A 56746-nucleotide genomic window follows, 5' to 3' on the forward strand; every position below is an offset into this window, starting at 1 on the left:
CGGTAGCTCGTCAGGCTCATAACCTGAAGGCCGCAGGTTCAAATCCTGCCCCCGCAACCAAATCAAACAAAAGCCCGCCAGACCAAGAGGTCGGCGGGCTTTTGGCGTTCTGAGGCCACGCAAAAGAAAACAACAAGACCGTGCAGTGCGGGGAGGTGGCCGGAGCATCTGTGGGAACCATCCCAGTCGGCTGAGGGAGGACCACCTCTCACGCCGACATAAGCGGACGCGGCGCCCATGTTGGCGACGCAGGCGCTGGCCATTCCTCCCGGCCTGTAGGAGGCTTCGATCCGACGGTGTCGCGCCGGAGTTGGATCGATACCATGACATTTCGATGATGCCGCCAGATGCGGCCACAGCACTGCCAGCAACTGAGCGCCGAGGCCGCATCTTCCAAACTCTCTCGACCTTGTCCTAGGCGGCTCGCACTCTGCCTGGTCCGGTGGGCTGAATGGCTCAGCGTTGCGGACAGAGAAAGCGGGTCAGCAGCAGGTGCATCATCGGGCGCTCCTGCTCCGGCTTGAAGCCGGGGTCGACGGCGATCCGGCCGAAAATGCCGTCGATCATCGCGGCGATCCACCGCGCACCCGCTTCCGGACCGATTGCGGTGTCGATCTGTCCGCGCTCGTGCGCGGCCTTGATGACGGCGGAAAGTGCGGCGCGCAGCTCCGCGTCGTTCGCGGCAACCAGTTCGCCGATGTGTTCGTCGCGCATGGCCTCTGCGGCGATTTCCAGCGCCAGGCTGGAATAGACGGGGTCGGCTGCCAAACCCAGCACGACGTCCATGAAGCCCAGAAGTGCGGCGAAAAGATCAGGCGCTTCATGGAGTTCGCGGAAAAACTCCGCCGTTTCTTGACGTTCCTCCTCCACGATCGCGGCGATGATGGCGTGCTTGGTCGGAAAATAATGAAAGAGATTGCCTGGGCTCATCCCTGCCTCGGCACAGATTTCCGCGGTCGATGTGCCGTGAAACCCCTTGCGGGCAAAACAGGCGATGGCGGCGTCGAGGATGACTTGCCGCCTTGCCGCATGTTTCTCCGGGTCGATCTTGCGCATCGTGCTTCTCCCCAATGGTCCAGTTTCTTTAATAGACTAATCGATCTGGTATGCGGTGCAGGCGCGTACGATGTCAAGAGAAGTGCCCTGATGACGGATGACGCCATGCTCCCGCAATGATTGTATGTGATCGCCTTACTCTTGACGCGTTTATCGAATGAAATTATTAGATTGACTGATCGAATAAATAATTTCTTCCGAACGCGATAATCAGGAGCCGTCGACGTTGTGCTTGCTGCCAGAGTGGTGGCGACGTCCGGTTCCGTCAGCGAAAGCCAACCAGAATGAGACGTTCTCCAGCTCTGAATGCAGCCATCGTCGCCGTCTTCGCGCTTGCTGCGACTGCGGGTCAGGTTCGCGCCAACGAGGCGGCGGCATCCGTCAGCGCCGATATCCACGCCGCAAGCCGCACCGTTTCAACGCTCGTGGCCGACAGGCAGCCGCAGAAATGGTTGCGCTCCTTCGCGGGCATTTTCGTCGCCCGGGAAGAAATCGCTGTCGGGACGACACTGACCGAGCAACGGATCGCCAAGGTCGAGGTCGAGGTCGGCGACCGTGTAGTTGCCGGCCAGGTGCTCGCCCGTCTCGAAACCGAGATGCTGGAAAATTTTCTGCGTGAGGCGGAAGGGCGGGTGGCGCGCTCCAGTGCGGCGGTTGCCCAGCAGGAAGAGACTGTCCGGCAGGAGGAAAAGAAGCTCGATCGCGCCCGGCAACTGCGCCATCTGAAGGCAGAAACGTTCCTTGAAGAACGGGTTTCGGCCGTGGCCATTGCGCTCGAGGCGGTGAAGGTGGCGTGCGCCGACGACGCACAGGCCCAGGCGCTCTTGGCCGAGGCACGCCGCAAGCTCGAGCGGGCCGTGATCGTCGCCCCGGCCGCCGGTATCGTTTCCGAACGGCTTGCCCGCGCCGGCGCGCTCGCCGGAACGGAGCCGCTGATGCGGCTCATCCGCGACGGCGAAATCGAGCTTGCTGCCGAAATTCCGGAAAGCGAGTTGCCCTTGCTTGCCGTCGGTCAGAAAGTAAAGGTCAAGCTTTCCGGCCGCACGGACGCGATCGAAGGCCAGGTCCGGGTGATCAATCCGAAGATCGATAGCGAGACACGGCTCGGCACGGCCAAGATAACGCTGAAGACCGACAAGCCCCCCTATGCCGGAACGTTCGGCCGGGCGGAAATCGTCGTGGCCGAACGCGCGGCGATCATGGTCGACGATTCAGCGCTGCTTTACGGCACCCCGGACGGCATGCCCTCGGTGTTCATCGTCGAGGGCGGGAAGGTCAAGCGCAAGACTGTCCAGGCCGGAATGCGCCAGAACGGCAAGGTGGAGATCCTATCGGGTCTGGACGTCGGCGAGCGCGTTGTTGCCAAGGCCGGCGTTTCTCTCCGCGAGGGCGAGGCCGTCGCCACCAAGGACGTTGTTCCCGCTCAGACAGGCGTGCAGAAATGACCAGCAACATCTCCGCCTGGGCGATCCGTAAGCCCGTTCCGACCATCGTCCTGTTCGTCGTCTTGACGCTGGTCGGCATCGCCTCTTTCCTTCGCCTGCCGGTCAACGCAAATCCGAGCGTCTCGTTTCCCGTCGTGACCGTGACGATCACCCAACCGAGCGCCCAGCCAGCGGAAATGGAAACGCAGGTCACGCGTCGCGTCGAGGGCGTGGCGGCCGGCCTGGTTGCCGTCAATCACATTCGCTCGACGGTCGCCAACGGCATCTCGACGACGACGGTCGAGTTCAAGATCGGCACCGACCCGGATCGCGCTGCCAACGACGTGCGCGAGGCGGTCGCCCAAATCCGCTCCGATCTGCCGCAGTCGATCCAGGAGCCGGTGGTGTCGCGCGTCGACGTCGATGGCAGCGCCATCATTTACTACACCGTGCGCGCGCCCAACATGTCCGCGGTCGAGCTGTCATGGTTTGTCGACGACACCCTGAACAGCGAGCTGCTGACGCTTCCGGGCGTGCAGAAGGTTCAGCGTCTCGGTGGCGTCAACCGCGAGGTTCGCGTTTCGCTCGATCCGGAGCGGCTGCTGGCACTGGGCGTCACTGCCGATCAGGTCAACACCGCGATGCGCGAACTCAACACCAATGTGCCGAGCGGGCGTGGCGAGATCGGCGGGCGGGAGCAATCGATCCGCACGATCGGCAGCGCCACATCGGTTGAGGATCTTTCGCGCCTGTCGGTACCCATTTCGGGCGGCCGCTGGGTCCAGCTCTCGGACGTGTCGAAGATCGAGGACACGTCTTCCGAACCGCGCAATTTCGCCCGGCTCGACGGCGAACCGGTCGTCAGCTTCTCGGTGTCGCGCAGCAAGGGTGCGAGCGATACGGTGGTTGCCGATCGCGTTGCCGCGCGGTTGGCTGAAATCCAGGCGCGCACACCCGGCATCGAGATCAAGGAACTGATCTCGCTGGTCGAATACACCAAGGAAAGCTACGATGCGGCGGTGACGGCGCTGCTGGAAGGGGCAGCCCTGACGATCGTGGTCGTCTTCGCGTTCCTGCGCAACTGGCGGGCAACGTTGATCTCGGCGCTTGCCATGCCGCTGTCGATCCTGCCGACCTTCATGGTCATGGATTTTCTCGGTTTCACCTTGAACAGTATCAGCCTGCTGGCGCTGACGCTTGTCATCGGCATTCTTGTCGATGACGCCATCGTCGAAATCGAAAACATCGAGCGGCACGTGGACATGGGTAAGCGGCCCTTCCTAGCCGCGATCGATGCAGCCGACGCAATCGGGCTTGCGATTGTTGCGACGACGCTGACAATCGTTGCGGTGTTCGCGCCCGTCAGCTTCATCGGCGGTGCGGTCGGGCAGTATTTCAAGCAGTTCGGCCTGACGGTCGCTATCGCCGTGCTGTTCTCCCTTGCAGTTGCCCGCCTCCTGACGCCGTTGATGGCAGCCTATCTGCTCCGACCGAAATCAGCACCTCATCATGAGGCCAAGCGGTCGCGCATCGGCGATGCCTATGTCCGGGTGCTCGGCTGGACGCTCGATCATCGCAAGACGGCGCTCTCCATCGTCGCCCTCATCTTCATCGGTTCGATCGCGCTTTTGACGATGTTGCCCACCGGTTTCCTGCCGACGAGCGACAGCAACCTCTCGACCTTGAAGGTGACATTGCCGCCGGGCACGCGGCTCGAGGAAACGGCCCGCGTCTCGGATGAGCTGACCCGCGAGATCAAAGAGCGCCCGGAAGTGGACAGCGTGCTTGCGACGGCTGACAGCCTCAACCGGGTTGACCTGCTGATCAAGCTTCGCCCGCGCAAGGAGCGCGAGCTCGACCGAAAATCGTTCGAGCTGTCCCTGCGTCCATTGCTCGTCGAGACCCCGGACATCCAGGCGACCTTTGCCTCCGAGCAGGGGGCGAAGGACCTGTCGATCTATCTGACCAGCGACGACGCGGAGGCGCTGACCCAGGCGGTGCGCCAGCTCGAAAGAGAGATGCGGGCGATGCCGGGCCTCGTCAACGTGCAGTCGACCGAACCGCTGCTATCGCCCGAATTGCTGGTGAAGCCGCGTCTCGACGAGGCGGCCCGCCTCGGGGTCTCGGTGACGTCGATCGGCACGGTTGCGCGCATCGCCACCATGGGCGACAGCGAAAGCAATTCGGCGCGGTTCAATCTCGGCAACCGGCAGGTGCCGATCCGCGTGATGCTCGACGAGGGGGCCCGGGCGGATTTCGATACGCTGCGCAATCTCAGGGTGGGGACCAATTCCGGCAAGCTGGTGCCGCTGACGTCCGTGGCCGATATTTCCTTCGGCGCCGAGGAGGGCAGTGTCGAACGCCTCAACCGCAAGCGCCTGATGGCGGTAGAGGCCAATCTCAACGGCATCACGCTTGGCACGGCGTTCGACGCGGTCTCCGCCCTGCCGGCGATGAGCAAAATGCCATCAGGCGTTTCGCAGGCGAATTACGGCGAAGCGGAATATATGTCGGAAATGTTCCGCAACTTCGCACTTGCCTTGCTCGCCGGCATCCTGATGGTTGCGGCGGTGCTCGTCCTCCTGTTCAAGGACTTTCTGCAGCCTGTGACCATCCTGATTGCCTTGCCCCTGTCGATCGGCGGTGCAGCGCTCGCGCTCATTCTCTTTGGCGCTGCGCTCGATCTGTCCTCGACGATCGGTATCCTGATGTTGATGGGTATTGTTTGCAAGAACTCGATCCTGCTGGTCGACCACGCGATCGTCTGCCGCAACGAAGGAGCGGACCGGCGAGCGGCCTTGCTCACGGCAGGCACCACCCGCGCCCGCCCGATCATCATGACGACGATCGCCATGGTTGCCGGCATGGTGCCGGCGGCGATCGGCGTTGGTGCCGATGCGGCCTTCCGCGCGCCGATGGCGATTGCCGTGATCGGCGGGTTGATCACATCGACGATGTTGAGTCTCGTCTTCGTGCCGGTGATGTTCACGGTGATGGATGATGTCAGCGTTCGCCTCGGCCGCCGGTTGAAGCGCCTGTCATCGGTGACCGACGAGGACAAGATCGCCGACGCGGCCCGCAGCGGCAACCCCATCCTGTCCGGCTCGTCTCATTGAACCGCGCGGCCTATTCGAAATAGTTGACGAGCCGTGTGTCGCCGACGGCGTGTACGCGGCAGTCGACATCGAAGATCGCCTGCAGGCGTGACGGCTCGATCATGTCCTTCGGTGTACCTTCGAAGGCAAGCCTGCCGTCGCGCATGGCGACGATGCGATCGGAATAGGCAGAGGCGAAGTTGATGTCGTGCAGCACGACGACAACGGTCTTGGCGAAATCGTCGGCCAGGCGCCGCAGCAGCTTCATCGTCTCGACTGCGTGTTTCATGTCGAGGTTGTTCAACGGTTCATCGAACAGCATGTAGTCGGTATCCTGGCAGAGCACCATGGCGATGAAGGCGCGCTGGCGTTGGCCGCCGGACAACTCGTCGAGGAACCGGTGCTCGAAGGCCTTGAGCCCGACATAGGCGATCGAGCGTTCGATATGCTTGACGTCACCCGCCGTCAGCCGGCCCTTCGAATAGGGGTAGCGACCGAAGGCGACGAGGTCGCGTACGCTGAGGCGTGCGGTGATATGGTTGTCCTGGCGCATGATCGACAGGCGGCGGGCAAGCACGTCGCCCGCCGTGCGGCTGACGTCGAGCCCGTCGACCAGAACCTGTCCCCTATCCATCGGCATCAGGCGGCTGACGATCGACAGCAGCGTTGATTTGCCTGCACCGTTCGGACCGATGATCGAGGTCAGCCCACCGGTTGGAAGCGTCATCGAGACCCGGTCGACGACAGCGTTGCTGCCGTAGGATTTGGTGACATCGCGGATTTCGATCATCGGACGGAGCCTCGGACAAGCAGGAAGATGAAGACAAGACCACCGACGAATTCGATGACGATGCTGAGCGCGGTGTTGAAGGCAAAGAGCCGCTCCAGGATCACCTGGCCGCCGACCAGCGTGACGATGGCAAGGCAGACAGCGATCGGCAGCACGAAACGGTGGCTCGCCGTCGGGCTGATCTGCCAGGCGAGGCTTGCGACCAGAAGGCCGAAGAACGTTACCGGTCCGACCAGCGCCGTGGAAACCGAGACGAGGACGGCGATGAGCACGAGCAGGATGGTGACTGTGCGGTGATGATCGACACCGAGGCCGATGGCGCTTTCACGGCCGAGCGACAGCACGTCGAATGTCGGAAACAGCCGCCAGAGAACGAAGGTGACTGCAGCGACGGCGATGGCGGAAATGCCGAGCAGATCGGCATTGACGGTGTTGAAGCTGGCAAACAGCCGATCCTGCAGCACCACGAACTCGTTGGGATCGAGGATCCGCTGCAGGAAGGACGAGAGGCTGCGGAACAGGCCGCCGAGAATGATGCCGACGAGCATCAGGAGATGCAGGCTGCGGGTGGCGCCTGAAAACAGCGCCCGGAACAGAAGCACGGAAAAGCCGACCATTGCCGCCGTCTCGATGACGAACTGAAGCCGCGGGTCGACGGCGTTGGCGCCTGCCGCCCCGAGCGCGAACACCATGACGGTCTGCAGCAGCGCGTACATCGCATCGAAGCCAATGATCGATGGTGTCAGGATGCGGTTTCCGGAGATGGTCTGGAAGAGAATGGTCGAGACGGCGATCGCATAGGCGACGAGGATCATGCCCGCAAGCTTGGTGCCGCGGAAGGAGAGGATGAACGCCCAGCTTCCCTTGGCGCCAAGCGTCATGAAGGCCAGCATCGACAGGAGCGCGAGCACTGCCGTCACAAGCAGCGTTCCGGCGGGCGATACCCTCTTGATGTCAGCCTGCATGGGCGCGCCTCGACAGCAACAGATAGAGGAAGACAACGCTGCCGATGACACCCATGACCGTTCCGACCGGGATCTCGTAAGGTGCGATGATCATGCGGCCGACGATGTCGCAGGCGAGCACCAGCCCTGCACCGGTGGCGGCGATCAGCGGCAGGGTGCGCCTGAGATTGTCACCGACCACGAGGCTGATGACATTCGGCACGATCAACCCCAGGAACGGCACCATGCCGACGGTGGCGACGACCGTGGCCGTCACCATCGATACGATGCAAAGCCCGAGCGTCACGACCTTGTTGTAGTCGAGGCCGACATTGCGGGCGATGTCCTCGCCCATCCCGATGACGGTGAAACGGGCAGCGGTAACATAGGCGATCAGCGTCAGGGCAAAAGCGATCCACAACAGTTCGTAGCGGCCGCGCAGCACGCCGGAGAAATCGCCCGACATCCAGGCGCCCATCGACTGCATCATGTCGTATCGGTAGGCGATGAAGGTGGTGACCGCGCTGATGACGCCGCCGAGCATGATGCCGACAAGAGGCACCATCAGCACTGAACGGAGCGGGATCTGGCGCAGAATCTTGAGGAACAGTGCCGTGCCGGCGAGCGCAGTGAGGGCGGCCACGGCCATCTTGCCGGCGACCGGCAAAGTGGGCGCGAAGATCATCGTCACGAGCATTCCAAGCGCCGCCGATTCCGCCGTACCTGCGGTCGATGGTTCGACGAAGCGGTTGCGGGCGAGCATCTGCATGATGGTGCCGGCGACGGCGAGCCCGGTTCCGGCGAGCATCAGTGCAAGCGTACGCGGCACCCGGCTTTCGACGATCAGCAACCAGCCGCGCCCGTCGCCGTCAAGCCCGGAGGCGAGGCTGCCGACACCGGTCAGGACGCTGACGACGGCAAGCAGCAGGATGACGGGGACGGCAATCAGGAGTGACTTCATCGATCGGTCTTTACGTGCGCCGGTGCTTCAGTGAATGGCCCTTCGTGGCCCGCTTGTTGCCGTTCATCCTTCCGTTGCCTCCGAGCAACTTGAGATCGGTTTTACTTGCATCCGTCTCGGCACCGCCAAGCGGCGGACGGGAACTGAGCTTCCTTCATATATATGAGATGGTTAGTCAAGTTTCGTCGTGCCAAGCGCCATTGTCGGATGGTCGCATGCTGGCTCGTCGCTTTTGCACGACAGCAAACGGGCTTGTTGCCCTCTTTGGAAAATCGCGCTAGGACGGCTTAAAACATGAGGAAATAAGTCATGAATGTATCTCTATTTTCTAATGCTCTTCGTGGCGCCGTCCTGACGGCCGTCCTGGCTCTGGCGCCTGCCGCTGGCGCCGAAACGTTGAAAATCGAGCACAGCAGCGGCACGGCGGATGTCGAAAAGTCCCCGAAGACGGTGCTGGTTTATGATTTTGGCATGCTCGAAACTCTGGATATGCTCGGCGTGCCTGTCGCCGGCGTTCCCGGTTCTGCCATCCCGCCGTCCCTCGAAAAATACAAGTCAGATACCTATCCGAAGATCGGTACGTTGTTTGAACCGGACTATGAGGCGGTCAATGCTGCCGAACCCGATCTGATCATCGTCGGCGGCCGTTCGCAGTCGAAATATGCTGAGCTTGCCAAGCTCGCGCCGACCATCGACCTGACCAACGACGACAAGGACCTGATCGGCAGCGTCAAGAAGAACGCCGCCATTCTCGGCCAGATCTTCGGCAAAGAGGCGGAAATCAAGGCTGCGTCGGACAAGCTCGACGCCTCGATCGTCAAGCTGCAGGGTGTCGCCAAGGATGCCGGCACCGGCCTCATTCTGCTGACGACCGGCGGCAAGATCAGCGCCTACGGCAAGGGTTCGCGCTTCGGCGAAATCCACGACATCTTCGGCGTCGAGCCGGCCGATCCGAAGCTCGAGGTCGCAACGCACGGGCAGGCAGTGTCCTACGAATATATCCTCGAGACCAATCCGGACTGGATCTTCGTCGTCGACCGCGACGCGGCGATCGGCCAGGAAGGCCAGCCGGCCGCGGCCCTCCTCGACAACGAACTGGTGCGCCAGACCAAGGCCTGGAAGAACGAGCGGGTCGTCTATCTCGATTCAGCCAAGCTTTACCTGACAAGCTCGGGTCTGAAATCCGAACAGGATATCGTCGATCAGCTGACGCAAGCGCTGAGCAAGAAATAGGCTTGAACTTTTCACGAGGGGCGGCTGGAGATCATGCCGCCCCTCGTCGTGCCTTTGCCTGCCCATCGATCCCATGCAGATTGGAGAAGACTATGTTGAAAGCCACGAGCGGTTTTACCACCGAACGCGCCTCGCAATACCTGCAGCAGATGTCCAAGCATTTTGCGCACAAGACATCGGTCGAATATACCGAAGTGGATTCGGTGGCGGCGATTGGTGTGAGCACCGCGCGCATGACTGCCCACGGACATCAGCTGTCGTTCGTCGCGGAATCGCCAGATGCCGAGGCGCTGGCGGAATGCAAGGACGTGATCGAACGCCACATCATCCGCTTCGCATTTCGCGAGGAGCTGAAGGCTCTCGACTGGACCGAAACCGCGGAGTGAGCGGTCGGTCGTCTCCTGCTTCCACGCCTTCAATGCTTTATTCGTGACCCTGTTTCTCCAGGCTTGCCCGGCCGGGCCTGCAGGTGCGCCGAAATGCCTGATGGCAGCGATGGTTCAAGCAAGGGAGGTGCCGTCGGGAGCCGCACGGATGCATCGAGCGTTCGTTTCGGCGCCACCAGGACCCTCGGCGGCGATGGGATTGACACCGGGGTTTGCGCTGGTTCGGGAACCTCGTCCTGTTGGCCTTGCAATGCTTCCCTCAGGCGAATGACAGCGTCACGTGCTTTCAACTTGCAGCGCAGGTGATCCGGATCGTCCGAGAGGATGTCTTCGAAGCTCGTGAAAATTCCGAGGGCTTCCTCGCCTCGGCCAGTTGCGCACAAGGCGACGCCGAGCTTGTAGCGCACGAGGCTGAGGAGCGGGTGGCGGGCGAGCAGTGCTTCGAAGGTTTCGGCTGCTTCGCCGTAGTGTCCCTGCGCCATCTGGCTGTCCCCGAGCCGGTGCTGGATCTTGCCGGCACCCGGCATCGTCGCAAGCAGCCCCTTATAGAGATACTCGGCCTCGTCGTGCTCGCCCTTGTCGTCGAAAAGCTGGGCGAGGCCATAGCGGGCGCGGGTGTGTGTCGGCATGGTGTGGATGACCTGCCGGTAACCGGGTTCTGCCCGATCCAGCCGTCCCTGCTTGTGTAGCTCAACGGCGCGCTCGTAGACATGTTCGATGCTGCGCGGGTTGAGGCAGTTGCGCAGATTGCGGCCGGATAGCGTTCTGACAAGCATGCTGCGAATACGGCGTTCCTCGACACCGAAGGCGTATTTATAGGCCTCATTGCCGCGCAGGAAGTCGTAGATCCGGTATCCCTCGGCAATCGCATCGCGAATGGAAAAGCCGTGCAGCAAAAGCCCTGGGGAAGGGGTGGTCCATTCCTCGTCGCGACCGGTGATGTAGAACAGAACCGTCTTCTTCTGCCGATCGAGCAGATTGGCAAGCACACCGAGCGGCCGGTCCTGATACCAGAGAACGGGAACGTCGAGCGCACCCTGATTGAAAGCGTCGAGCAGCATCTCCCTTGTCAAGGTGATCAGGCGGTCGACCTTGCTGCCCTTGCGCTCCGCCCATTTGATGCGCCACAGCCGGAACAGCGTGTCGAGATCACGTTCGATCGTCTCACTCGTCGCGTGTGTAATGCGGTAGTCGGACGACGCCTCGACCATGCGCATGAAGCGTCTGAGTTTCTGGCGGGTCTGGGCGCTCATATGCGTTGCGAGATACGCCTCCCAGCTTTCCGGCAGGACCACATAGGGGCAGATGGTATTGTCGATGTTGTCAGAATTGCTGCGCTCGTTGCTTTTCTGCGAGAATTCGGTTTGCGGAAAGGCCGCCAGAAGACGATCGAGCCGCGAAGAGGCGGTGTAGAAATAATCGAACGTGAGGGTCGTCCAGTTCTCCCTGCCGATATAGGCGGAGAAGGCATCGGCCGCCGCGTCCTCCAGGCCGGGCCGACACAGGAAGCCGGTGTAATCGGCACCGTAGTTGCCCGCCATCCGGATTTCGTCGCAGAAGAGGTTGGTCTTTTCGTCCTGGTAGGTCGATACCTTCAATGGCAGGAAGGCGCAGTAATGGGCATCGCCTTCCTGCTTCAGCGCCAGAACAAACCAGCGATGACGGTGCGACAGATACTTGTGCAGCCATTGCCAGGAAAGAAACAGATGGGCTTCTGGATCTTCGAAATAGATCCTGTCCCAATCTTCGCGAATTTTCTCAAATTCTTCTAAAGTCTCAAAAATATCTATTTTCATAACGCCCTCGGTACGCAACTAAAAAATACAATTATTAAAGAATATATCCGGCTCGTTTGTTTGCAAAACGACCTTAGGTACTAGTCAAACCATAGCTCGGCTGTACTAATGATATCATCCGAATGCGCCGTGTCGTCTACGGACGATCGAGGCCACGCTTCCGCCTCAAGAGCATTTCCAGGAAAAGTGCGAAGCGGTTTTCCGTCAGGAAATGCGTGAAAACTGAGTGCCAGAGCATTTCCAGGAAAAGTGCGAAGCGGTTTTCCGTCAGGAAATGCGCAAAAACTGGGTGCCAGAGCGTTTCTGTGACGCTGTCTAGACCGGAAACGCTCTAGATCGAACGCTCGTCGAAATTCGGCCGGGAGCGAATGAACGCCCACAGGCTTTTGCTGATCTCGGTGATCTCCTGGATTGCGGCTTCGAGCCGCTCCAGCTCGCGGGCATCGAGCTGCTCGACCTTGCCGTAGCGTATGTCCTTGTCGCCTTCCACCAGGCGCATCAGCTGGGTGCTGGAAATCTCGCCCTGCTCGTCGAAGGAGTAGATGCAATGGTTGTACTTGTTGCGCATCTTCGACTGCTGCTTCAGCCGGTCCATGATCGAAAGAACGTTGTCGCGCGTGTCGACGGGGATCGCCGGCAGCTTGGCTAGGCGTTCGGTCAGATCGATGCGGGCGCGCGTGGTGTTCAAGGTCAGGAAGACGACGATCGCCTGCTCCTTGTCGACACTCAGCAGATGGGCAATGACGTAGATCAGCAGGCTTTCGGTATTGGTCCAGACATAGTTGAGGCGGCCGACAAGCAGAAGCACCTCGTGTATCGCTGCCATCAAACGTCTCCCCTATCCGCCACCGGTGGCACCCTGCCATCACCGACGATGCGCATCTTGACGGAAATACACGCGCCTTCAAGGCGCGTGCCGCTCGCCGGTGAAAACCCGAAACCTGCAGGCCGGTCCTGTCTTGCGCGGACTTCATTCGCAGCCTCCCCGCTTCGCCTCAGGTTTCCTTGAAGGCGCGCGACATGCTGTCGGTGATCGGCTTCGTCAGATATTCGAAGAAAGTGCGCTCCGACGTGGTGATCAGCACTTCCGCCGGCATGCCCGGCACCGGATGGAAACCGTGGATGCGGTGGATCTCGCTGACGGGAACCTCGACGCGGACGATGTAGACATCCCGCTGCTGGCCGCCGCTTACCTCTTCGACCGAGTCGGCGGAGACGTAAAAGACCTTGCCGCTCAGCACCGGCGTCGTGCGGCGGTTGAGCGCCGACAGACGGATGGTCGCGTCCTCGCCCACGCGCAATTGATCGATGGAGGTTCGCAGCACCTGCGCCTCGATGATCAGCGGCACGTTGGCCGGCAGAATTTCCATGATCGGCTTGCCCGTCGCGATGACGCCCCCGGCGGTGTGAAAATAGCTGCGCACCACGGTGCCGTCGACGGGCGACCGGATGGTGGCACGGCCGAGAACTTCGCTTGCCTCGCGTAATTGCTCGCGCACGCCATCGAGGTCGGATTCGGCAGCTTCAAGTCCATCGAGCGCCGCTTGCTTGTTGGCATTGACGGCGATCACCGCCTCCTGGCGATAGCGGTCGATCTGCGACAGGCTTTCCTTGACCTCGGCGTCAAGTCGGCCGATCTCGCCCATGGCATCGGCAGCAGCGCGGTCGAGCGCCATCAGTTCCGATTTCTTGATCAGGCCGCTTTCGGCCAGCTTGCTCTTGGCGGCGCGCTCCTCGTTGAGAATGTCCAGTTGCTTGTTGAACGATTCCTGCTGGCGCTCGTAGCCTTTGGCGCGGAACTCCAGTGACTTGATGTTCTGGTCGATGAGGTTCAGCTGATCGTCGAGCTTGATCTTCTTGCTGTGGAAGTTGACGTTCTGGCTCTCGATGATCGCGTGGATATCGGGATCGCTCGCCTCTTTCTTGACGATGTCGGGGATCTTGAACGTGTCGCTGCCCATGGCTTCGGCGCGCAGCCGCGAGACCACCGCCTCCAGACGCAGCCGCTTCAGATTGAGCGCGCGCTCGTTGGCGCGCGACGGCGTCTGATCGAGCTTGACCAGAATGTCGCCGGTCTTGACCTTGTCGCCTTCGGCCACCAGCATCTGCTCGATGATGCCGCCTTCGAGGTGCTGGATGATCTTGTTGTTGCCGTTGGCGACGAAGCTTCCCTGGGCAATGATCGCGGCCGCCAGAGGGGCTGCGAAAGCCCAGTAGCCGAAGCCGCCGAATGAGGCGAGGATCAGCGCCAGGCCCGCCATGCTGTGCAGCTTGATCGATCGCGGCACCTCCGAATACCACTCGACGACATGTTCTTCGGCGGCGTTCTTTTTCTCGCGGCTCATGGTCATTCTCCGGCGATACGGGGTGCGGACTTCTCGTCCTTCGGCTTGGCGCCGATGGCCGCAAGCACGTCGTTGCGCGCACCGAACATGGCAACCGTGCCTTCGTTCAGCAACATGATCTTGTCGACGCATTGCAGCAGCGCCGGACGCTGGGTGATGGTGACGGTGGTGATGCCCTGCTTCTTGGCATGCAACAGCGCCCGGGCAAGCGCCGCCTCGCCATTGCTGTCGAGATTGGAATTGGGCTCGTCCAGCACCACGAATTTCGGGTTGCCGAAGAAGGCGCGTGCGAGCGCAATGCGCTGTTTCTGCCCGCCGGAGAGCGGCGCGCCGTCGGCAGCAACGATCGTCTCGTAGCCTTGCGGGAACGAGGCGATCAGTTCGTGCACGTCGGCAAGAACGGCCGCTTCAAAGATCGCGCTGTCTTCGACATCGTCGCGCATGCGCGAGATGTTGGCCTTGATGGTGCCCGGGAAGAGTTGCACGTCCTGCGGCAGATAGCCGATGCTTTCGCCAAACTGCCGTTGGTCCCAGTTTCTCAGGTCCATGAGGTCGAGGCGGACATTGCCGGAGGTCGGAACGATCGAGCCGACGAGCATCTTGCCGAGCGTCGTCTTGCCGGAGCCGGAATTTCCGATGACGGCGAGCGATTCCCCTTTGTTGAGCGAGAAGGAAATGCCGTTGAGGATCACCCGCTTCTGCGGCGGCGGCACGAACAGGATGCGTTCGACATCGAGCCGGCCTTCGGGCTTCGGCAGGCGCAATCGCGGGAAGTTCAACGGCGAATTGACCAGCAGCTGCTTGATCCGGCCATAGGCGGCACGCGAATGGTTGAGCTGGTTCCAACCTTCGATCGCCCCTTCGACAGGCGCAAGCGCACGCCCGGAGATGATCGACGCGGCAATGACCATGCCGCCGGTGATGTGTCCGTCCATCGACAGGTGCGCGCCCCAACCGAGCAAGGCGACCTGGGTGAACATCCGCACCGCCTTCGACGCGCCGGTAAAGACGATGCTTCGATCCTGAGCGTAGACCTGCGACTTCAAGGAGCCTGCGGTTTCGCGGCCCCACATCTTCACCGCTTCCGGGATCATTGCCAGGGCGTTGATGATCTGCGAATTGCGCGCCATCGAATCCAGGTGGAAATTGGCGCGGCTGAGGAAGGCATTGGCTTCGCTGAACGGCTGTGACGTCGCCTTCTGATTGAGGTAGGCGATCACGAACAGCACGACGCAGCACATGATGACGATCAGGCCGAGCTGCGGCTGGATGATGTAGACCACCACGACGAAGAATGGCATCAGAGGTGCATCGAGGAACGAGATCAGGGTGCCGGAGACGATGAAGGAGCGCAGCTGCTGAAGGTCGCTCAGCACCTGATAGTCGCGACCGTTGCCGTGCAATGATGCTCGTGCGGCGGCACTCAAGATGGGCGCACCGAGCTGGACCTCCATTTCGACCGCCGTGCGCATCAGGATGAAGCGGCGGATGGAATCGAGGATGACCTGAAGGACGATGGCGCCGAGCACGGCGATCGTCAGCATCACCAGCGTATCCTGCGAGCGGCTGGTCAGCACCCGGTCCGAGATCTGGAACAGATAGATCGGAATGGCGAGGACCAGCACGTTGATCGCGATGGTGAAGGCGATGACGATCATCATGTTGCGGCGAACGATGGCCATACCGTTGCGCAGGCTCGCGGCAAAATTGACCGGTCCCATACGCTTGTGGAACGTGTGCTTGTCGCCGCCACCGCCACCGCCGCCACCGTTGCCATCGGTGGGCACACCGTTGTTGCCGCCGCCATCGCGCACGGTCGGACGGCGGTCATTCTCCTTCAGCGGCCCCGGGTCGTTGTCGATCGTCTGTGGCAGGGGGCGACCCGGTCGGCTCTTCACATCATCGGCCGGGTCGCTGTCGTTGCCACGACGCGCGGTGATTTCCGGTTGAGCAGGGTTTCCTTGTCCGTCGAGCGGTTTGGCTGGCGGCGCTTCTGCCGGAGGAACCTGTTCCGGTGCAACCTTGGCGACCGGCACCTCGACGATCGGTGCTTCCATCGGCACCACTTTGGCTTCGACGTCCTGCAGCGGCACACTTTCTCGGCTCTGCCACAACGCGCCCTCGTGCCGCGGCCCGAAATGATAGCCGGCCTGTTTTTTCTCGGTATGACGGATGGGGTTTGCCAGGGAATGGGTAACGGCCAGCAATTCAGCATCGGAATCGTCGTGGGCCACGGGCGTTTCGGTGCGTTTCGTGGGCTCGGAAACGGCTTCCTGTTTCGGTGCGTCGTCGTCCCGCGTCATGCGGATATCGAGCCCGACTTTCCGCAGGCCTTCGACGGCCTCGTTGATCGCGGCGATGCATTTGTCGGTCAATGCAGCTTCGAGCTCGTCGACCGCTTCCAGAACCGGCTCACTCTGTACCGGCGTTCTGCCCGCACCGCCACGCCATTTCGAAAGATCGTTCATGCCTTCTCCCCGTCATTTTCTTGTCAGGTCAGCACCGTGTGCATGACGTCGTTCCATTGGCCGTTGGACCAGGACATGTCATGGCCGGCGTCGATGACCGTGTCGGTTTGATGCGATGGCGTGTTGTCGTCGCCGATGAAGGCGATGACTTCATTGGCAAGTCGGTCGCCCTTGGGCGTCACGTCCGATGAGCAGCTGTCGTTATCGACGATGCCGGCCTGGATCAGGATGGCATCGGAATAGACTTGTCCGCCGACATAGGTCGTGTGACCGAAGCTGTCGTAATCGATGATCTGAGCGGTGTTGACGATCGTGTTGCCGCCGGTGTGGATCGTGACGTCGGCGCCCGGGTTGTTGTCCAGGATCTTGTTGGCGATATAGCTGACCGAGTCGGCGTCGCCGAGAACGCTGATCTGCTTGATGACGTTGACGTCATAGAGATTGCCGGTGATGTAGAGAACGTTCAGGCCTTCATAGCCCTGGAAATTGAAGTCCTGCGAGAAGCCGGAAGGCAGCTCGTTGACGCGATCGTTGATGTTGTCGACCGCTTTCTGGATGTAGTCGGGCATCGCCTCGAAGCGATCGTTTGCACCGATGTTCTGGATCGACGCCTGGTTCCAGATCAGGTTTCCGCTCTGGTCGACGGTCATGCCGTTGCCGGCTGTGATGCCCTTGACGTGGTCGTTGTCGTAGAACACGGCGACCTGGGTGATCATGTTCATGTCCAGGATCCTGCCGCCGACGATCACCAGGTCATATTGATCGCCGACACCGAGGAAGGATGCGAGGTTCACCACCACGTTGCCGCCGGTCAGGGCCGTCGTCTGGACGCCGCTGGTGGTAACGGTCACCGTGTCGTTGTCGTTGAGGAAGTTGTATTGCTCAACCCAATGCACGAAGGACACGTCGCCATCGACCATGCTGACGCGCCAGGAATTCGGAAAGATCGAGGACTGCGCGGCATCGTCGTCGTGGTCGGATGACCCGGAATGATGGGACTCACGGCCGAAATTGGCGATGTTCATCGCGACTGTGCGCGAGGCGGATTCGGCCGAGTTGTCGCGCAGAACCTTGTCCAGCTTGTCGTTGTCGGCATAGACAAAGGATTGGGAGATCACGTCGATCTGGTGGTAGCCCCCCATCACCGCGGTTACCGGGGCGATGATACCGGTCTCGACGATGCTGACGATGTTGGCGACGATGTTGGCACCGGCTTCGACGTAAACGGAGTTGCCGCTCTTGCCCTCTTCCTGGAGCGGGCCATCGGCCCCTTCGGGATCGGCAACCGGCTGCGCCAGCCCACGATCAGGCATGAAGTCGGCAAGAACGGGCGCTTCGTCGACGCGCAAGCCGTTGACGTAAACACCCTCGATGCTGTCGGCGGCCAAGGTGAAGTTGCCATTGTTGTCCAGCGGCAACGTGTCGGGAGACACCGTTACGGGAAGCGTGATCGTATCGTCGAGCGGATCGGCGTCGGTGGGTTGGTCCGCGAGCGCAACGGTCGCAGCGGGATCGGCGCTGGCTTCCGGGTCGCTGCCTGACGCCGGTGGCTCCGGTGGCCGGTTTGCCGCGGCATAGCTCGACACATCGTCGGCGATTTTCGAAAGGCCCTCATAGGTGTCGACGCGGGTATAGTTCGCGAAGGGCGTGGCATCCGTGGCCTGCTCGCTGAATTCGGCGAGCTTGTAGGTGACGTAGGTCGTGTCGCGGGCAGCCTCCGTCGTGTCGGTCGTGTTCAGCACATCGTCGTCGCGCACCATGTTCGCCTGCACGACATGGGCGATGACCGAGCCGGGTCCGTCGTGGACGACCAGCTTGTCTTCGATGGGGGCGTCGTCTGGTTGGCCGAAGTTGCCGAACACCTTTCCGGGAACGACGTTGGCAGAAAGGGCGACCGCATCGGCAAAATGATCGCCGAAGCCCCGAATGCGCCCGAAGAGATCCACTTCGGCAATGTCGTCGGAGGGTGCCCGGTAGGGCACTTCAGGATCGTAATCGATCAACTGGAACGGCGAGGTGAAGCCGGTCGTCCTTGCTTCGCCCTCGTCGAGCTGTTGGATGCCCTCTTTGAGATCACCGCCGTCGAGCTGCTTTTGTCTCAGCCGTGCTTCATCGGTATCCGCCTCGAACATACCGATAAAGTGGGCGATGACTTCATTGACTTTTTCCGTATGCATCGTCCCGATCCTTCCCTTTTTTCCGCATCAAAGGGAGACTTCGGCGGGCTTAGACAGGCATGCCCCGGTAAAAGATACGAACCGATCCGAAATCAAGTTTCCGCGACTGCACCGGCCACGGAGGGCCGGTGCAGTCTTCTTTTGTGAAATGGATCGATCAGCCGTCGGTGTCGTGTCCGACATCGGTGGTATGCGAGTTGCCGCCAATGACGCTGGAGTCGACAGAGTTGCTGACGAGGTTCGCGCCCTGGACGATTTCCTGATGAAAGCCGGAATTTGCCAGGATCGCAGACGAGTCCGACGTCGTGCTCCCGTTGATACCGTCGCCGGCCTTGAGATCCCAATCCGACTTGGTGTCGAAGTTCAGGCCATCGCCGCCATCCGAATGCCCGCCATCTGCGCGCAAGTCGTTGTTGGCGTCGGCGTTGTTCATCTTGAAGTCGTAGGCCTGATCCTGATCGGCAAGATTGTTGGCCTGAACCACGCTGAAGCCGGTATTGTTGCCGGCGCCTTCCAGCGAGTTGTTCAGGATGTTGTCGACGTTCAGGTTGAACGAGAAGTCGTCACCGAGATTGAAGGTGAGGTCGCCACCGGCGATGCCGAGGTTGTCGAAGTCCTTGACGTCCTTGAGCGTCGCAAAGTCGTCGTCCGATTTGGTGATGATGTCGTTATCGGATGACGAGTAGTTGTTGCGGTTGTCGCCGTTTTCGTTGGCTTCGGTCTTGATGTCGGTATCGATGTCGGTCTTGGTGGTAACCTTGCTGTCGTAATCCCACTCGTAGGAATTGTCGCGGTTATCGCCATTGTTCTTCTGGTCGATGTCGGTCTCGACCTTGCTGTTGTCCTTGTAATCGTAGTCGTAATCGTAGTCGGTCGAGCTGTCGGTGTAATTGTTGCGGTTGTCGCCGTTTTCGTTGGCTTCGGTCTTGATGTCGGTATCGATGTCCGTCTTGATATGGGTGTCGTTGTCCTGCGAACTATCGCTGTAATTGTTGCGGTCATTGCCGTTGGCGATGCCAACGTTGCTCGTTGAGCCGTCGTCAACGTTCAGATCATTGGCGGCACTGGTTGCCAGTCCATCGGCGAGAGCGCCGACTTTCAGATCATCATCGGCCTTGATGCTATCGTCGAGCAGTGCGGACATGTGGTTCTCCTCCTGAGAAGGAGCCAGCACCGAAACCCCTACATCTTTTATGGGGTTTTTATCCGGGGCTGGCTCTTTTTTTTGAAGTTCAGATGATGCTCCCGCGGGATATTCATCTGTCGGGTTTCGATATATTTCAGTGTTATTTTAAATATATCTTTTTGGCGGTTTAATTACCGCACTCAATCATTACGTGTGATAATGTCGTTGTTTTTAATACTGGCTTACACGTTATTACGCTTACGCATTCACACGGTCCGCGAACCAGAACGCACACACATTTCCCTGGCTCGGATCGCACGAAACTCAAGTGCGACTTCAGGAGTTTCGCTCCGAATGCGGTGAGGCGATAGACATCAATTGGAGCTATTAGGCCCTTTTCTGGGCGAATATCGTGCGGTTTTTCTGGATTTTTCGCATCATAAGAGTTTGTTAAGATTTATGAATTTGTACGTTTAACAGGTGCTGGCGCTGACCCGACGAGTGCGCCCCAGAGTGGAGTGAGGTCTTGCCAGGCACCACGTGAAGTGGGATCCTCCTCGCCGAGGATAGCTATTAGGAAGTATTACTAGGTATTCTCTGGAGGCCGCGTCTGGCGGAGCACTATTTCTGGCGCCTGTCGCGGCCCTGGAGAGGGTGTCCGGGCTTGGGTCGCCGAAGGAAATGCAACAGATGGAAAGGCTGATTAGCCTGGGGTTAGGGCCGCTTCAGCCGTTCGAATATGCCTATGCTATACATTTGATTAAGGAATGACCCAAAGATGGTTCGATTTAGAACGATTTAAGGTCGATTCCGGAGGGCTTCTAATCCTTTTGGGTTGTTCCACCCCTCTTCTCTTTACGATACATTAGCTAGTGCGAATTTTCCGTCTGTGGGGTGAGTTCGCATTATTTCACTGGTTATGAATAAATTTGCTGAGATGGGCGTAACTCCGAGTCAGGCTGGCGCACCCATAAAAATAAATGGGAAAACCCAAGGAGGGCGTAATGCATCCTGAAGGCTCCAACGTGGGCGATTTTGAAGATAACAACAAAGCTTTGTCGCAAAAGAAAAAGATTGTCATGCTTGCCAAGATCGACCTGTTCGCCGAGTGCCTCATGCAGGCGGTCGGCTCGCGGTTTCCTGGCCATGACGTCGTCAGTCTTTCCGACCCCGACAATTTGCTCGACGGCAATCTCGTCGATGTAAGTCTGATCATGCTTTACCGCATGTCCCCCAAAACGTTTCCGACCATTCTGCGGACCATCCACGAGTTCCATCCCAAGGCCTCGATCGGGTTGGTGGTAGATAATGCCGAAGAGCTCGATCCGTCGATCGCCGGCTTCGTCGAAGAGCGGCTGATCCATGGCGTTCTTCCTCTCAATCTGCACCTCGATGTCTGCCTCGCGGCGATCGATCTGTTGATGAAGGGGGGCGAACATTTCCCCGCGGCGCTGTTGCGACGGCTGTCGGTGGACCCCTTTGCCTCGACCAAGCATTATGGCCGGCAGGCGGAAGTGTCCGATGCGGCAGTCTATGCCAATGCCGCAAAGCGGCGCCGGGAAGCCAGTCTGGGTGGGTTGACGACGCGCGAAGTGCAGATCCTCGATCTGATCTGCATGGGGACCCAGAACAAGATCATCGCCGATCGTCTTGGATTGTCGGAAAACACCGTGAAGGTCCACGTCCGCAACATCTACAAGAAGATGAACGTGCGCAACCGCACCGAAGCGGCATCGCGCTATTTCACCACCGACGCGGATTCCGAACACGCGGCAGGACCGTTTTCTTCGCGCTGGAAAAACTGACGCCGTAAGGCATCGGAACTGAGGCTTTTGCCGCCCTTCGTCTCTCGGCGAATGTGGGCGCTGGTGGACTCGGTTCGTATGTTTGCCTCGAATGCTCTCGTGTCGTTTTCAATTTTGCTGTGCCGATCCGGGCGGGCGCGGCAGGTGTTGTCGTGTCCGCAAACAAGGCCGCGATGCTGCGGATGTCGAGTGCCGAAAGGCAGTGGATGCATGGACAGTTAAAAGCGCTGATGCAGGATTTCGTCGCAGGAGGAATTTGCCTTTCTGCAGCCGCATGTCCAACCAGGTTGTCTTGGTGAAGTTAACTATAACTTTTAAACTAGTGGCTATAGCCACAATTACTTATATGTATAGTTGTGCCATGTTGATTCAACTATAACTATTATAACTTGACATTATTAGGTACCTTTCATTTATTATTTTGTATCCGCATTGACGATTGATTAATGATTTGCTAATCATCTTATATAGTGATTTCGGTGGAAGAATTCGTGGTTCTTCTTATTTTAAATTTATTGTGTCGGGTTGTGTTTTGAATTCTTGATAAAGATAATTTCCTTATTGTAGCTTTCATTCATGGCTCGTCTCCAATCACCAGATGCAATGGTGTGTATAATAATTGGAGGTGTGTAATGCGTAAGGTCGGTCGCGGTGAGCTGTCGGTCGTCGGCAGACAAGATTTTCTCAAGAAAGTTGCAGGCATACCCAAACGAATACTGGTGACCGGAGGCGGCGGATTTCTCGGGTCACATCTTTGCGAAAGACTTCTTTCCTTGGGGCACAGCGTTGTCTGCCTCGACAATTTCTCGACCGGGCGTCGGGAGAACCTTTCCCACCTTAGCGAGATCAGCCGCTTCCACATTGTGGAACACGACGTTCGCAAGCCCTTCCTCTTCGATGTCGACGTCATCTTCAACTTCGCTTCGCCGGCGTCGCCGCCGGATTACCAGGCCGACCCAGTGGGAACGTTGATGACCAACGTGCTCGGCGCCATGAACGTTCTGGAGAACGCTCGGGCCACCGGCGCCACGGTCGTGCAGTCCTCCACCTCGGAGGTCTACGGTGATCCGCTGCACAGCCCGCAGCGCGAAAGCTACTTCGGCAACGTCAACCCCATCGGGCCTCGGGCCTGCTACGATGAGGGCAAGCGATCGGCGGAAACCTTGTTCTTCGACTATCACCGCACCTATGGGGTGAAGACGAAGGTTGCGCGGATCTTCAACACCTATGGGCCGCGCATGCGCCCCGACGACGGACGTGTGATCTCGAATTTCGTGGTCCAGGCGCTGCTCGGCAAGGATCTGACGATCTATGGCGACGGCCAGCAGACGCGCTCCTTCTGTTATGTCGACGACCTCATCGAGGGCTTCATCCGGCTGTCGATCTCGGACGACAAGTGCATCGGTCCGATCAACCTCGGAAACCCGGGCGAGTTCACGGTTCTCGAACTTGCCGAGATGGTCCTCTCGATGACCGGCTCGCGCTCGTCGATCGTCCATCGTGCAGCGGCCGTCGACGATCCGCGTCAGCGCCGACCGGATATTTCCCAGGCCATGGCAGAGCTCGGCTGGGAGCCGAAGGTCGCGCTCCGCGAAGGGCTTCACCGCGCCATTGCCTATTTTGATCGCCGCCTGGGCACATCGGATCTCGCCATGGCGGGAGAGGCGGTATGATATGTCGCGCGTCGTTCTTGTCACCGGCGGAGCCGGCTTCATAGGCAGCCATACGTGCAAGCGCCTCGCCGAGGCCGGCATCCTGCCCGTTGTCTTCGACAACCTGTCGACGGGGCATCGCACCAATGTCCGCTGGGGACCGTTGGTCGAGGGAGGGCTTGAAGACACGGGACGGATCGTCGAGGCGATCCAGACCTTCAGGCCCGAATGCCTGATCCATTTTGCCGCCTCCGCCTATGTCGGGGAATCGGTCGAGGATCCCGGAAAATACTATCGCAACAATGTCGCCGGCAGCGTTTCGTTGCTCGAGGCCTGCCGTCAGGCGGGGCTGAACCGCATCGTCTTTTCCAGCACATGCGCGACATATGGCGTGCCGCCGCGTTTGCCGATCACCGAGGACACGGTCCAGCTGCCGGTCAATCCCTACGGCCGCACAAAACTGATGATCGAGCTGATGCTTGGCGATTATGCCCGGGCCTACGGGTTCCGATCCGTCGCCCTGCGTTATTTCAATGCTGCAGGCGCCGACCCTGATGGGCAGCTGACCGAGCGGCATGACCCGGAGACCCACCTGATCCCGCGGGCATTGATGGCCGCGGCCGGGCGTGTCGACAGGCTCGACGTCTTCGGCGATGACTATGCGACGCCGGACGGCACCTGCATCCGCGACTACATTCACGTCGTGGACCTGGCCGAGGCGCATGTTGCCGCTGTCGATTATCTGCGCAACGGCGGCGACCCGCTCAAGGCCAACCTCGGTTCGGGCCGCGGCACATCCGTCCGACAGGTCATCGACGCCATTCACCAGGTCACCCGCAAGCGGGTTCCGGTCCAGCTTCTGGCGCGTCGGGCCGGCGATCCGCCGGTGCTTTATGCCGACACGACCTGGGCACGCCAGACGCTCGGCTTCCGGCCGCAGCTGTCCGATATCGAAACCATCATCAAAACGGCCGCCCCCGGCTTCGGGCTGGAGGTGCGGTCATGACGAGCAGGTTCTCATCCGTCGAATTCGCCGGGACCGACGCGTCGGTAGCAGCGCCAGCAGGGGATGCGCCGGTGCCGCTCGTCGCGCTCTTTTCCAAACGCATGCGGATTGCGAACGCTTTCGGCATCGCAGCCTGGGGGGCGGCGTTCCTGTACTTCTGGGCCTGGTGGCTCGACCCCACCCATGTCACCCATTGGCCGTCCTACGTCATGATTACGATCGTGGTCGGCTGGATCACGTTGCTGCCCGCCTATTTCATCTTCATTTTCGCAGGCGCCAAGGTGGCGGGGAAGAGCGGCCGGGCCGTACCGCCTGGGCGTATCGCCATGGTGGTGACCAAGGCGCCGTCGGAGCCTTTCGCCGTTGTTCGAAAGACGCTGCTGGCGATGCTCGACCAGATCGGCTGCGACTACGACGTGTGGCTGGCGGACGAAGATCCGTCGCCCGAGACGGTCGAATGGTGCGCGCGGCAGGGTGTGTTCATTTCGACGCGCAAGGGTGTGGCAGACTATCATCGCGCCACCTGGCCGCGGCGCACCCGCTGCAAGGAGGGAAACCTCGCCTACTTCTATGACCATTACGGCTACGACCGCTACGATTTCGTCGCCCAGTTCGATGCCGATCACGTGCCCGAACCGACCTATCTCGTCGAGGTTCTGCGGCCGTTCAGCGATCCGAAGGTCGGTTATGTCTCGGCGCCGAGCATCTGCGATGCCAATGCGAAGCGCAGCTGGTCGGCGCGCGGCCGCCTTCACGCCGAGGCGAGCCTGCACGGCTCGCTGCAAGCCGGCTACAACAACGGCTGGGCGCCGCTTTGCATCGGCTCGCATTACGCCGTGCGCACCAGGGCGCTGAGAGAGGTCGGCGGCCTGGGACCCGAGCTTGCCGAGGACCATTCGACCACGCTGTTGATGAATGCCGGCGGCTGGAAGGGCGTGCATGCGCTGCAGGCGATCGCCCATGGCGATGGGCCTGCAACCTTTGCGGATCTCGTCATCCAGGAATTCCAGTGGTCGCGCAGCCTGGTGACGATCCTGCTCAAATATTCGCCGGTCTATGTGCCGCGATTGCCGATGCGGCTGAAATTCCAGTTCATCTTTTCGCAGCTCTGGTATCCGCTGTTTTCCCTGTTCATGGCGCTGATGTTCCTCATGCCGATCATCGCGCTGGTCATGGGCCGCAGCTTCGTCGCCGCCACCTATCCGGACTTCGTGCTGCATTTTGCGCCGCTGTCGCTGGTTCTGGTCGGGCTTGCCTATTTCTGGCGCTCCACGGGCACGTTCCGTCCTTTTGATGCGCGGGTGCTCAGCTGGGAAGGCATGCTGTTTCTCTTTGCCCGCTGGCCATGGTCGCTGCTTGGCTGTGTGGCGGCCGTGCGCGACCACATCAGCGGCTCGTTCGTCGACTTCCGTATCACGCCCAAGGGCACGGGGCCGGCAGCACCTTTGCCATTGCGCGTGATGATGCCCTACCTCCTGCTTTCGCTCGGCTCTGCCCTTGCGCTCTGGCTCGTCACCGATGCCGGGACGGCGCGCGGCTTCTACATCTTTACCGGCATCAATGCCCTTGTTTATGCGGGACTGGCCGCCACCATCCATATCCGGCATGCGCGTGAAAACCGGCTTGCGCTCGTTCCGCGCACAGCGATGACGGCACTGACCGGCGGCTGCCTCGTGATCATCTCGGTGCTGTCGGGGCAGTCAGCCATGCGCCACGGGGCGGAGGCGACCGAAGCCCTGTCACAGGGGCTCGGCTTCGTCGGGCTGACCGAAGCGAAGTTTTCGGTCGCCGGTGCCGGGCGGGGCGGGTCGGACCTCAGGGTCGTGCGGTTTCATTTGAAATGGAAAGGGTTTTCGCCAGCCGTAACAGACGCGCTGGGGAAAGGCTCCGGCGTGCCGGAGGTGACGGAGACGAGGGTTACCAGCAAGGTGGGGCGGCTTCAGGCATCGCTGTAAATTCAGCCTGCCTCAGCCCACCCCATCACACCGCGAACGGCCCTCAAGCGAGGAGAAAAAGTGATGAAACGGTCCATGAATGTATTGCTTCTGCCGCTTCTGCTGCCTCTCGCAGCCTTTGCGGCCTATACGGGCGCGCAGCCGGCCAGGGCGAAGATGGAGATCAAGCCGATCCCCTTGAGCGCCTACGAGGTCTATTCCCTCTACCGGAACAAGACCTGGCAATGGCCGACGGGCGGCGCTCGCTTTACCGCGCATGACAGGAAGCTCGTCGCCTTCGTCGATGACAAGGGCAAGCGCTCGTTTGCGGAAGGCAGCTGGTATGTCAGCGACCTCGGCATGATGTGCATGCAGGCAAGGTGGACGGCAGCCGATGGGTCCGGTCCTGCGCGCACCTGCTTCGGGCACAGCAAGATCGGCGACACGATCTACCAGCGGCGCGTGCCGAATGGCGATTGGTACGTCTTCAAGCATGCCAAGCCGAAGCCCGGCGACGAATACAGGAAGCTCGTCGCTTCCGACGCAATCACGGAAAAGGCGTTGCGCCTGAAGGACCAGTTCCAGGTCAAGAAGAGTGGTCGCAACCCCACAGGAGGATGACATGAAACGCAAATTGGCATTCGCCCTCTGCACGGCGCTCGCCCTTCATCTGGGGTCCGGCGCAGGTCTCGTATCCGCGTTGGCACAGGAGAAGGCCGATCTTGCCGCCAATGGCAGTGCAGGTCAGACTCAGACAATGGCCGACAAGCGCCCCGTCATCCACCCCGGCGGAACGCGGTTCGGGGCCTATGATCCACACGGCGATTTCGGCGGCCAGGCCGATGTTTCGACGGAGCATCTGTTCCTGCCGTGGGAAGACGTGGATCTGGAATCGCTGCGCCTGGCCGACGCTTACGCGCTTCAGCGCAAGCGCAAGCTCCTGGTCACCATCGAGCCCTGGTCCTGGTCGCTCGACTGGAAGCTGACACCCAATCAACTGCGCGACCGCACGCTCGCGGGCGACTACGATGCCAACATGGAAGCGATCGCTGGCATGCTGGCAGAGTTGAAGAGCCCTGTTATCGTGCGCTGGGGGCAGGAAATGGAAGACACATCCGGACGGTTCTCCTGGGCCGGATGGGTGCCACAGTACTACGTCAAGGCCTACCGCCACGCGATGGATATCGTGCGCAAGCGCGTCCCCAACGCGCAGCTGATGTGGTCGCCCAAGGGTCTGCCGAACCTTGGCGAATACTATCCAGGCGACGACTATGTCGATCTCGTCGGACTTTCGGTGTTCGGTCTCGAGCCGTACGACGCGATCGAGTACGGCGGGCCTCACACCTTCAAGCAGGCATTGAAGCCCGGCTACGATCTCGTCGCCAAATACAACAAGCCAATCTGGGTTGCCGAACTCGGATGGGAGGGTGGAAAACCCTATATGCAGCCGTGGATCGACGCGGCGACACAGCCCGATCCGGCCTTCCCCAATCTGGTCGAGGTTGTCTATTTCAACGATCGGGACGTGCATGAATGGCCGCACGATCTCGGCCGGCCGAACTGGCGCGTGGTCAACGACGCAACCAACTGATTGCGGCGCGACAGTGCCTGAACCAAAAAAGCCCCTCGCCAGCGGGCGAGAGGCTTTTACGAGAGTGAGAAAAGCGCCACTGCAAGAGTACCGAGGCGCTGCTCTTTGTTACTCGGCCGCCTGCGGCCCAAGTTCGCCACGACGGATCTGGTCCGCTTCGATCGATTCGAACAGGGCGCGGAAATTGCCCTCGCCAAACCCTTCGTCACCCTTGCGCTGGATGAACTCGAAGAAGATCGGTCCGATGACCGTCTTTGAGAAGATCTGCAGCAGGATCTTGGTCATGCCACCGTTCACCACGCCTTCGCCGTCGATCAGGATGCCGTGCTTCTTCATCCGCTCGATCGGTTCGTCGTGGCCGTGCACACGCTCGTGTGACATGTCGTAGTAGGTTTCCGGCGGACCCGGCATGAACTTCAGGTCATTGGCCGCCAGCCTGTCGGTGGCGTCGTAGATGCCGTCAGTGCCAACGGCGATGTGCTGGATGCCTTCGCCCTTGTACTTGCGCAGATATTCCTCGATCTGGCTCGTATCATCCTTGGATTCGTTCAGCGGGATGCGGATCTTGCCGCAGGGCGAGGTGATCGCACGGCTGACGAGGCCGGTAATGCGGCCGTCGATGTCGAAGAAATGGATCTGGGTGAAGTTGAACAGCTCGCGGTAGAAGGCCCACCACTTGTCCATGTTGCCGCGATAGACGTTGTGCGTCAGGTGGTCGAGATAATAGAAGCCGACGCCCTCCGGCTTCGGGTTGCGATCTCCGGTCCATTCGAATTCGGCCTCATAGGCCGAGCCCTTGGCGCCGTATGTCTCGACGAAATAGAGCAGAGATCCGCCGATGCCGACGATCGCCGGAACGTCGAGACACTTGTCGGTGCCGGAGTAGGGGACGGCACCCTTGGAAACCGCGTGGTCGAAGGCGTGCTTGGCATCGACGACGCGCCAGGCCATCGACGGGGCGCAGGGGCCGTGCTCGTCGACGAAGCGCATGGCATGGGAGCCCGGTTCGGCGTTCAGGATGTAGTTGATGTCGCCCTGTCGCCAGACGGTGATGTTCTTGGTTCTATGCCTCGCGACAGGGCTGTAGCCCATGCGGGCGAAGAGCTCGGCGAGCTTCTCCGGTTCCGGGTGGGCGAATTCGACGAATTCGAAGCCATCCGTGCCGGCCGGGTTTTCTGCCGTGATCGTTGCGGGCGGGGCGTCATGTGGGAACGGGCCCATCGGAAGTCTCCTCTTCAAGCTCTCCAGATCGCTCTGGCCTCCAAACTTCGCTGGAGTATGACGCAAATCCGATGCATGATGCTTGTATTCTTGCGTGTTTTGGGCAGGATGCCGCACGAAACGTGCAAAATGCTGTATAAGGATGCATGAATGGAGCAGCTTGACGGGTTCGATCTCAAGATCCTCAGCGAACTGCAGCGCGACGGGCATCTCACCAACAACGAGCTATCGGAGCGCATCGCCCTTTCGCCCTCGCAATGCTCGCGACGCCGCACTCGCCTGGAAGCCGAGGGGTTCATTACCGGCTACCAGGCGCAGATCGACCGGCAGAAGCTCGGGCTCGACCTCATGGTGGTGATTTCGGTAACGCTCGCCACCCACAACCGCGACAACGCCAAGCGCTTCGGCAAGCTGATCTCCAGCCTGCCGGAGGTCCTGGAGGCTTATGCACTGACCGGGGAGATGGACTATCACCTGCGGGTGGTGACACCCGACCTTGCCGGGCTCTCGCGCTTCGTCAACGATGTGCTTCTGCCGCATGACAGCGTGCAGCACGTCAAGACATCGATCGTGCTTGAAACCCTCAAGAGCTTCCAGGGCGTGCCGATTCCGGAACGCATGAAGGGCTGAGGTCGGTCTGGCATAAGGTTCATCGGCGGGAAGGGTGCTTTTCGACCTGGTCGATCGCCCGCTCGATCGCCTCAAGGCCGGTGCTGAGCGCCTTCAGGCCGCCGGCACCGATCAGGTCATTGAGTTGCGCCTGATAGGCGCTCGCGAGATCTGTCAGTTCACGATAGGCGGTCCGGCCGGCTTTGGTCAGTTCCAGATGTTCCAGTCGGCGGTCGTCCTGGTCCTCGCTGCGCTTCAGCCAGCGCCGCTCCTCCAGCGCCGAGACGGCGCGGCTGACCTTAGTCTTGTGCATGGCCGAATGGGCGCCAACATCCGTTGCCGTCATGGCGTTGCCGGCGCTTCCAAGCGCTGCCAGCGTGCGCCACTCCGGACGCGTCAGCTGGTAGCGTGCCTTGTATTCGGCCGCGAAGCGCACGGCGACGAACTCGGCGGCGCGGTTCAGTCTGTAGGGCAGGAACGCATTGAGCTCGAAGCCTTCGGCCGACATTCGTGGCATCCTTGATAGTTACAAAATCGATAGTTACGATTGCAACTAATAGGCTCGCAGCGCGCCACCGTCCACTCGGACTTCAGGTGACGCCCAAACGCATTGAACGTGCCTTCGCCTTCCGGGATCAGCTGTGATCGCCGACGGGGCAGGCACCTGAGGAGGAGGTTCAGGCCATGTTGGACAAGGCACAAAAGCAGGCGGGCGCCGGTTCGACCGCCGCTCACGCACTGGATTACATGCCGGGTTTCGGCAACGACTTCGAGACCGAGAGCTTGCCCGGCGCTTTGCCGCAGGGCCAGAACAGTCCACAGAAATGCGCCTATGGTCTCTATGCCGAGCAGCTTTCCGGCTCGCCCTTTACCGCGCCGCGCGGCACCAACGAGCGCTCCTGGCTATACCGCATTCGCCCGAGCGTGCGCCACACCGGGCGCTTCCAGAAGATTGATTACCCGCACTGGAAGACCGCGCCGCATGTGGCCGACCATTCGCTGGCGCTCGGCCAGCTGCGCTGGGGGCCGTTGCCGGAGCCTTCGGAGAAACTCAACTTCCTCGAAGGCATCCGCACGATGACGACGGCCGGCGACGCGCTGACGCAGGGCGGCATGGCCGCCCATGCCTATGCCTTCAATGCCGACATGGTCGATGACTACTTCTTCAATGCCGATGGCGAGCTTCTGATCGTGCCGGAATGCGGCGCCATCCAGGTGTTCACCGAACTGGGCAAGATGGATGTCGAACCCTCGGAAATCTGCCTTGTGCCGCGCGGCACGATGTTCAAGGTGACCCGCCTTGGCGAGGAAAAGGTCTGGCGCGGGTATCTCTGCGAAAACTACGGTGCCAAGTTCACGCTGCCGGACCGCGGTCCGATCGGCGCCAACTGCCTTGCCAATCCGCGCGACTTCAAGACGCCGGTTGCGGCATACGAAGAAAAGGAAACACCCTGTCGCGTGCATGTGAAGTGGTGCGGCCAATTCCACGTGACCGAGATCGGTCATTCGCCGCTCGACGTGATCGCCTGGCACGGCAATTACGCGCCCTACAAATACGATCTCAGAACCTTCTCGCCTGTTGGAGCGATCCTGTTCGACCACCCCGATCCGTCGATCTTCACGGTGCTGACAGCACCGTCGGGTGAAGAGGGCACGGCGAATATCGACTTCGTCATCTTCCCGCCACGCTGGCTTGTGGCCGAACATTCCTTCCGTCCGCCTTGGTACCACCGCAACATCATGAGCGAGTTCATGGGCCTGATCTATGGCCGCTACGATGCCAAGGAAGAAGGGTTCGTGCCCGGCGGCATGAGCCTGCACAACATGATGCTGGCGCATGGGCCGGATGCCACCGGCTTCGAGAAAGCGACAAACAGCGAGTTGAAACCGGTGAAGCTCGACCATACGATGGCCTTCATGTTCGAGACCCGCTTCCCGCAGCAGTTGACCCGCTTCGCCGCCGAACTGGAGACGTTGCAGGACAACTATATCGACTGCTGGACAGACCTCAAAAAGCGCTTCAACGGCACGCCGGAAGGCGATTGGTCTTGAGGGCACGGTTGGTTCTGCTCGGCAGCAAGGGTGGCCCGGCAATCCGTCCGGGCGGCCCTTGGCCGACCTCTTCGCTGCTTGAGATCGGCGGCCGCACGGTTGTCGTCGACTGCGGCCTTGGCGTCACCCGGGGCCTCACGGATGCCGGCGTCAACCTCAAGGCGCTTGAGCTGGTGTTCATCACCCATCTGCATTCCGACCACGTGCTCGAGCTCGGGCCGCTGATCCACACCGCCTGGACCGCCGGTCTTGCCACAGCCGTCAGCGTCTTCGGCCCGCCGGGAACGGCCGATTACTGGCATGGCTTTCTGCAGGCGATGAAATTCGACATCGATATCCGTATCATCGACGAGGGTCGGCCCGATCTGCGCCAACTTGTCGACATCGTCGAGTTTGGCGAAGGCGACGTTTTGGTCGAGGGCGGCTTGCGGGTTTCGGCGCTGCGCGTCGATCATCCGCCGGTCACCGATTGCTTCGCGCTGCGGTTCGACCATGCGGGGGCGAGCGTCGTCTTTTCCGCCGACACGGCCTATTTCCCGCCGCTTGCCGATTTTGCTGCAGGTGCCGACATTCTGGTGCACGAGGCGATGCTGGCGGAGGGCGTCGACCGGCTGGTGGCGCGCACCGGCAACGGTGCGCGGCTGAAGGAACACCTGCTCGCGAGCCACAGTTTTGCCGGGGAAGCCGGCATGATCGCCACGGCCGCCGGCGTGGGGCGACTGGTGCTGCACCATCTCATTCCGGCCGACGACGCTTTGATCGGCGAGGCGGATTGGGTCGCGGCCACGCGCAAAAGCTGGGCTGGTGCCTTGACGATCGCGTCTGACGGCCTTGTTGTGGAAGTTGCGGACGATTCGTCTGCGTAGAGGGAGGATTGCATGAAACTGGCGACACTCAAGGATGGTTCGCGTGATGGAAAACTCGCGGTCGTCTCCCGCGATCTCACCCGCTGCTCGGAAGTCGGGCACATCGCCCGCACGCTGCAGGCTGCACTCGACGATTGGGCCCACACCGGCCCGCGGCTCGAGCGCGTGGCCGAAGGCATCGAGACCGGCGCACAGCCAACGATCCGCTTCCACGAACACGATGCGCTTTCGCCGCTGCCGCGCGCCTACCAATGGGCCGATGGTTCGGCCTACGTCAACCACGTCGAACTGGTGCGAAAAGCCCGCAATGCCGAGATGCCGGCGAGCTTCTGGACCGATCCGCTGATCTACCAGGGCGGCTCCGACAGCTTCATCGCACCGCGTGATCCCATCCTGATGGCGGACGAAAGCTGGGGCGTCGACATGGAGGGCGAGATTGCCGTCGTCGTCGACGATGTTCCGATGGGCGCCTCGCTGGAGGAGGCACGCGCCGCGATCCGCCTGGTCATGCTCGTCAACGACGTGTCGCTGCGTGGCCTGATCCCCGCCGAACTCGCCAAGGGGTTCGGTTTCTACCAGTCGAAGCCGTCGTCGGCCTTCTCGCCGGTCGCAGTCACGCCGGACGAACTGGGCGATGCCTGGGACGGTGGCAAGCTGCACCTGCCGCTTCATGTCGACCTCAACGGCAAGCCGTTCGGTCGCGCCGATGCCGGCGTTGACATGACCTTCGACTTCGGTCAGCTGATCGCCCATGCAGCCAAGACGAGGCCGCTTGCCGCAGGCACGATCATCGGCTCGGGCACGGTTTCCAACAAGCTCAACGGCGGCCCCGGAAAGCCGGTCTCGGAAGGTGGTGCCGGCTATTCCTGCATTGCCGAGCTGCGCATGATCGAGACGATCGTCGGCGGTGCGCCGAAGACGCATTTCCTGCGGTTCGGCGACACCGTGCGCATCGAGATGAAGGACAAGGCCGGCCACTCGATCTTCGGGGCGATCGAACAGTCAGTCGGGCCTTACGAAAAGGCCTGATCGTGGGCAGCGCACGCGACGAGGGTGGCAGCATGGCCGAAACCGTTCTCTATGACTATTGGCGGTCGTCGGCCAGCTACCGCGTCCGCATTGCGTTGAATAGCCTTGACCAGGCCTATCGTTCGGTGCCGGTGGACCTGCTTGCCAGGGCCCATCGCCAATCCGATCATCTCGACCGCAATCCGCAGGGGCTGCTGCCCGTGCTCGACATCGACGGCGAGCGGTTGACGCAATCGCTCGCCATCATCGAATACCTGGCGGAAACGCGGGAAAAGACCGGCTTCCTGCCCGATGACGCCGCCGGGCGGCAGCGCGTGCGTGCGCTGTGCTATGCGATTGCCATGGACATTCACCCGGTCTGCAATCTCGGCGTCGTGTCCTACGTCATGGCCAATGCTGCGGATGGCGAGGCGGCGCGCCGCGACTGGATGCGCAAGTTCATCGGCGAGGGGCTCACTGCGTTCGAGCGCCTGCTCGACCACCCTGCTACGGGCAGCTTCTGCCATGGCGATACGCCCGGTATGGCGGATTTCTGTCTGGTGCCGCAGGTCTACAACGCCCGCCGCTGGGAGGTCGATCTCTCGGCCTGCCCGAAACTTGTCGCGATTGACCAGCGCTGCGCCGAGATCGACGCCTTTGCCCGCGCCCATCCCGACCGCACCCCGCGTTAGGCTTCTGAGCCCGCGTTGCCAAGCCGCTCCGTCGCCGTCTGGCCGGTTCCGTCCAGCCGATGTCGCGAATGGATCGACAGGCGATCGAAGGCCGCGCTAGTTTTCGCGGTGACTGGCCGTATAAGGGGGGCCGGAAAAACCTCTGGAGCGAGAGACAGATACCGATGAAAAGCTATGTGCTGACCGTCACCTGCAAATCCACCCGCGGCATCGTTGCTGCCATTACCGGTTATCTCGCGGAAAAAGGCTGTTACATCACCGACAGTTCGCAGTTCGACGACCTGCAGACGGGCCTGTTCTTCATGCGGCTGACCTTCATCAGCCAGGAAGGCGCAAAGATCGAGGAATTGCGGGAAGGCTTTGCGCCCGTCGTCAAGCGCTTCGACATGACCTGCGAGATCCGCGACAGCGAAGAGCGCATGAAGGTGGTGCTGATGGTGTCGCGTTTCGGCCATTGCCTCAACGACCTTCTCTACCGCTGGAAGATCGGCGCCCTGCCGATCGATATCGTCGCCGTCATCTCGAACCATTTCGATTACCAGAAGGTGGTCGTCAATCACGACATTCCCTTCCACCACATCAAGGTGACCAAGGACAACAAGCCGCAGGCGGAAGCCCGCATGCTGGAGATCGTCGAGCAGACGGATGCCGATCTCGTCGTGCTTGCCCGCTACATGCAGGTTCTCTCCGACCAGCTCTGCAAGAAGATGTCGGGCCGGATCATCAACATCCACCACTCCTTCCTGCCATCGTTCAAGGGCGCCAACCCCTACAAGCAGGCCTATGAGCGCGGCGTGAAGCTGATCGGCGCGACGGCGCACTACGTCACCGAGGATCTCGACGAAGGTCCGATCATCGAGCAGGACATCGCCCGCATTACCCACGCCCAGAGCGCCGAAGACTATGTCTCGATCGGCCGCGACGTGGAAAGCCAGGTGCTGGCGCGGGCTGTTCACGCCCATATCCACCATCGCTGCTTCATCAACGGCAACCGCGTCGTCGTCTTCCCGGCAAGCCCGGGCTCCTACGCCTCTGAGCGCATGGGTTAAGCAGCGGTGTGATTGGGTCTCTCGCCGCCAAGCGGGGAGAGACCTAAGGGGCAATTGCCCCCTGAAAACGAGAGGCGCCACCGGTTCGACCGGTGGCGCTCTTTTGTCAGTGCAACAGCTCCAGCCCGACGGCCGTCGCCTCACCGCCGCCGATGCAGAGCGAGGCGATGCCGCGCTTGACGCCCTTGGCGCGCATGGCGTGCAGGAGCGTCACGATGATGCGGGCGCCGGAGGCGCCGATCGGATGGCCGAGCGCGCAGGCGCCGCCGTTGATGTTGACGATCTCGTCTGACAGACCGAGATCGCGGATTGCGGCCATCGCGACCACGGCGAAGGCCTCGTTGATTTCGTAAAGGCCGACGCTGCCCTTCTCCCAGGCAAGTTTGGCCATCAGCTTGTCGATCGCGCCGATCGGTGCCGTGGTAAACCAGGCCGGTTCCTGCGCATGGGCGGCATGGCCAGCGACGACGGCAAGCGGCGTCAGCCCGCGCTTTTCCGCCTCGCTCGCACGCATCAAAATCAGCGCCGCTGCACCGTCCGATATCGACGACGAATTGGCAGCGGTCACGCTGCCACCATCACGAAAGGCGGCTTTCAGCTTCGGGATCTTTGCCGGATCCGATTTGGTCGGCTGCTCGTCGCGATCAAGGTTGGCGGTCTGCCGCTTGCCGGCGCCGCTGACGGCCACCGTTTCCTCGGCAAAGGAACCATCTTCGGCTGCCCGATTGGCGCGCTCCAGCGAGTGCAGCGCAAACGCGTCCTGATCGTTGCGCGAGAACTGGTAGTGTTCGGCCGTGTCTTCGGCATAGGTGCCCATCAGCCGGCCGGAATAGGCGTCCTCAAGGCCGTCGAGGAACATGTGATCCTTGACCTCGCCATGCCCCAGGCGGAAGCCGCCACGCGCTTTCGGCAACAGATAGGGGGCGTTGGTCATCGACTCCATGCCGCCGACGGCAAGCACCGACGCGCTGCCCGAGAGAAGCGCGTCGTGGCCGAGCATCAGGGCCTTCATGCCGGAGCCGCAGACCTTGGAGATAGTCGTCGACGGCGTTTCCTTGCCAAGGCCGGCGCCAAGTGCTGCCTGGCGCGCTGGGTTCTGGCCGATGCCGGCCGGCAACACATTGCCCATCAGCACTTCGTCGACAGCGTCAAGGCCGGCGCGGTCGAGTGCTGCCTTCAGCGCTATGGCGCCGATTTCCGGTGCGGTCAGATCCTTCAGGCTGCCCTGAAAGGCGCCCATCGGGGTGCGCGCGGCCGAAACGATGACGATCGGATCAGTTCTGCTCATGTCTTTCTCCCATACGGCAAAGGCAACGGTTGACGCTGGCGGGCGCCATTTCACCGGTACGCCGCTCAGATATGCAGTGCATGCCCCAGCGCCTTGAGCGCTGCTTCCTGGAACGCTTCCGACTGGGTTGGGTGCGCGTGGATCGTGCCGGCGATGTCTTCCAGCCGTGCGCCCATCTCGATCGCAAGCCCGAAGCTTGCCGAAAGCTCCGACACGCCGTGGCCAACGGCCTGGATGCCGAGGACCAGGTGATTGTCGGCGCGGGCGACGACGCGCACGAAACCGTCCTCCGACAGCGTCGTCATGGCGCGGCCGTTCGCCTGGAAGGGGAACTGGCCGATCTTGATCTCGATGCCTGTGGCGCGGGCTTCGTCGGGCGAAAGGCCTGCCGTCACGATTTCCGGGTCGGTGAAGCAGACGGCAGGAATGCAGCGCTTGTCCCAGGCGCGCTTGTTGCCGGCGACGATCTCGGCGACCATTTCCCCTTGCGCCATGGCGCGGTGCGCCAGCATAGGTTCGCCGGTGACGTCGCCGATCGCATAGATGCCGCGCATCGAGGTGCGGCACTGGTCGTCGATGCGGATGAATTTTCCGGCGCGGTCGAGATCGATTTCTTCGAGCCCGAAACCGTCGGTCACCGGTCGGCGGCCGACCGTCACCAGCACCTTTTCGGCCGGCACCTCGATCGGACGGCCATTGTGTTCGGCGAGCAGGGTCTTGCCGTCGGCGGAGAGCCCCCTGGCGACCGTCTGGGTGAACACCTCGACGCCGAGCTCGCCAAGGCGCTTGGCGATCGGCTTCGACAGGTCGGCGTCATACTGCGGCAGGATGCGCGTCTGCGCCTCAAGCACGGTGACATGGGCGCCGAGCTTGGCAAAGGCGGTGCCGAGTTCCAGCCCGATATAGCCGCCGCCGATGACGGCGACGCTGGCCGGCACGCTTTTAAGCGACAGCGCCTCGGTCGACGAAATGATCGGGCCACCGAAGGGCATGTCGGCAAGTTCGATCGGTGCCGAGCCGGTGGCAATCACGATCGCTTCGGCGCGAATGCGCTGCAGGCCGGTTTCGGTCTCGACGTCGACCGTCTTGCCGTCGACGAAACGAGCCGTCCCGATGACGGCTTTGACGCCCGCTTTCTTCAGAAGGCCGGTGACGCCGCCGTTCAGGCGTCCGACGATGCCGTCCTTCCAGGCGACGGTGCGGGCGAGATCGATCGTCGGGTTGGCGAGCGACAGGCCGAGCGGGCTGCGGCCGGAGGCCGCCGAGCGCAATTTATGGAATTCGTCGGCGGCGTGGATCAGCGCCTTCGAAGGAATGCAGCCGACATTGAGGCAGGTGCCGCCGGCCTTCGCCTTCTCGACGATGACGGTGTCGACGCCGAGCTGGCCGGCGCGGATGGCGCAGATGTAGCCGCCGGGGCCGGCGCCGATGACGAGCAGCTTGCAGGAGATTTCCTTCATGATCGCCTCATGCCTCCACGAAAATCAGTGCTGGCGTTTCGAGCAGCGTCTTCAGCCGCTGCACGAAAGTGGCCGCATCCCAGCCGTCGATGACGCGGTGGTCGAAGCTCGACGACAGGTTCATGATCTTGCGCGGCACGAACTGCGTTCCGTCCCAGACCGGGCGGACCGCCAGCTTGTTGACGCCGACGATCGCCACTTCGGGGTGGTTGATGACCGGGGTCGAGACGATGCCGCCGAGCGCGCCGAGCGAGGAGATGGTGATGGTCGAGCCGGTGAGTTCGTCGCGCGTCGCGGTGCCGGTGCGGGCCGCTTCCGCCAGCCGGTTGAGCTCGATGGCGCAGTCCCAGATGCCGCGCGCTTCGGCATGGCGCACGACCGGCACGGTCAGGCCTGCCGGCGTCTGCGTGGCGATGCCGATATGCACGGCATGGTGACGGCTGATGATGCCGGCGCCGTCGTCGAAGGTGGAGTTGACACCGGGCAGATCGGCGATCGCCCGGACCAGCGCGCGCATCAGATAGGGCAGGATCGTCAACTTCGGCTGATCCGGCTTGCGATCGCGGTTCATCATCGTGCGCAGGTCTTCGAGCGCCGTCATGTCGACCTCCTCCACATAGGTGATGTGGGGGATGCGCGAGGTCGACAGCGTCATCTTCTCGGCGATGCGGCGGCGAAGGCCGGTGACCTTGATCTCGTCGACGGCAGTCTTGCGCACGAGCCCGGCAGGCACTGCAGCTGGTTGCGCGCCGCGGGCAAGAAACTGGTCGAGATCGTCGTGAGTGATGCGGCCGGCAGGGCCGCTGCCGCTGACCTGGCGCAGGTCGACGCCGCTGTCTCGGGCGCGTTGCCGCACGGCCGGTGAGGCCAGTGCCTTTTCCAGACGTTCAGGGGAGACGTGCACGCCATTGGCGCCGGGCGCCGGCGTCTTCACCTCCACTTTTGCAGGCTGCGCCGGTTTTGCGACCGGAGTTGCGGTCTCGGCTTTCGCTGCCGGTTTCTCTTCTTCCTTGGCGACGGGCTTTTCATCCAGCGCAGGCGTTGCTTCACCTTCGCCCGCGATTTCGATGCGCACCAGCGGCGCCTTGACCGCGACCGTGTCGCCGATCTCGGCGCCGAGCCAGAGCACCGTGCCGTTGACCGGCGAGGGAATTTCGACCGTCGCCTTGTCGGTCATCACGGCAGCGAGGATCATGTCCTCGCGCACGGGATCGCCTGGTTTCACATGCCATTCGACCAGCTCGGCCTCGGCCACGCCTTCGCCGACATCCGGCATCTTGATTACGAATTCGCCCATGCTCAGGCCTCCATCACTTCGACGAGCGCGCGTCCGACGCGCGCCGGGCCGGGGAAATAGTCCCACTCCTGGGCATGCGGGTAGGGTGTGTCCCAGCCGGCGACGCGCACGACCGGGGCTTCGAGATGATAGAAGCAGTGCTCCTGGACAAGCGAGGCGATTTCGCCGCCGAAGCCCGAGGTCAGCGTTGCCTCATGCACGACCACGCAGCGCCCGGTCTTTTCGACCGATTGCACAATGGCGTCGAGATCGAGCGGCAGCAGGCTGCGAAGGTCGATGACCTCGGCGTCGATGCCGGTCTCTTCGGCGGCGGCCAGCGCCACATGCACCATGGTGCCATAGGCAATCACAGTGACGGCCGAGCCCTTGCGGCGTACTTCCGCCTTGCCGATCGGGATGGTGTAGTGGCCTTCCGGCACTTCGCCGAGATCGTGCTTCGACCAGGGAATGACAGGGCGGTCGTGGTGCCCGTCGAACGGGCCGTTATAGAGCCGCTTCGGCTCCAGGAACATCACCGGATCCGGGTCTTCGATCGAGGCGATCAGCAGGCCCTTGGCATCATAGGGATTGGACGGCACGACGACCTTGAGGCCGCAGACATGGGTGAACAGCGCTTCCGGGCTCTGGCTGTGCGTCTGCCCGCCGAAGATGCCGCCGCCGGTCGGCATGCGTAGCACGATCGGGCAGGTGAAGTCGCCGTTGGAGCGATAGCGGATGCGGGCCGCTTCCTGGGTGATCTGGTCATAAGCCGGGTACATGTAGTCGGCGAACTGGATCTCGACGCAGGGCTTCAGCCCGTAGGCCGCCATGCCGATCGCCGTGCCAACGATGCCGCTCTCGCTGATTGGTGCGTCGAAGCAACGGGTCTTGCCGTATTTCGCCTGGAGCCCCTGCGTGCAGCGGAAGACGCCACCGAAATAGCCGACGTCCTCGCCGAAGACGACGACATTGTCGTCGCGCCCCATGGAGACGTCCATGGCGCTGCGCACGGCCTCGATCATTGTCATTCTGGCCATATCAGTATCCTGCCTTCTGGCGCTGTCGGCGAATATGCGGCGGCATCTCGGCATAGACGCCTTCGAAGATGTCGCGCACCGAGGGCCTGCCGCCGGCATGCAAGGTGCCGTGGCCCTCGGCCTGCTTCTGCGCCTGGATCACCGCATCGACGATCTCGGCTTCCGCCTGGGTGTGGCGTTCTTCCGACCACGCGCCGCGTAGGATCAGGTGCTTCTTCAGCCGGAGGACGGGGTCGCCGAGTGGCCAGGCTTCCGATTCCGTCTTCGGCCGGTAGGCGCTCGGATCGTCGGAGGTGGAGTGCGCGCCGACCCGGTAGGTGACGTATTCGATCACCGTCGGGCCGAGATTGCGTCGGGCGCGTTCGGCTGCCCATTTGGCAACCGCATAGACGGCGAGATAGTCGTTGCCGTCGACGCGCAGCGCCGGGATGCCGAAACCGAGGCCACGGGCGGCAAAGGTGCCGGAGCCGCCGCGGGCGATGCCCTGGAAGGTCGAGATGGCCCACTGATTGTTGACGATGTTGAGAATGACCGGCGCCTTGTAGGTGGAGGCAAAGACGAGGGCGGAATGGAAATCCGATTCCGCCGTCGAGCCGTCGCCGATCCAGGCGGCGGCGATCTTGGTGTCGTTCTTGATGGCAGATGCCATCGCCCAGCCGACCGCCTGCACATATTGGGTGGCGAGGTTGCCGGAGATGGTGAAGAAGCCATGTTCCTTGGAGGAATACATGATCGGCAGCTGGCGGCCGCGCAGGGGATCGCTCTCGTTCGAGAAGATCTGGTTCATCATCTCGACCATGGGGTATTCGTCGGCGATCAGCAGACCCGCCTGACGATAGGTCGGGAAATTCATGTCGCCCTTGTTCAGCGCCTTGCGGAAGGCGCAGCTGACCGCTTCTTCGCCCAGATGCTGCATGTAGAACGACGTCTTGCCCTGGCGTTGCGCCATGACCATGCGCGCATCGAAGGCGCGCAGCGTCATCATGTGCTTGAGGCCGGCAAGCAGCTCGTCGTCGGACAACAGCCCGGCCCACGGGCCGACGGCTTCACCATCACGGTTCAAGACGCGGATGATCGAATAGGCGAGGTCGCGGATCTCTTCCGGCGCGACGTCGATCTCGGGCCTCGGCACAGAGCCGGCCTTCGGGATCTTGACGTTGGAGAAGTCCGGCTGGCCGCCCGGGCGGACCGCCGGTTCGGGCACATGCAGGCTAAGTCGATCGGGATCGCTCATGCGGTTTCCGGCCTCCCTCCGGCGTGCGCGACGCGCACCTTACAAGCATGGGGAAAACGGGACGTCGCCAGACGGCAAAAGCGGCCGCGACCACCTGCAGGCTCCTCCGCCCAGGTCGTCACACCTTCCTCCTCAGCCCCGTTCTCCCAACGGGAATGCACACAGACTGACACGAGTTCAGGGGCTTATGAAGGCCTTTCGGCCGCTCGCGATGCTTGCAGCTGAAGAAAGACAGAATCCTGCCATAGCCATGGCAGCGGCTGGTGCCGCTGCGATTTCCTGTTGGCCTTGCGCGTAATTTTCTTGCGTGACGACTTCTGGTTCGTCTGTTCAAACCGGCGGAGCGATGGTGATCGGCGTGCCGTCGGAGAAACGCGAGAGGCGAAAAGGTGTGGGATCGACGATCGGTTTTCCGCCGGTGACGAGGTCGGCGACCAGATGCCCGGCACCCGGGCCGATGCCGAAGCCATGGCCGGAAAATCCCGTGGCAACGATCAGCCCGGGCAGGCTTTCGACCGTCGAGATCACCGGCACGGCGTCGGGCGTCACGTCGATAAGGCCCGCCCAGACCTGTTGCACCCGCGCCTCGCGAAGCGACGGCAACGCCTTCCTGGCTTCGTCGAATGCGCGCAGCGCCGAGTGCTGGTCGGGCTGCGGATCCAGCACCCGATGCCGCTCGAAAGCGCCGGGGCGGTCGAGCGGAACAGTGCCGATCTCGAACAGTTCGCGCCAGCTCTGGGCGCTGAGGCCGACCTGAACGGAATCGCCTTCGGCCTTTCGCGCCGGCTGGAAATCGCGGAAGAAGGCAAAACTGTCGGGCACTACAGGATGCAGGTTGGCGCCGCCATCGGCAATCGTGTAGCCACCGTCGAGCCGTTTGCGATAGGCGTAGGTGCCGGTTGCACCCGCGCCTTCGGGGCCGCCCGAGACTGCGCTGGTCCGAAGCACGGTGTTGCGCACTTTCAATTGCGGCAACCGGATGCCGAGCCCTTTGAGGAACAACCGCGACCAGGCGCCACCGGCCACGACGACACCAGAGGTTTCGATCCGGCCCTTTTCGGTGACGACGGCGCTGATGCGCCCGGCTTGTCTCTCGATGCCGCGGACAGCGCAGCCCGAAAGGATGCGGGCACCGGCGCGCCGCGCCCCGGCAACGATCGCCGGTACCGCCTTTTGCGGCTCGGCCCGGCCGTCGCTCGGCGTGTGCAGCGCGCCTTGGTAGCGGATGCCGGCGCCCGGCATCAACGCTTCCGTTTTTTCCGCCCCGATCTGTCTGCTATCGACGCCATAGGGTCTCGCCATCGCCAACCAGGCATCGCGGTTGGCGATGTCGGTCTCATTCTCGGAAATGTAGAGGATGCCGTTGCGGCGAAAGCCGGTCTCGCCACCGATGCGCGCATCGAGCGTATCCCAGATCTTCAGCGCCTCGATCGCCAGCGGTATTTCCCGCTCATCCCGGCCCATGACGCGCACCCAGCCCCAGTTGCGGCTCGACTGTTCGGCTCCGGGCGTGCCTTTTTCGCAAAGCACGACGTCGATGCCGCGCTCTGCCAGAAACAGTGCGGTGCTGACACCGATGATGCCGCCGCCGACGATGACGACATCGGCTTTCGCCGGTAGGTTCTGATCGGTTTCGACGATATCGAGAGTGGGACCGGGCATGGGAGGGAGCTTTCAGGCGGGGTTTGCGAACGCGCCATCGGTGCATGCCGGCACTGCCAGATCAAGGCCCGGATTCTAGCTTTCTGATCATTTCAATGTTTGCGTCGATCGGATGGTGCGAAATCGGTTTGATGCCATCGGCGCAGTCTTTCGATTTGCCGCGCAAGCTTCTATGTTTCGCGCATGAACGACCGCACCGACGACCTCCGCCCGATCCTGCGCATCGACTTCCCGCCCGAGGACCGGCTCGGGCGCGGCAAGATCATGCTTCTGGAACACATCCGCGAGACCGGATCGATCTCGGCGGCCGGCCGGGCCATGGACATGTCCTACCGCCGGGCCTGGTTGCTGGTCGATGCCTTGAACCGGATGTTCAAAGAGCCGTCGGTCGAAAGCCAGCGTGGCGGCAAACAGGGCGGTGGCGCGGCGCTGACCCCTTTCGGCGAGACGCTGATCCGCCGCTATCGCGAGATGGAGGCAAAGGCGCGGGCGGCGATTGCCGACGATCTCGCCTGGCTGGAGGACGCGCGCGATCCCGACCAGACGCCGGTCAGTGATCGATCGCCACGGACTTGATGATCGCGTGGATCGGCTTTCCCTGATGCAGTTGAAGCGCATCGCGTGAAAAGCTGGTGATGCGCGATGCGATCGTTGTGCCGCCGCAATCGACCCTGATATCGACGCTGCCATTCTCGCCCGGTGTCATTTCGACGATCGTCCCCTCCAGCACATTGAGCGCGCTGATGCCCTCAGGGCGGGCCGTCGCCAGCATGACGTCGCGCGCGGCAATATGCAGGCGCAAGGCGTGTCCCGGCGCGAGGTCGATTTTCGACACCCGGATCAACCGCTCGCCGACGCGCACCGTCGTCAGGTCATGGGTGGTGTCGTGCGTGTCGACCACGCCTTCTAGCAGAACGCCCGCTTCGCGCAGGCCGGTGGCGACCGTCGCTGCCGGCGCGCTCAGCACGTCGGCAGCCGCACCTGAGGCCTTCACGCGGCCATCTTCGAGCACCACGACCCGCTGGGCGAGACGCGCGACTTCGCTGACGGAATGGCTGACATAGACGATCGGGATACCGGCATCGTCGCGCAAGCGTTCGAGATAGGGCAGGATTTCGGCCTTGCGGGCCTCATCAAGCGCTGCGAGCGGCTCATCCATCAGAAGCAGGCGGGGCGCGGCCAGCAAGGCGCGGCCGATGGCGACGCGTTGGCGTTCGCCGCCCGACAGGGCCGAGGGGTTGCGCTCGAGCAGATGGCTGATGCCGAGCATCTCGACGATACGTGTCGTGTCGGCTGCCTTGCCTTGCTTGCCGGCAAACCAGCGGCCATAGGCAAGGTTGCTGGCGACGCTCAAATGCGGGAACAGCCGCGCTTCCTGGAACACGTAGCCGAAACGGCGGCGATGCACTGGTGTGAAGATCCGCCGCTCGCTGTCGGCGATGATGTCGCCGTCGAGCACCACGCGGCCGCTTTCAGGCTTCATCAGGCCCGCGATGATGTTGATGAGCGAGGTCTTGCCCGAGCCCGAACGGCCGAACAGCGCGGTGACGCCGCCATCGGAGGTGAAAGCGGCGTCGACGGAGAAATTTCCGAGCCGGTGGCGGGCTTCGACGAGAAGGGTCATGCGGCAATCGTCCGCTTGGCGGCAGCGTTTGCCAGAAGTTCCGAGAGCATCAGCGCCGCCATGGAGATGACGACCGAGATGATCGTCAGGCGCATGGCGCCGGCGTCGCCGCCCGGCACCTGGGTGAAGGTGTAGATCGCGGCCGACAGCGTCTGCGTCTCACCGGGGATGTTGGAGACGAAGGTGATCGTCGCGCCGAATTCGCCCATCGCCTTGGCAAAGGCGAGAACCATGCCGGCGATGATGCCCGGCAGGATCAGCGGCAGGGTGACGGTGAAGAATACCGAGACGGGTCCCGCGCCGAGCGTGGTTGCCGCATCCTCGAGCTTGCGGTCGACCGCCTCGATCGACAGTCGGATGCTGCGCACCATCAAGGGAAAGGCCATGACGGCGCAGGCAAGGGCAGCGCCGGTCCAGCGGAAGGAGAACACCAGACCGAAATGTTCGGCAAGAAAAGCGCCGATCGGTCCGCGACGACCAAACAGCAGCAGAAGCAGAAAACCGGTGACGACCGGCGGCAGGATCAGCGGCATGTGCACGAGGCCGTTCAGCACCGTCTTGCCCCAGAAGCGGCCGCGCGCGAGCAGCATTGCGACGCCGAGCGCAAAGGGCAGGCTGCAGATCATCGCGACGGTTGCCACGCGCAGGCTCAGCAGGATCGCCGTCCATTCCGCGTCGCTCAACTCCAACCAATCCACCGTCTTGCCACCCCCGGTCGAATTCTCCAGCGCCGCGAGGTTCGCAGCGCCGGAGCAAGATAGATGCTTCGCCCGTTCATGCACAGGCGAGGCAGCGGTTATTTCAGGATGGTGAAGCCCTGCTTTTCAAAGAGTGGTGCTGCCTTGTCGGACTTGATGAAGTCGACATAGGCGGCCGCATCGGCGCTCTTGCTTTCCGCAGTGATCGCGATCGGGTAGATGATCGGCGGGTGGCTTTCTTCCGGGAAGGTGCCGACGACCTTGACGCCCGGATCGGCTGCAGCGTCGGTCTGGTAGACGATACCGTAGGGCGCTTCGCCGCGCGAAACGAGCAGCAGTGCCGCACGCACGCTCTCCGCGCCGGCAACCTTCTGTTCGACGGTCGACCAGACGCCGAGCTTTTCAAGCGCTGCCTTGCCGTACTTGCCGGCCGGCACGGAATCGACCGCACCCATCGCCAGGCGGCCGTCGCCGACCAGCGCTGCGAGGTCAAAGCCTTGCTTTATCTCGACCGGCTGCGCATCTGCCTTGCCCGAAACCAGAACGATGCGGTTGCCGAGCAGGTTGGCGCGGGTGTCGTCCTTGATCAGCTTCTTCTCCGCCAGATAGTCCATCCAGGCGAGATCGGCGGAGATGAAGACGTCGGCGGGTGCGCCCTGTTCGACCTGCTTGGCAAGGGCCGAGCTTGCCGCATAGGAAACGGTCGTTTCCTTGCCGCTTTCCTTCTGCCATTCGGCGTTGATCGCATCGAGCGCGTTCTTCAGGCTCGCGGCGGCAAAGACGGTTACCTTGTCTTCGGCCATGGCGGCGTTTGGCGCGTAGGTAACGCCGGCCCAGGCGACGCCGAGGGCGAGCACCAGACCCTTCAGCAATTGTCTGCGTTGTTTCATCATTCTTGCCTCCATCAAATTCGTGATATTTTTCAGGATATAACGATATCTCCTCCTGATTAGCGTTGTATCTGTTGAAATACAATGCTGTTGGAGCGCGCTAGTAAAAGCCGTGAAACAAGCGGCTCGGTGCATGATTGCCGCTTGCGGTGTCGGGCGATCGGCCTAAATTCCGGGGCGCAAGCGGATGAAACGAAGCGGAGGCGGCATGGAAACGGCAGTGAAGCTCGAAGAGAGCTGGAAAGCGGCACTGGAGCCGGAATTTTCCAGCCCTTATATGGGCGATCTCAAGCAGTTCCTTCTCACCGCGCGCAACGAAGGACGGCAGATCTTTCCGCGAGGATCCGAGTATTTTCGCGCCCTCGATCTGACGCCGCTCGACAAGGTGCGTGTCGTCATCCTCGGACAGGATCCCTATCACGGTGACGGCCAGGCGCACGGGCTTTGCTTCAGCGTTCGCCCGGGCGTTCGCACGCCGCCGTCGCTGGTCAATATCTACAAGGAACTGAAGACCGATCTCGGCATTGCGCCGGCCCGTCACGGTTTTCTCGAAAGCTGGGCAAAGCAGGGCGTGCTGCTTTTGAACAGTGTGCTGACCGTCGAGCGCGGGCAGGCTGCCTCGCATCAGGGACGCGGCTGGGAGCGCTTCACCGATGCGATCATCCGCGCCGTCAACGAAGCCGATCACCCTGTGGTGTTTCTGCTCTGGGGGTCCTATGCGCAGAAGAAGGCTGCCTTCGTCGATCGTTCGCGCCATCTGGTGCTGCGGGCGCCGCACCCATCGCCGCTGTCTGCCCATTCCGGCTTTCTCGGCTGCCGACATTTCTCTCAGGCCAATGAATTCCTCGTCTCCAAAGGTTTCGAGCCGATCGACTGGACGCTGCCCGAAAATCCGGAGGCGCCTTCGTCGCCCTGATGTCATGGCGCTGGCGGCCGAAGCCCTGTCGCGCGTGGAGCTTGCGTCTCAACCGCCGATCCGCCAAAGACACAGGTCAGGCCTACGCGCCGGTTCCGGCGCGCGACGGTCGCTGCAACACCTAGACGAACGGCAGGGACGCCCGTGCGAAAACTTCTGATCATCGGCATCGGTTCCGGCAATCCGGAGCACATGACCGTCCAGGCGATCAACGCGCTCAACCGCGCCGACGTGCTGTTCATCCCGACCAAGGGCGAGAAAAAAACCGAGCTTGCCGAAGTGCGCCGCGAGATCTGCGCGCGCTACGTGACACGCGCCGACAGCCGCACGGTCGAATTCGCCGTGCCGGTCCGCCGAACCGAAGGCGTCAGCTATGACGGCAGCGTCGACGACTGGCACGCCCGCATCGCCGAAATCTACGAGCGCCTGATCGGCAGAGAACTCAGCGAAGACGGGATCGGCGCCTTTCTCGTCTGGGGCGATCCGATGCTCTATGACAGCACTATTCGCATCGTCGAGCGGGTGAAGGCACGTGGCAAGGTCGCTTTTGACTATGACGTTCTGCCCGGGATCACCAGCTTGCAGGCGCTCTGCGCCAGCCACCGCATCCCGCTGAACCTCGTCGGCAAACCGGTCGAGATCACCACCGGTCGCCGGCTTGCGGAGAGTTTTCCCGCGCGGAGCCAGACCTCGGTCGTCATGCTTGACGGCGAGCAGGCATTCCAGCGGATCGAGGACCCTGAAGCCGAGATCTATTGGGGCGCCTATCTCGGAACGCCGGACGAAATCGTCATTTCCGGCCGCCTTGCCGACGTCAGGGGCAAGATCCTGGCGGCGCGGGCGCAGGCGCGCGAGCGGATGGGGTGGATCATGGATATCTATCTGTTGCGCAAGGGTGCCGATTTCGACGAATAGGCGCGGCTGCCCCTGCATTCTCAGGACTTTGCCGTCGCCTTTGATCTCTCTCAACGTCGGTCACTGTGTTATAGCGTCAGGTGAAGAACGAGCCCTCTGGCGAGGGTGGATGCGAGGAGCGACCGAGACCTGCCGATGACCCTGTGCGCCGTGCCGACACCGCCGATGACTGACGTCGCCGCCTCCATGCGTCGCGGGGCATGCCCGTCGCTTGCAGCCCCGATGCAGACCGGCGATGGTCTGCTGGTGCGGTTGCGCCCGCTCGACGGCAGCCTGGCGCTTTCGCAATTCTCCGCTGTCGCGGAGGCAGCGAGCCGGTTCGGCAACGGCCTCCTGGAAATCACCGCGCGCGGCAATCTGCAGGTTCGCGGGTTGATCGCATCAACGGTTCCCGCGCTTGCCGAGGCGATCGGCGAAGCGGCAATCGTGGTGCCCGATGGCGTGGCGATCGAGACGCCGCCGCTTGCCGGCATCGACCCTGAGGAAGTCGTTGACCCGCGGATCCTCGCCGCGACGTTGCGGGAGGTGATCGCTGCGCAAGGGGCTGCCTTAAAGCTGGCGCCGAAGCTCGCCATCATCGTCGATGGCGGCGGCCGGTTCCATCTCGGCGATACCATTGCCGATTTGCGACTGCAGGCCGTCGGGCGCAGCGATGACGTCTGGTGGAAGCTGTCGCTTGCCGGGACAGCGGCGACGGTGAAGCCCGTCTGCGCGCTTCGAACCGAAGCTGTCGTGCCGGTCGTTATCCGGATTCTGGAGGCCTTGGCGGCCATCGGTCCGGCGGCGCGTGGCCGCGATCTGGACATCGATGCGGTGCGGGCGCTCTGTCCGCCGGGCGCCGGCCAGGTGCCGTTCGCTCCAGCTTTGGCGCCGGCCTCTTCCGTTGTCGGCATGCACGATCTCGGTTCGGCAGGCACAATTCTCGGCCTTGGGCTTGCCTATGCACAGATCGACGCCACCAGCCTGATCGCTTTTCTGCAGCAAGCAAGCGAGCTTGGCGGGCGCGGAATTCGGCTCGCCCCAAGCCACGGCTTTTTCCTGCTGGGCCTTGAGCGTGCGGCGGCAGCAATCGTTCAGCGTCTGGCGCTTTCGCAGGGCTTGCGGATCGCACCCGACGACCCGCGAAACCACATTGCCACCTGCGCCGGCAGCACCGGCTGCGCATCCGCATGGATGGACACCAAGGCGATGGCGCGGCTATGGGTGGAAACGGTGCCGGATCTCTTCGACGGTTCGCTGACGGTGCATCTGTCCGGTTGTCTCAAGGGCTGCGCCCGCCCGAAGGCGTCGGCGCTGACGCTGGTGGGTGCGCCATCAGGATATGGGCTTGTCGTAAATGGGGCGGCGAAGGATGGCGCGAATGCCTACACCGATGAAAATGGAATGAAATCCGCTCTGGAACGGCTGGCCGGCCTGGTGCGAGAAAACAAAGACGCTGGCGAATCGGCGCGGTCCTGTCTTACACGGCTGGGTGCCGCGCGCGTCTCGGCTGCGTTCGAACAGGGATAGAAATGCCTGAGTATGATTACATCCGGGATGGCAACGCCATCTATGAGCGTTCCTTCGCCATCATCAGGGCAGAAGCCGACCTTTCCGCCTTTTCCGAGGAGGAAGCCGATCTCGCGGTGCGCATGGTCCATGCCTGTGGCCTGGTCGAGGCGTCGAAGCAGTTCGTGTTCTCTCCTGATTTCGTCAGCGCTGCCCGCGATGCACTGAAGAATGGCGCGCCGATCCTGTGCGATGCCGAGATGGTCGCGCGCGGCGTCACGCGCGCGCGTCTGCCTGCAAACAACGAGGTGATCTGCACACTTCGCGATCCGCGCACGCCGGAGCTGGCGGCCGAGCTCGGCAATACGCGCTCGGCGGCGGCGTTGAAGCTCTGGATCGAACATTTGGCCGGCTCCGTCGTCGCCATCGGCAACGCGCCGACGGCGCTGTTCTATCTCTTGGAAATGCTGCGCGACGGCGCGCCGAAGCCGGCGGCGATCATCGGCATGCCGGTCGGCTTCGTCGGCGCGGCGGAATCGAAGGATGCACTGGCGGAAAATTCCTATGGCGTGCCGTTCGCGATCGTGCGCGGTCGCCTCGGCGGCAGCGCCATGACGGCCGCGGCGCTCAATTCGCTCGCGAGGCCGGGCCTGTGAGCGGCGCGGTCATGGGCCGATTGATCGGCGTCGGTACGGGGCCTGGCGACCCGGAGTTGTTGACCGTCAAGGCCGTCAAGGCCTTGGGTGAGGCGGACGTGCTTGCCTATTTCGCCAAGGCGGGACGCAGCGGCAACGGCCGCGCTGTCGTCGAGGGTCTGTTGAAGCCGGGTCTTGTCGAGCTGCCGCTCTACTATCCGGTCACCACCGAGATCGACAAGGAAGACAGCGCCTACAAGGGCCAGATCACCGATTTCTACAATGCGTCTGCCGAGGCGGTCGCGCAGCATCTTGAAGCCGGCCGAACCGTCGCGGTCTTAAGCGAAGGCGATCCGCTGTTCTACGGCTCCTACATGCACCTGCATGTGCGGCTTGCGGGACGTTTCCCGGTCGAAGTCATCCCCGGCATCACTGCCATGTCCGGCTGCTGGTCGCTGGCCGGCCTGCCGCTGGTCCAGGGCGACGACGTGCTGTCGGTGCTGCCGGGCACGATGGCGGAAGGCGAGCTTGGCCGACGTCTGGCCGATACCGAGGCCGCCGTCATCATGAAGGTCGGGCGCAACCTGCCGAAAATCCGCCGGGCGCTTGCCGCCTCCGGCCGGCTTGACCAGGCCGTCTATGTCGAGCGCGGCACGATGAAGAACGCGGCGATGACCGCGCTTGCGGAAAAGCCCGATGACGACGCGCCCTACTTTTCGCTGGTGCTCGTTCCCGGCTGGAAGGACAGACCATGAGCGGCACGCTCTATGTCGTCGGCACCGGCCCCGGCAGTCCCGCGCAGATGACGCCGGAGACGGCCGAGGCCGTCTCGCAGGCGCAGGAATTCTTCGGCTATTTCCCCTATCTCGACCGCCTGAATCTCAGGCCCGACCAGATCCGCATCGCGTCGGACAATCGCGAGGAACTTGACCGTGCACAGGCGGCGCTGACGCGCGCCGCTGCCGGCGCCAAGGTCTGCATGGTCTCGGGCGGCGATCCCGGTGTGTTCGCGATGGCGGCTGCCGTCTGCGAGGCGATCGACAAGGGACCGGCAGAATGGAAGTCGGTCGATCTGGTCGTGACGCCGGGCGTGACCGCGATGCTCGCCGTTGCAGCGCGCATCGGTGCGCCGCTCGGCCATGATTTCTGCGCCATTTCGCTTTCCGACAACCTGAAGCCCTGGGAGGTCATCACCAAACGGCTGAAGCTTGTGGCGGAAGCCGGTCTGGTGATCGCGCTCTACAACCCGATCAGCAAGGCGCGGCCATGGCAGCTCGGTGAAGCCTTCGAGATCCTGCGCGGCGTCCTGCCGGCGACGGTGCCGGTGATCTTCGGTCGCGCCGCCGGCCGGCCGGACGAGCGCATCGCGGTGATGCCGCTCGGTGAGGCCGATGCCAGCCGCGCCGACATGGCGACGTGCGTCATCATCGGCTCGCAGGAAACGCGCATCGTTGAACGCGAAGGCAAGCCGGATCTGGTTTATACGCCGCGCTTCTACGCCGGAGACAGCCAGTGATCGATGCGTTCGAGTGCGGTATCGCAGTCGCCGACCGACGGGACGTCGGCGGGCTTGCGGCGCTCGACCATGATCACCGCAACCCCCAGTTTGCGGGCCGCCGCGATCTTGCCATAGGTGGCAGCGCCGCCGCTGTTCTTGGCAACGATCACGTCGATACGATTGGCCTTCAGCAGTTCGATTTCGTCCGGTTCGGCGAACGGGCCGGTGGCAAGGATCGCCGCCGCATCGGGCAGCTTCAATGGCGGGCTCACCGGGTCGACGCTTCGGATGACGTAGCTGTGCTGCGGTGCTGCCTCGAAATGAAAGGCCTCCTGCCGACCGATGGCGAGAAAGACACGGCGCTTCGTTTCGCCAAGGGCGGTCACCGCCTCGGCGACGCTGCCGACGCCGGTCCAGTCGTCGCCGGCTTGCGCCTGCCATTCCGGACGGCGCAGCGAAAGCAGCCGCACGCCCGCGGCCTTTGCGGCCATCGCGGCATTGTGCGAAATCCGGGCTGCGAAAGGATGCGTCGCATCGACGACCAGCGCGATCTCTTCGGCAATGAGGAAGGCCGCGAGCCCCTCGGCGCCGCCAAAACCGCCGACCCGGGTCTTGACCGGTTGCGGACGCGGATCGGCCGTGCGGCCGGCAAGCGAGATCGCGGTTTGATAACGCGTATCGCCGGCAAGGCGGGATGCCAGTTCGCGGGCTTCGGTTGTCCCGCCAAGAATCAAAATACGAGGTTTTTCCATGGCTGAGGTGTCGAACAGCGATCCGGCCATCGTCTCCCCCTGGTTGACCATCATCGGCATAGGCGAGGATGGTGTAGCCGGTCTCGGCGACGAGGCCAAGCGGCTGATTGCGGCTGCGCCGGTGGTCTATGGCGGCGCTCGCCACATGGAGTTGACGCACGCGCTGATCCAGGGCGAGGGTCGCGTCTGGCAAAGCCCGTTCGGCCGTTCGGTCGATGAGATTGTTGCGCGTCGCGGCACCCCGGTCGTCGTTCTCGCCTCGGGAGACCCGTTCTTCTTCGGTGTCGGCGCCACGCTTGCGCGCCGCGTTGCTACGGCGGAAATTCGCACGCTGCCCGCGCCTTCCTCCTTCAGCCTGGCCGCCTCGCGCCTTGGCTGGGCACTGCAGGAGGCGACGCTCGTGTCGCTGCACGGACGGCCGATAGACCTGGTGCGGCCGCATCTGCAGCCGGGCAACCGGGTGCTGGCACTGACATCGGATGGAACCGGACCGAAGGCGCTCGCCGAGCTCTTGACGGAAAACGGCTTCGGTCAGTCGCGCCTGACGGTTCTGGAGGCGCTGGGCGGCGCCGGCGAACGCGTGACGACGCAGATTGCCTCGCTCTTTATGCTCGGTGTCGTCCATCCGCTCAACGTCTGCGCCATCGAAGTGGCCGCCGATCACGGCGGCCGGGTGCTTCCGCTTTCGGCCGGGCGCGACGACCTGCTGTTCGAACATGACGGCCAGATCACCAAGCGGGAAGTGCGGGCGCTGACGCTGTCGGCTCTCTCGCCGCGCAAGGGCGAACTGCTCTGGGATATCGGCGCGGGCTCAGGCTCGATTGGCATCGAATGGATGCTGGCCGATCCGGCGATGCGGGCGATTGCCATCGAGGCTTCGCCCGAGCGTGCGGTGCGTGTTGGCCGCAATGCAGAGGCGTTCGGCGTGCCCGGCCTGATGGTCGTCCAGGGCAAGGCACCCGCAGCTCTGTCAGGTCTTTCACGCCCCGATGCGATCTTCATCGGCGGCGGCGGCAGCGAGCCGGGTGTCATGGACGCGGCCGTTGCCGCGCTAGGTGACGGCGGCCGGCTGGTTGCCAACGCGGTTACGACAGAAATGGAAGCGGTGCTGCTGCAACGCCACGCCAAGCTTGGTGGCTCGCTGATCCGCATCGATATCGCCCGGGCGCTGCCGATTGGCGGAATGACCGGCTGGCGGCCGGCGATGCCGGTGACGCAATGGTCCTGGACGAAGAGCTAGAGAGTTCTGCGGCCGGACTTGCATCAGACAAAGAGAATGGGGCGGTTCCGCATTTGCGTGAACAGCGCCTGGAACGTTCGGAGAGACACATGACGGTACATTTCATCGGCGCAGGCCCAGGAGCTGCGGATCTGATTACGGTTCGCGGTCGCGATCTGATTGGACGCTGCCCGGTCTGCCTTTATGCCGGGTCGATCGTCTCGCCCGAGCTCTTGCAGTATTGCCCGCCCGGTGCCCGCATCGTCGACACGGCGCCGATGTCGCTCGATGAGATCGAGGCGGAATATGTGCGCGCGGCGGAAGCTGGCGAGGATGTCGCCCGGCTGCATTCCGGCGATCTTTCCGTCTGGAGCGCGGTCGCCGAACAGATCCGCCGGCTGGAGAAGCATGGCATCGGTTACACGATGACACCGGGTGTCCCGTCCTTCGCGGCCGCTGCTGCAGCACTTGGTCGTGAACTGACAATTCCCGCCGTCGCCCAGAGCCTGGTGCTGACGCGGGTGTCTGGCCGTGCCTCGCCGATGCCCAACACCGAGACGCTTACCGGCTTCGGCGCCACCGGCGCGACGCTTGCCATTCATCTGGCCATCCATGCGCTCGATCAGGTGGTCGCGGAACTGACGCCGCTCTATGGCGCAGATTGCCCTGTCGCGATCGTCGTCAAGGCGTCGTGGCCGGATGAGCGGGTGGTGCGGGGAACGCTCGGCACGATCGCGGCCAAGGTCGCCGAAGAGCCGATCGAGCGCACCGCGCTGATCTTCGTCGGTCCCGGTCTGGAAGCGTCGGATTTCCGCGAAAGTTCGCTCTACGATCCCGCCTATCAGCGGCGTTTTCGCGGGCGCGACGCGCTATAAATCTACTCTTCGGTTTCTTCCGAAACCGGTTCGGGAAGCGGCTTCTGCTTCAGCGGCACGCCGCGTCGTTCCTCGACGCGGTCGCGGTAAAGGGCGGCCTGGCCAAGCAGCATCAGCGTGACCGGCGTCGTCATGATCACGAAGACGATGATCAGGACCTCGTGGAACACCCAGCGGTTCTGCAGCACGGCAAAGCAGATCATCGAGGCGGTGCAGATGAGGATGACGCCGCCGCTGGTGGCAAGCGTCGGCGCGTGCAGACGGGTGTAGAAATCCGGCAGACGGAGCAGGCCGATCGAGCCGATCAGCGCAATCGCCGCGCCGAGAAGAACCAGCACGCAGACGATGACGGCAGCCCAGGTCGGAAGGTCGGTCAGATGGCTCATTCGATCACCTCCCCGCGCATCAGGAACTTGCCAAAGGCGATCGAAGAGACGAAGCCGATCAGCGCGACGATCAGCGCGGACTCGAAATAGATGCTGTTGGCGGTCCGGATGCCGAAGGTCAGCAGCATCAGCATCGCGTTGATGTAGAGGGTGTCGAGTCCGAGGATGCGATCCTGCGCCCGTGGCCCCTTGATCATGCGATAGAGTGCAAAGGCCATGGCGAGCCCGATCATGATCTGCGCTGCCAGGATCGACCAGATGATTGCAAGTTCCGTCATCTGAACATCTCCTTCAAACCGGCCTCGTAGCGCTTCACCGTCCTGATCCAGACTTCGTCGTTCTCCATGTCGAGCACGTGGAAAAGCAGCGATTTCCGGCCGCGATCATATTCAAGCCATGCCGTGCCGGGTGTCGCGGTCATGATGCAGGCGAGCAGCGCCAGCGCGTTTTCGTCCTCGATATCGATGTCCACGGTCAGGAAGCCGGAATTCGGTGCCCGGCGGCCGACGCGCAGGATGACGAGCGCTACGGCGATGTTGGAGCGGATGACGTCGAGGAAGACGCTGGCGCCGAAGCGCAGCATGAGCAGGATGCGGCGCGGATGCGAGCGGGCCGGCGTGAGCTTGAGCGTCACCCAGGCGAGCGCGATGCCCAGGATCGTGCCCATGACGACGGTGCCGGGGGCGACCGACTGGTTCAAGAGCATCCAGATGATGAGGAGGCCGATGGACAAAAGCGGGTAGGGGAACCAGGTGCGCATCGGTTACTGCCCTCCCACGCGCGGCGCCGTCAGGACGCGCTCTGTGTAGCCCGAGGGGTTGAGCAGCGAATCCGCCGTCGCCTGCATGTAGCGCATCGTCGGCCCGGCCTGCAGGCTGAGGAAGATGCAGGCGCCGAGCAGCACCACGACCGGCGCGATCTCGATGACGAAGACCCGCGGCACGGTGTTCTCGATCGAGGCCCAGAACGTGCGGATACCGACGCGGTTCATGGCGATCATGGCGGAAAGGCCGGACAGGATCAGCAAGGTGACATAGGTCCAGTCTGCGGCCGAAAGCGCCGGTGTGGGTTCGGCGCCGGAGAGGCCGAAGAGACCGCTCAGGATGGCGAACTTGGCAACGAAGCCGGAAAGCGGCGGCAATCCTGCCAGCAGAAGTGCGCAAAGGCAGAAGCAGAGACCGAGCACGGCCATGGTGCCGGGGATGGCGGCACCCGCTTCATCGATCTCTTCGTCTTCGTCGGCATCACCATAGGCTTCCATCGTTACCGCCAGAACGTCGGCGCCCGCGTCGCGGCCGCGCTCCACCAGTTCGATCAGCAGGAAGAAGGCCGAGATCGTCAGCGTCGAGCTGACGAGATAGAACAGCGCGCCGGCAATCATGCTCGAATGCCCGAGGCCGATCGCCGCCATCAAGGTGCCCGAGGAGACGAGTACCGAATAGGCGGCAAGCCTCGCCATCGCCTGCGAGGCAAGCACGCCGATAGCGCCGAAGGCGATCGTCAGCATGCCGCCGATGACGAGCAGCGTCTGGCCGAAGCCGGCGGAAACCCCAGCATTGACGCCGAAGACGAGCAGCGACAGGCGCAGTATGACGTAGATGCCGACC

At 62.4% G+C, this 56746-nt stretch carries 51 protein-coding genes (1 of these 51 cut by a window edge); 25 read left to right on the forward strand and 26 right to left on the reverse strand.

What is annotated here, in order from left to right; all coding sequences use genetic code 11:
- Positions 1-456 precede the first annotated feature (456 nt).
- The gene (locus AC07UR_RS33065) at positions 457-1056 is read right to left on the reverse strand and encodes a TetR/AcrR family transcriptional regulator (protein ID WP_173423793.1); all 600 of its coding nucleotides are present in this window, start codon (positions 1054-1056) and stop codon (positions 457-459) included.
- 284 nt (positions 1057-1340) lie between these two features.
- On the opposite strand from AC07UR_RS33065, the gene AC07UR_RS33070 reads away from it, so the two are divergent.
- Entirely contained in the window at positions 1341-2501 is a 1161-nt protein-coding gene (locus AC07UR_RS33070; RefSeq protein ID WP_494700484.1) for an efflux RND transporter periplasmic adaptor subunit, read from the forward strand.
- Entirely contained in the window at positions 2498-5596 is a 3099-nt protein-coding gene (locus AC07UR_RS33075) for an efflux RND transporter permease subunit (RefSeq protein WP_209793203.1), read from the forward strand. Before AC07UR_RS33070 ends, AC07UR_RS33075 begins: the two co-directional genes overlap by 4 nt.
- Positions 5597-5606: 10 nt before the next feature.
- Here AC07UR_RS33075 and AC07UR_RS33080 read toward each other — a convergent pair whose 3' ends face one another.
- Genes AC07UR_RS33080 through AC07UR_RS33090 form a run of 3 tightly spaced genes read right to left on the reverse strand, consistent with a single transcriptional unit; the run spans position 5607 to position 8270 of the window.
- A complete protein-coding gene (locus tag AC07UR_RS33080; RefSeq protein WP_209793205.1) occupies positions 5607-6365 on the reverse strand; it encodes an iron ABC transporter ATP-binding protein in 759 nt (252 codons plus the stop codon).
- Entirely contained in the window at positions 6362-7330 is a 969-nt protein-coding gene (locus AC07UR_RS33085) for an iron chelate uptake ABC transporter family permease subunit (RefSeq protein ID WP_209793207.1), read from the reverse strand. Before AC07UR_RS33085 ends, AC07UR_RS33080 begins: the two co-directional genes overlap by 4 nt.
- The gene (locus tag AC07UR_RS33090) at positions 7320-8270 is read right to left on the reverse strand and encodes an ABC transporter permease (protein ID WP_173423788.1); all 951 of its coding nucleotides are present in this window, start codon (positions 8268-8270) and stop codon (positions 7320-7322) included. The genes AC07UR_RS33085 and AC07UR_RS33090 overlap by 11 nt, the downstream gene beginning before the upstream one ends.
- Positions 8271-8579: 309 nt before the next feature.
- On the opposite strand from AC07UR_RS33090, the gene AC07UR_RS33095 reads away from it, so the two are divergent.
- Both AC07UR_RS33095 and AC07UR_RS33100 read left to right on the forward strand, forming a co-directional pair.
- Positions 8580-9503, forward strand: a complete 924-nt coding sequence (locus tag AC07UR_RS33095; protein ID WP_209793209.1) for a siderophore ABC transporter substrate-binding protein — start codon at positions 8580-8582, stop codon at positions 9501-9503.
- A 92-nt stretch (positions 9504-9595) separates the two neighbouring features.
- Positions 9596-9889, forward strand: a complete 294-nt coding sequence (locus AC07UR_RS33100) for a DUF2218 domain-containing protein (RefSeq protein ID WP_209793211.1) — start codon at positions 9596-9598, stop codon at positions 9887-9889.
- Between the two features lie 29 nt (positions 9890-9918).
- Here the strand turns inward: AC07UR_RS33100 and AC07UR_RS33105 are convergent, their stop codons facing one another.
- The 6 genes from AC07UR_RS33105 to AC07UR_RS33130 form a co-directional block, all read right to left on the reverse strand.
- Positions 9919-11685 carry a GNAT family N-acetyltransferase gene (locus AC07UR_RS33105; RefSeq protein WP_209793213.1) on the reverse strand — a complete coding sequence of 589 codons (1767 nt, stop codon included), beginning with the start codon at positions 11683-11685 and terminating at the stop codon, positions 9919-9921.
- Positions 11686-12016: 331 nt separating this feature from the next.
- Positions 12017-12511 carry a hypothetical protein gene (locus AC07UR_RS33110; protein ID WP_173423784.1) on the reverse strand — a complete coding sequence of 165 codons (495 nt, stop codon included), beginning with the start codon at positions 12509-12511 and terminating at the stop codon, positions 12017-12019.
- A 169-nt stretch (positions 12512-12680) separates the two neighbouring features.
- A complete protein-coding gene (locus AC07UR_RS33115; RefSeq protein WP_173423783.1) occupies positions 12681-14030 on the reverse strand; it encodes an HlyD family type I secretion periplasmic adaptor subunit in 1350 nt (449 codons plus the stop codon).
- Positions 14031-14032: 2 nt separating this feature from the next.
- Positions 14033-16087, reverse strand: coding sequence for a type I secretion system permease/ATPase (locus AC07UR_RS33120; protein ID WP_234942088.1), 2055 nt, complete (start codon positions 16085-16087; stop codon positions 14033-14035).
- A gap of 434 nt (positions 16088-16521) precedes the next feature.
- On the reverse strand, positions 16522-18675 hold the full coding sequence (locus AC07UR_RS33125) for a hypothetical protein (protein ID WP_209793218.1): 2154 nt from the start codon (positions 18673-18675) through the stop codon (positions 16522-16524).
- A gap of 157 nt (positions 18676-18832) precedes the next feature.
- Positions 18833-19819 (reverse strand): fibrinogen-binding protein, encoded by a 987-nt coding sequence (locus AC07UR_RS33130; protein WP_209793220.1) that lies wholly within the window; start codon positions 19817-19819, stop codon positions 18833-18835.
- A 986-nt stretch (positions 19820-20805) separates the two neighbouring features.
- Between AC07UR_RS33130 and AC07UR_RS33135 the strand changes: the two genes are divergently transcribed.
- From AC07UR_RS33135 to AC07UR_RS33160, 6 genes are all read left to right on the forward strand, one after another.
- Positions 20806-21606 carry a LuxR family transcriptional regulator gene (locus AC07UR_RS33135; RefSeq protein ID WP_077504893.1) on the forward strand — a complete coding sequence of 267 codons (801 nt, stop codon included), beginning with the start codon at positions 20806-20808 and terminating at the stop codon, positions 21604-21606.
- A 632-nt stretch (positions 21607-22238) separates the two neighbouring features.
- Complete coding sequence (locus AC07UR_RS33140) at positions 22239-23279, forward strand: UDP-glucuronic acid decarboxylase family protein (protein ID WP_173423779.1); 1041 nt, start codon at positions 22239-22241, stop codon at positions 23277-23279.
- A gap of 1 nt (position 23280) precedes the next feature.
- Positions 23281-24264, forward strand: coding sequence for a UDP-glucose 4-epimerase GalE (gene galE, locus AC07UR_RS33145; RefSeq protein WP_209793223.1), 984 nt, complete (start codon positions 23281-23283; stop codon positions 24262-24264).
- The gene (locus AC07UR_RS33150) at positions 24261-26219 is read left to right on the forward strand and encodes a glycosyltransferase family 2 protein (RefSeq protein ID WP_234942085.1); all 1959 of its coding nucleotides are present in this window, start codon (positions 24261-24263) and stop codon (positions 26217-26219) included. Before galE ends, AC07UR_RS33150 begins: the two co-directional genes overlap by 4 nt.
- Positions 26220-26294: 75 nt before the next feature.
- Positions 26295-26819 carry a DUF995 domain-containing protein gene (locus AC07UR_RS33155; protein WP_234903156.1) on the forward strand — a complete coding sequence of 175 codons (525 nt, stop codon included), beginning with the start codon at positions 26295-26297 and terminating at the stop codon, positions 26817-26819.
- Position 26820: 1 nt separating this feature from the next.
- Positions 26821-27789 (forward strand): glycoside hydrolase family 26 protein, encoded by a 969-nt coding sequence (locus tag AC07UR_RS33160; protein ID WP_209793224.1) that lies wholly within the window; start codon positions 26821-26823, stop codon positions 27787-27789.
- 108 nt (positions 27790-27897) lie between these two features.
- On the opposite strand, the gene hppD is transcribed toward AC07UR_RS33160, so the two are convergent.
- On the reverse strand, positions 27898-29010 hold the full coding sequence (hppD, locus tag AC07UR_RS33165) for a 4-hydroxyphenylpyruvate dioxygenase (protein WP_209793226.1): 1113 nt from the start codon (positions 29008-29010) through the stop codon (positions 27898-27900).
- A 150-nt stretch (positions 29011-29160) separates the two neighbouring features.
- Here hppD and AC07UR_RS33170 point away from each other — a divergent pair, with 150 nt between their 5' ends.
- Positions 29161-29640 carry an Lrp/AsnC family transcriptional regulator gene (locus AC07UR_RS33170; protein ID WP_173423774.1) on the forward strand — a complete coding sequence of 160 codons (480 nt, stop codon included), beginning with the start codon at positions 29161-29163 and terminating at the stop codon, positions 29638-29640.
- Positions 29641-29659: 19 nt separating this feature from the next.
- Here AC07UR_RS33170 and AC07UR_RS33175 read toward each other — a convergent pair whose 3' ends face one another.
- Positions 29660-30127 (reverse strand): MarR family winged helix-turn-helix transcriptional regulator, encoded by a 468-nt coding sequence (locus AC07UR_RS33175; RefSeq protein WP_209793229.1) that lies wholly within the window; start codon positions 30125-30127, stop codon positions 29660-29662.
- 176 nt (positions 30128-30303) lie between these two features.
- Here AC07UR_RS33175 and hmgA point away from each other — a divergent pair, with 176 nt between their 5' ends.
- The 5 genes from hmgA (at position 30304) to purU (ending at position 35286) form a co-directional block, all read left to right on the forward strand.
- Entirely contained in the window at positions 30304-31671 is a 1368-nt protein-coding gene (gene hmgA, locus AC07UR_RS33180; protein ID WP_209793231.1) for a homogentisate 1,2-dioxygenase, read from the forward strand.
- Positions 31668-32537, forward strand: coding sequence for an MBL fold metallo-hydrolase (locus AC07UR_RS33185; protein WP_209793233.1), 870 nt, complete (start codon positions 31668-31670; stop codon positions 32535-32537). Before hmgA ends, AC07UR_RS33185 begins: the two co-directional genes overlap by 4 nt.
- Before the next feature lie 12 nt (positions 32538-32549).
- The gene (locus tag AC07UR_RS33190; RefSeq protein WP_209793235.1) at positions 32550-33566 is read left to right on the forward strand and encodes a fumarylacetoacetate hydrolase family protein; all 1017 of its coding nucleotides are present in this window, start codon (positions 32550-32552) and stop codon (positions 33564-33566) included.
- 32 nt (positions 33567-33598) lie between these two features.
- Positions 33599-34237 carry a maleylacetoacetate isomerase gene (maiA, locus tag AC07UR_RS33195; protein ID WP_209793237.1) on the forward strand — a complete coding sequence of 213 codons (639 nt, stop codon included), beginning with the start codon at positions 33599-33601 and terminating at the stop codon, positions 34235-34237.
- A 164-nt stretch (positions 34238-34401) separates the two neighbouring features.
- Positions 34402-35286 carry a formyltetrahydrofolate deformylase gene (gene purU, locus AC07UR_RS33200; RefSeq protein ID WP_077504882.1) on the forward strand — a complete coding sequence of 295 codons (885 nt, stop codon included), beginning with the start codon at positions 34402-34404 and terminating at the stop codon, positions 35284-35286.
- 106 nt (positions 35287-35392) lie between these two features.
- Here purU and AC07UR_RS33205 read toward each other — a convergent pair whose 3' ends face one another.
- From AC07UR_RS33205 to AC07UR_RS33230, 6 genes are all read right to left on the reverse strand, one after another.
- Positions 35393-36574 (reverse strand): acetyl-CoA C-acyltransferase, encoded by a 1182-nt coding sequence (locus AC07UR_RS33205; RefSeq protein WP_209793239.1) that lies wholly within the window; start codon positions 36572-36574, stop codon positions 35393-35395.
- Positions 36575-36639: 65 nt separating this feature from the next.
- Entirely contained in the window at positions 36640-38034 is a 1395-nt protein-coding gene (lpdA, locus tag AC07UR_RS33210) for a dihydrolipoyl dehydrogenase (protein ID WP_209793241.1), read from the reverse strand.
- Positions 38035-38041: 7 nt separating this feature from the next.
- Positions 38042-39331 (reverse strand): dihydrolipoamide acetyltransferase family protein, encoded by a 1290-nt coding sequence (locus tag AC07UR_RS33215; RefSeq protein WP_209793243.1) that lies wholly within the window; start codon positions 39329-39331, stop codon positions 38042-38044.
- 2 nt (positions 39332-39333) lie between these two features.
- Positions 39334-40347, reverse strand: a complete 1014-nt coding sequence (locus AC07UR_RS33220) for an alpha-ketoacid dehydrogenase subunit beta (protein WP_173423765.1) — start codon at positions 40345-40347, stop codon at positions 39334-39336.
- 1 nt (position 40348) lies between these two features.
- Complete coding sequence (locus AC07UR_RS33225) at positions 40349-41581, reverse strand: 3-methyl-2-oxobutanoate dehydrogenase (2-methylpropanoyl-transferring) subunit alpha (RefSeq protein ID WP_173423764.1); 1233 nt, start codon at positions 41579-41581, stop codon at positions 40349-40351.
- Between the two features lie 330 nt (positions 41582-41911).
- Positions 41912-43243, reverse strand: coding sequence for an NAD(P)/FAD-dependent oxidoreductase (locus AC07UR_RS33230; protein WP_209793245.1), 1332 nt, complete (start codon positions 43241-43243; stop codon positions 41912-41914).
- Between the two features lie 183 nt (positions 43244-43426).
- Here AC07UR_RS33230 and AC07UR_RS33235 point away from each other — a divergent pair, with 183 nt between their 5' ends.
- Positions 43427-43819, forward strand: a complete 393-nt coding sequence (locus AC07UR_RS33235; RefSeq protein ID WP_209793247.1) for a winged helix-turn-helix domain-containing protein — start codon at positions 43427-43429, stop codon at positions 43817-43819.
- Here AC07UR_RS33235 and modC read toward each other — a convergent pair.
- The 3 genes from modC to modA all read right to left on the reverse strand — a co-directional run bounded on the left by modC (position 43794) and on the right by modA (position 46455).
- Positions 43794-44867, reverse strand: a complete 1074-nt coding sequence (gene modC, locus AC07UR_RS33240) for a molybdenum ABC transporter ATP-binding protein (protein WP_209793249.1) — start codon at positions 44865-44867, stop codon at positions 43794-43796. The two genes, AC07UR_RS33235 and modC, sit on opposite strands and share 26 nt — an antisense overlap.
- Positions 44864-45565 carry a molybdate ABC transporter permease subunit gene (modB, locus tag AC07UR_RS33245; RefSeq protein ID WP_209793252.1) on the reverse strand — a complete coding sequence of 234 codons (702 nt, stop codon included), beginning with the start codon at positions 45563-45565 and terminating at the stop codon, positions 44864-44866. The genes modC and modB overlap by 4 nt, the downstream gene beginning before the upstream one ends.
- A gap of 98 nt (positions 45566-45663) precedes the next feature.
- On the reverse strand, positions 45664-46455 hold the full coding sequence (gene modA, locus AC07UR_RS33250; RefSeq protein WP_209793304.1) for a molybdate ABC transporter substrate-binding protein: 792 nt from the start codon (positions 46453-46455) through the stop codon (positions 45664-45666).
- A 208-nt stretch (positions 46456-46663) separates the two neighbouring features.
- On the opposite strand from modA, the gene ung reads away from it, so the two are divergent.
- From ung to AC07UR_RS33280, 6 genes are all read left to right on the forward strand, one after another.
- The gene (ung, locus tag AC07UR_RS33255; RefSeq protein WP_173423759.1) at positions 46664-47371 is read left to right on the forward strand and encodes a uracil-DNA glycosylase; all 708 of its coding nucleotides are present in this window, start codon (positions 46664-46666) and stop codon (positions 47369-47371) included.
- A gap of 144 nt (positions 47372-47515) precedes the next feature.
- Positions 47516-48286 (forward strand): precorrin-6A synthase (deacetylating), encoded by a 771-nt coding sequence (gene cobF, locus AC07UR_RS33260; protein WP_209793254.1) that lies wholly within the window; start codon positions 47516-47518, stop codon positions 48284-48286.
- A gap of 135 nt (positions 48287-48421) precedes the next feature.
- Complete coding sequence (gene cobG, locus AC07UR_RS33265; RefSeq protein WP_234942086.1) at positions 48422-49795, forward strand: precorrin-3B synthase; 1374 nt, start codon at positions 48422-48424, stop codon at positions 49793-49795.
- A gap of 2 nt (positions 49796-49797) precedes the next feature.
- Positions 49798-50430 (forward strand): precorrin-8X methylmutase, encoded by a 633-nt coding sequence (locus AC07UR_RS33270; protein WP_209793255.1) that lies wholly within the window; start codon positions 49798-49800, stop codon positions 50428-50430.
- The gene (locus AC07UR_RS33275; protein ID WP_209793257.1) at positions 50427-51164 is read left to right on the forward strand and encodes a precorrin-2 C(20)-methyltransferase; all 738 of its coding nucleotides are present in this window, start codon (positions 50427-50429) and stop codon (positions 51162-51164) included. Before AC07UR_RS33270 ends, AC07UR_RS33275 begins: the two co-directional genes overlap by 4 nt.
- Positions 51161-51925, forward strand: a complete 765-nt coding sequence (locus AC07UR_RS33280; RefSeq protein ID WP_209793259.1) for a precorrin-3B C(17)-methyltransferase — start codon at positions 51161-51163, stop codon at positions 51923-51925. Before AC07UR_RS33275 ends, AC07UR_RS33280 begins: the two co-directional genes overlap by 4 nt.
- Here AC07UR_RS33280 and AC07UR_RS33285 read toward each other — a convergent pair.
- Positions 51904-52689 (reverse strand): cobalt-precorrin-6A reductase, encoded by a 786-nt coding sequence (locus tag AC07UR_RS33285; protein ID WP_209793261.1) that lies wholly within the window; start codon positions 52687-52689, stop codon positions 51904-51906. The genes AC07UR_RS33280 and AC07UR_RS33285 overlap by 22 nt on opposite strands.
- Between AC07UR_RS33285 and cbiE the strand changes: the two genes are divergently transcribed.
- Together cbiE and cobM are read left to right on the forward strand one after the other, a co-directional pair.
- On the forward strand, positions 52658-53899 hold the full coding sequence (gene cbiE / locus AC07UR_RS33290; RefSeq protein WP_209793263.1) for a precorrin-6y C5,15-methyltransferase (decarboxylating) subunit CbiE: 1242 nt from the start codon (positions 52658-52660) through the stop codon (positions 53897-53899). The genes AC07UR_RS33285 and cbiE overlap by 32 nt on opposite strands.
- A gap of 89 nt (positions 53900-53988) precedes the next feature.
- The gene (gene cobM / locus AC07UR_RS33295; RefSeq protein WP_209793264.1) at positions 53989-54753 is read left to right on the forward strand and encodes a precorrin-4 C(11)-methyltransferase; all 765 of its coding nucleotides are present in this window, start codon (positions 53989-53991) and stop codon (positions 54751-54753) included.
- A gap of 2 nt (positions 54754-54755) precedes the next feature.
- Here the strand turns inward: cobM and mnhG are convergent, their stop codons facing one another.
- The 4 genes in view from mnhG to AC07UR_RS33315 are tightly spaced (at most 3 nt apart) and all read right to left on the reverse strand, a layout consistent with a single transcriptional unit that may run on beyond the window.
- Entirely contained in the window at positions 54756-55139 is a 384-nt protein-coding gene (mnhG, locus tag AC07UR_RS33300; RefSeq protein WP_209793265.1) for a monovalent cation/H(+) antiporter subunit G, read from the reverse strand.
- Positions 55136-55417 carry a K+/H+ antiporter subunit F gene (locus tag AC07UR_RS33305; protein ID WP_209793266.1) on the reverse strand — a complete coding sequence of 94 codons (282 nt, stop codon included), beginning with the start codon at positions 55415-55417 and terminating at the stop codon, positions 55136-55138. Before AC07UR_RS33305 ends, mnhG begins: the two co-directional genes overlap by 4 nt.
- Positions 55414-55899: a Na+/H+ antiporter subunit E gene (locus AC07UR_RS33310; RefSeq protein WP_209793267.1), complete on the reverse strand. Its 486-nt coding sequence runs from the start codon at positions 55897-55899 to the stop codon at positions 55414-55416. The genes AC07UR_RS33305 and AC07UR_RS33310 overlap by 4 nt, the downstream gene beginning before the upstream one ends.
- Positions 55900-55902: 3 nt before the next feature.
- Positions 55903-56746: the 3' portion of a monovalent cation/H+ antiporter subunit D gene (locus tag AC07UR_RS33315; RefSeq protein ID WP_209793268.1), read on the reverse strand. Its footprint extends 800 nt past the window's final position; the window shows 844 of its 1644 coding nt (coding positions 801-1644); its start codon lies beyond the right edge, outside the window — the gene reads right to left on this strand; it ends in the stop codon at positions 55903-55905.

The organism is Ensifer sp. GW821-FHT05G01 (genome assembly GCF_059419585.1).

Coding starts and splice junctions, on each gene's coding strand:
- AC07UR_RS33065 (WP_173423793.1), bottom strand. CDS start 1,056: ATGCGCAAGATCGACCCGGAGAAACATGCGGCAAGGCGGCAAGTCATC.
- AC07UR_RS33070 (WP_494700484.1), top strand. CDS start 1,341: ATGAGACGTTCTCCAGCTCTGAATGCAGCCATCGTCGCCGTCTTCGCG.
- AC07UR_RS33075 (WP_209793203.1), top strand. CDS start 2,498: ATGACCAGCAACATCTCCGCCTGGGCGATCCGTAAGCCCGTTCCGACC.
- AC07UR_RS33080 (WP_209793205.1), bottom strand. CDS start 6,365: ATGATCGAAATCCGCGATGTCACCAAATCCTACGGCAGCAACGCTGTC.
- AC07UR_RS33085 (WP_209793207.1), bottom strand. CDS start 7,330: ATGCAGGCTGACATCAAGAGGGTATCGCCCGCCGGAACGCTGCTTGTG.
- AC07UR_RS33090 (WP_173423788.1), bottom strand. CDS start 8,270: ATGAAGTCACTCCTGATTGCCGTCCCCGTCATCCTGCTGCTTGCCGTC.
- AC07UR_RS33095 (WP_209793209.1), top strand. CDS start 8,580: ATGAATGTATCTCTATTTTCTAATGCTCTTCGTGGCGCCGTCCTGACG.
- AC07UR_RS33100 (WP_209793211.1), top strand. CDS start 9,596: ATGTTGAAAGCCACGAGCGGTTTTACCACCGAACGCGCCTCGCAATAC.
- AC07UR_RS33105 (WP_209793213.1), bottom strand. CDS start 11,685: ATGAAAATAGATATTTTTGAGACTTTAGAAGAATTTGAGAAAATTCGC.
- AC07UR_RS33110 (WP_173423784.1), bottom strand. CDS start 12,511: ATGGCAGCGATACACGAGGTGCTTCTGCTTGTCGGCCGCCTCAACTAT.
- AC07UR_RS33115 (WP_173423783.1), bottom strand. CDS start 14,030: ATGAGCCGCGAGAAAAAGAACGCCGCCGAAGAACATGTCGTCGAGTGG.
- AC07UR_RS33120 (WP_234942088.1), bottom strand. CDS start 16,087: ATGGAAGCACCGATCGTCGAGGTGCCGGTCGCCAAGGTTGCACCGGAA.
- AC07UR_RS33125 (WP_209793218.1), bottom strand. CDS start 18,675: ATGCATACGGAAAAAGTCAATGAAGTCATCGCCCACTTTATCGGTATG.
- AC07UR_RS33130 (WP_209793220.1), bottom strand. CDS start 19,819: ATGTCCGCACTGCTCGACGATAGCATCAAGGCCGATGATGATCTGAAA.
- AC07UR_RS33135 (WP_077504893.1), top strand. CDS start 20,806: ATGCATCCTGAAGGCTCCAACGTGGGCGATTTTGAAGATAACAACAAA.
- AC07UR_RS33140 (WP_173423779.1), top strand. CDS start 22,239: ATGCGTAAGGTCGGTCGCGGTGAGCTGTCGGTCGTCGGCAGACAAGAT.
- galE (WP_209793223.1), top strand. CDS start 23,281: ATGTCGCGCGTCGTTCTTGTCACCGGCGGAGCCGGCTTCATAGGCAGC.
- AC07UR_RS33150 (WP_234942085.1), top strand. CDS start 24,261: ATGACGAGCAGGTTCTCATCCGTCGAATTCGCCGGGACCGACGCGTCG.
- AC07UR_RS33155 (WP_234903156.1), top strand. CDS start 26,295: ATGAATGTATTGCTTCTGCCGCTTCTGCTGCCTCTCGCAGCCTTTGCG.
- AC07UR_RS33160 (WP_209793224.1), top strand. CDS start 26,821: ATGAAACGCAAATTGGCATTCGCCCTCTGCACGGCGCTCGCCCTTCAT.
- hppD (WP_209793226.1), bottom strand. CDS start 29,010: ATGGGCCCGTTCCCACATGACGCCCCGCCCGCAACGATCACGGCAGAA.
- AC07UR_RS33170 (WP_173423774.1), top strand. CDS start 29,161: ATGGAGCAGCTTGACGGGTTCGATCTCAAGATCCTCAGCGAACTGCAG.
- AC07UR_RS33175 (WP_209793229.1), bottom strand. CDS start 30,127: ATGTCGGCCGAAGGCTTCGAGCTCAATGCGTTCCTGCCCTACAGACTG.
- hmgA (WP_209793231.1), top strand. CDS start 30,304: ATGTTGGACAAGGCACAAAAGCAGGCGGGCGCCGGTTCGACCGCCGCT.
- AC07UR_RS33190 (WP_209793235.1), top strand. CDS start 32,550: ATGAAACTGGCGACACTCAAGGATGGTTCGCGTGATGGAAAACTCGCG.
- maiA (WP_209793237.1), top strand. CDS start 33,599: ATGGCCGAAACCGTTCTCTATGACTATTGGCGGTCGTCGGCCAGCTAC.
- purU (WP_077504882.1), top strand. CDS start 34,402: ATGAAAAGCTATGTGCTGACCGTCACCTGCAAATCCACCCGCGGCATC.
- AC07UR_RS33205 (WP_209793239.1), bottom strand. CDS start 36,574: ATGAGCAGAACTGATCCGATCGTCATCGTTTCGGCCGCGCGCACCCCG.
- lpdA (WP_209793241.1), bottom strand. CDS start 38,034: ATGAAGGAAATCTCCTGCAAGCTGCTCGTCATCGGCGCCGGCCCCGGC.
- AC07UR_RS33215 (WP_209793243.1), bottom strand. CDS start 39,331: ATGGGCGAATTCGTAATCAAGATGCCGGATGTCGGCGAAGGCGTGGCC.
- AC07UR_RS33220 (WP_173423765.1), bottom strand. CDS start 40,347: ATGGCCAGAATGACAATGATCGAGGCCGTGCGCAGCGCCATGGACGTC.
- AC07UR_RS33225 (WP_173423764.1), bottom strand. CDS start 41,581: ATGAGCGATCCCGATCGACTTAGCCTGCATGTGCCCGAACCGGCGGTC.
- AC07UR_RS33230 (WP_209793245.1), bottom strand. CDS start 43,243: ATGCCCGGTCCCACTCTCGATATCGTCGAAACCGATCAGAACCTACCG.
- AC07UR_RS33235 (WP_209793247.1), top strand. CDS start 43,427: ATGAACGACCGCACCGACGACCTCCGCCCGATCCTGCGCATCGACTTC.
- modC (WP_209793249.1), bottom strand. CDS start 44,867: ATGACCCTTCTCGTCGAAGCCCGCCACCGGCTCGGAAATTTCTCCGTC.
- modA (WP_209793304.1), bottom strand. CDS start 46,455: ATGAAACAACGCAGACAATTGCTGAAGGGTCTGGTGCTCGCCCTCGGC.
- ung (WP_173423759.1), top strand. CDS start 46,664: ATGGAAACGGCAGTGAAGCTCGAAGAGAGCTGGAAAGCGGCACTGGAG.
- cobG (WP_234942086.1), top strand. CDS start 48,422: ATGACCCTGTGCGCCGTGCCGACACCGCCGATGACTGACGTCGCCGCC.
- AC07UR_RS33270 (WP_209793255.1), top strand. CDS start 49,798: ATGCCTGAGTATGATTACATCCGGGATGGCAACGCCATCTATGAGCGT.
- AC07UR_RS33280 (WP_209793259.1), top strand. CDS start 51,161: ATGAGCGGCACGCTCTATGTCGTCGGCACCGGCCCCGGCAGTCCCGCG.
- cbiE (WP_209793263.1), top strand. CDS start 52,658: ATGGCTGAGGTGTCGAACAGCGATCCGGCCATCGTCTCCCCCTGGTTG.
- AC07UR_RS33285 (WP_209793261.1), bottom strand. CDS start 52,689: ATGGCCGGATCGCTGTTCGACACCTCAGCCATGGAAAAACCTCGTATT.
- cobM (WP_209793264.1), top strand. CDS start 53,989: ATGACGGTACATTTCATCGGCGCAGGCCCAGGAGCTGCGGATCTGATT.
- mnhG (WP_209793265.1), bottom strand. CDS start 55,139: ATGAGCCATCTGACCGACCTTCCGACCTGGGCTGCCGTCATCGTCTGC.
- AC07UR_RS33305 (WP_209793266.1), bottom strand. CDS start 55,417: ATGACGGAACTTGCAATCATCTGGTCGATCCTGGCAGCGCAGATCATG.
- AC07UR_RS33310 (WP_209793267.1), bottom strand. CDS start 55,899: ATGCGCACCTGGTTCCCCTACCCGCTTTTGTCCATCGGCCTCCTCATC.